The organism is Microbulbifer pacificus (assembly GCF_002959965.1).
GTDB classification, from domain to species: domain Bacteria; phylum Pseudomonadota; class Gammaproteobacteria; order Pseudomonadales; family Cellvibrionaceae; genus Microbulbifer; species Microbulbifer pacificus_A.
Window position 1 is genome coordinate 840,172 of record NZ_PREV01000026.1, and the last position, 56,804, is coordinate 896,975.

Annotated in this window: 62 protein-coding genes and 5 tRNA genes (2 of these 67 only partly in view); 9 read left to right on the forward strand and 58 right to left on the reverse strand. The window is 57.8% G+C overall.

Features of this window, described 5'->3' with window-relative positions; all coding sequences use genetic code 11:
• The 6 genes from uvrA to C3938_RS04040 form a co-directional block, all read left to right on the forward strand.
• On the forward strand, positions 1 to 364 hold the final stretch of the coding sequence (gene uvrA, locus C3938_RS04015) for an excinuclease ABC subunit UvrA (RefSeq protein ID WP_105101940.1). The gene continues 2,462 nt to the left of window position 1, outside the view; the window shows 364 of its 2,826 coding nt (coding positions 2,463-2,826); its start codon lies off the left edge, out of view; its stop codon occupies positions 362 to 364.
• 55 nt (positions 365 to 419) lie between these two features.
• Complete coding sequence (locus tag C3938_RS04020) at positions 420 to 1,655, forward strand: Nramp family divalent metal transporter (RefSeq protein ID WP_105101941.1); 1,236 nt, start codon at positions 420 to 422, stop codon at positions 1,653 to 1,655.
• Between the two features lie 22 nt (positions 1,656 to 1,677).
• Positions 1,678 to 2,436: a 5-oxoprolinase subunit PxpA gene (gene pxpA / locus C3938_RS04025; RefSeq protein ID WP_105101942.1), complete on the forward strand. Its 759-nt coding sequence runs from the start codon at positions 1,678 to 1,680 to the stop codon at positions 2,434 to 2,436.
• Complete coding sequence (pxpB, locus tag C3938_RS04030; protein WP_105101943.1) at positions 2,433 to 3,206, forward strand: 5-oxoprolinase subunit PxpB; 774 nt, start codon at positions 2,433 to 2,435, stop codon at positions 3,204 to 3,206. Before pxpA ends, pxpB begins: the two co-directional genes overlap by 4 nt.
• Complete coding sequence (locus C3938_RS04035; protein ID WP_158681554.1) at positions 3,203 to 4,147, forward strand: biotin-dependent carboxyltransferase family protein; 945 nt, start codon at positions 3,203 to 3,205, stop codon at positions 4,145 to 4,147. Before pxpB ends, C3938_RS04035 begins: the two co-directional genes overlap by 4 nt.
• A 313-nt stretch (positions 4,148 to 4,460) precedes the next feature.
• A complete protein-coding gene (locus tag C3938_RS04040; RefSeq protein ID WP_233998638.1) occupies positions 4,461 to 5,903 on the forward strand; it encodes a pectinacetylesterase family protein in 1,443 nt (480 codons plus the stop codon).
• A gap of 61 nt (positions 5,904 to 5,964) precedes the next feature.
• On the opposite strand, the gene C3938_RS04045 is transcribed toward C3938_RS04040, so the two are convergent.
• From C3938_RS04045 to rpsJ, 30 genes are all read right to left on the reverse strand, one after another.
• On the reverse strand, positions 5,965 to 6,600 hold the full coding sequence (locus C3938_RS04045; protein WP_105101945.1) for a hypothetical protein: 636 nt from the start codon (positions 6,598 to 6,600) through the stop codon (positions 5,965 to 5,967).
• 162 nt (positions 6,601 to 6,762) lie between these two features.
• On the reverse strand, positions 6,763 to 7,020 hold the full coding sequence (locus tag C3938_RS04050) for a DUF1315 family protein (RefSeq protein ID WP_105101946.1): 258 nt from the start codon (positions 7,018 to 7,020) through the stop codon (positions 6,763 to 6,765).
• Between the two features lie 137 nt (positions 7,021 to 7,157).
• Positions 7,158 to 7,550 (reverse strand): 50S ribosomal protein L17, encoded by a 393-nt coding sequence (rplQ, locus tag C3938_RS04055; protein WP_105101947.1) that lies wholly within the window; start codon positions 7,548 to 7,550, stop codon positions 7,158 to 7,160.
• Positions 7,551 to 7,672: 122 nt separating this feature from the next.
• On the reverse strand, positions 7,673 to 8,677 hold the full coding sequence (locus C3938_RS04060; RefSeq protein ID WP_105101948.1) for a DNA-directed RNA polymerase subunit alpha: 1,005 nt from the start codon (positions 8,675 to 8,677) through the stop codon (positions 7,673 to 7,675).
• A 45-nt stretch (positions 8,678 to 8,722) separates the two neighbouring features.
• On the reverse strand, positions 8,723 to 9,343 hold the full coding sequence (gene rpsD, locus C3938_RS04065) for a 30S ribosomal protein S4 (protein WP_105101949.1): 621 nt from the start codon (positions 9,341 to 9,343) through the stop codon (positions 8,723 to 8,725).
• A gap of 15 nt (positions 9,344 to 9,358) precedes the next feature.
• Positions 9,359 to 9,748 (reverse strand): 30S ribosomal protein S11, encoded by a 390-nt coding sequence (gene rpsK, locus C3938_RS04070; protein WP_043320820.1) that lies wholly within the window; start codon positions 9,746 to 9,748, stop codon positions 9,359 to 9,361.
• A 40-nt stretch (positions 9,749 to 9,788) separates the two neighbouring features.
• Positions 9,789 to 10,145: a 30S ribosomal protein S13 gene (rpsM, locus tag C3938_RS04075; RefSeq protein ID WP_105101950.1), complete on the reverse strand. Its 357-nt coding sequence runs from the start codon at positions 10,143 to 10,145 to the stop codon at positions 9,789 to 9,791.
• Positions 10,146 to 10,590: 445 nt separating this feature from the next.
• Entirely contained in the window at positions 10,591 to 10,707 is a 117-nt protein-coding gene (rpmJ, locus tag C3938_RS04080; protein WP_105101951.1) for a 50S ribosomal protein L36, read from the reverse strand.
• Between the two features lie 39 nt (positions 10,708 to 10,746).
• A complete protein-coding gene (gene secY / locus C3938_RS04085) occupies positions 10,747 to 12,093 on the reverse strand; it encodes a preprotein translocase subunit SecY (protein WP_105101952.1) in 1,347 nt (448 codons plus the stop codon).
• Between the two features lie 12 nt (positions 12,094 to 12,105).
• Positions 12,106 to 12,540 (reverse strand): 50S ribosomal protein L15, encoded by a 435-nt coding sequence (gene rplO / locus C3938_RS04090; RefSeq protein WP_105101953.1) that lies wholly within the window; start codon positions 12,538 to 12,540, stop codon positions 12,106 to 12,108.
• A 1-nt stretch (position 12,541) separates the two neighbouring features.
• A complete protein-coding gene (gene rpmD / locus C3938_RS04095; protein WP_105101954.1) occupies positions 12,542 to 12,727 on the reverse strand; it encodes a 50S ribosomal protein L30 in 186 nt (61 codons plus the stop codon).
• 68 nt (positions 12,728 to 12,795) lie between these two features.
• On the reverse strand, positions 12,796 to 13,305 hold the full coding sequence (gene rpsE, locus C3938_RS04100) for a 30S ribosomal protein S5 (protein ID WP_105101955.1): 510 nt from the start codon (positions 13,303 to 13,305) through the stop codon (positions 12,796 to 12,798).
• 10 nt (positions 13,306 to 13,315) lie between these two features.
• Positions 13,316 to 13,666, reverse strand: a complete 351-nt coding sequence (rplR, locus tag C3938_RS04105; protein WP_105101956.1) for a 50S ribosomal protein L18 — start codon at positions 13,664 to 13,666, stop codon at positions 13,316 to 13,318.
• A gap of 9 nt (positions 13,667 to 13,675) precedes the next feature.
• Complete coding sequence (rplF, locus tag C3938_RS04110) at positions 13,676 to 14,209, reverse strand: 50S ribosomal protein L6 (protein WP_105101957.1); 534 nt, start codon at positions 14,207 to 14,209, stop codon at positions 13,676 to 13,678.
• A 12-nt stretch (positions 14,210 to 14,221) separates the two neighbouring features.
• The gene (rpsH, locus tag C3938_RS04115) at positions 14,222 to 14,614 is read right to left on the reverse strand and encodes a 30S ribosomal protein S8 (protein ID WP_105101958.1); all 393 of its coding nucleotides are present in this window, start codon (positions 14,612 to 14,614) and stop codon (positions 14,222 to 14,224) included.
• Between the two features lie 26 nt (positions 14,615 to 14,640).
• Positions 14,641 to 14,946: a 30S ribosomal protein S14 gene (rpsN, locus tag C3938_RS04120; protein WP_105101959.1), complete on the reverse strand. Its 306-nt coding sequence runs from the start codon at positions 14,944 to 14,946 to the stop codon at positions 14,641 to 14,643.
• A gap of 9 nt (positions 14,947 to 14,955) precedes the next feature.
• Positions 14,956 to 15,495, reverse strand: coding sequence for a 50S ribosomal protein L5 (rplE, locus tag C3938_RS04125; RefSeq protein ID WP_105101960.1), 540 nt, complete (start codon positions 15,493 to 15,495; stop codon positions 14,956 to 14,958).
• 14 nt (positions 15,496 to 15,509) lie between these two features.
• Entirely contained in the window at positions 15,510 to 15,827 is a 318-nt protein-coding gene (rplX, locus tag C3938_RS04130; protein WP_105101961.1) for a 50S ribosomal protein L24, read from the reverse strand.
• A gap of 20 nt (positions 15,828 to 15,847) precedes the next feature.
• The gene (gene rplN / locus C3938_RS04135; RefSeq protein WP_105101962.1) at positions 15,848 to 16,216 is read right to left on the reverse strand and encodes a 50S ribosomal protein L14; all 369 of its coding nucleotides are present in this window, start codon (positions 16,214 to 16,216) and stop codon (positions 15,848 to 15,850) included.
• A 56-nt stretch (positions 16,217 to 16,272) separates the two neighbouring features.
• The gene (gene rpsQ / locus C3938_RS04140; protein WP_105101963.1) at positions 16,273 to 16,536 is read right to left on the reverse strand and encodes a 30S ribosomal protein S17; all 264 of its coding nucleotides are present in this window, start codon (positions 16,534 to 16,536) and stop codon (positions 16,273 to 16,275) included.
• Between the two features lie 2 nt (positions 16,537 to 16,538).
• On the reverse strand, positions 16,539 to 16,730 hold the full coding sequence (gene rpmC / locus C3938_RS04145; RefSeq protein ID WP_043320803.1) for a 50S ribosomal protein L29: 192 nt from the start codon (positions 16,728 to 16,730) through the stop codon (positions 16,539 to 16,541).
• Positions 16,730 to 17,143 carry a 50S ribosomal protein L16 gene (gene rplP / locus C3938_RS04150; protein WP_105101964.1) on the reverse strand — a complete coding sequence of 138 codons (414 nt, stop codon included), beginning with the start codon at positions 17,141 to 17,143 and terminating at the stop codon, positions 16,730 to 16,732. The genes rpmC and rplP overlap by 1 nt, the downstream gene beginning before the upstream one ends.
• Before the next feature lie 11 nt (positions 17,144 to 17,154).
• Complete coding sequence (gene rpsC / locus C3938_RS04155; protein WP_105101965.1) at positions 17,155 to 17,835, reverse strand: 30S ribosomal protein S3; 681 nt, start codon at positions 17,833 to 17,835, stop codon at positions 17,155 to 17,157.
• Between the two features lie 19 nt (positions 17,836 to 17,854).
• On the reverse strand, positions 17,855 to 18,187 hold the full coding sequence (gene rplV / locus C3938_RS04160; RefSeq protein WP_105101966.1) for a 50S ribosomal protein L22: 333 nt from the start codon (positions 18,185 to 18,187) through the stop codon (positions 17,855 to 17,857).
• Positions 18,188 to 18,202: 15 nt separating this feature from the next.
• The gene (gene rpsS, locus C3938_RS04165) at positions 18,203 to 18,481 is read right to left on the reverse strand and encodes a 30S ribosomal protein S19 (RefSeq protein WP_105101967.1); all 279 of its coding nucleotides are present in this window, start codon (positions 18,479 to 18,481) and stop codon (positions 18,203 to 18,205) included.
• Positions 18,482 to 18,518: 37 nt separating this feature from the next.
• A complete protein-coding gene (rplB, locus tag C3938_RS04170) occupies positions 18,519 to 19,343 on the reverse strand; it encodes a 50S ribosomal protein L2 (protein WP_105101968.1) in 825 nt (274 codons plus the stop codon).
• Between the two features lie 14 nt (positions 19,344 to 19,357).
• Positions 19,358 to 19,654: a 50S ribosomal protein L23 gene (rplW, locus tag C3938_RS04175; RefSeq protein WP_105101969.1), complete on the reverse strand. Its 297-nt coding sequence runs from the start codon at positions 19,652 to 19,654 to the stop codon at positions 19,358 to 19,360.
• The gene (rplD, locus tag C3938_RS04180) at positions 19,651 to 20,265 is read right to left on the reverse strand and encodes a 50S ribosomal protein L4 (protein WP_105101970.1); all 615 of its coding nucleotides are present in this window, start codon (positions 20,263 to 20,265) and stop codon (positions 19,651 to 19,653) included. Before rplD ends, rplW begins: the two co-directional genes overlap by 4 nt.
• Before the next feature lie 18 nt (positions 20,266 to 20,283).
• Positions 20,284 to 20,919: a 50S ribosomal protein L3 gene (rplC, locus tag C3938_RS04185; RefSeq protein ID WP_105101971.1), complete on the reverse strand. Its 636-nt coding sequence runs from the start codon at positions 20,917 to 20,919 to the stop codon at positions 20,284 to 20,286.
• 110 nt (positions 20,920 to 21,029) lie between these two features.
• Positions 21,030 to 21,341, reverse strand: a complete 312-nt coding sequence (rpsJ, locus tag C3938_RS04190; RefSeq protein ID WP_066967210.1) for a 30S ribosomal protein S10 — start codon at positions 21,339 to 21,341, stop codon at positions 21,030 to 21,032.
• Positions 21,342 to 21,554: 213 nt separating this feature from the next.
• Here rpsJ and C3938_RS04195 point away from each other — a divergent pair, with 213 nt between their 5' ends.
• On the forward strand, positions 21,555 to 22,031 hold the full coding sequence (locus C3938_RS04195; RefSeq protein ID WP_105101972.1) for an aminoacyl-tRNA deacylase: 477 nt from the start codon (positions 21,555 to 21,557) through the stop codon (positions 22,029 to 22,031).
• Between the two features lie 67 nt (positions 22,032 to 22,098).
• Here C3938_RS04195 and tuf (C3938_RS04200) read toward each other — a convergent pair whose 3' ends face one another.
• The 25 genes from tuf (C3938_RS04200) to C3938_RS04320 all read right to left on the reverse strand — a co-directional run bounded on the left by tuf (C3938_RS04200) (position 22,099) and on the right by C3938_RS04320 (position 48,869).
• Positions 22,099 to 23,292 (reverse strand): elongation factor Tu, encoded by a 1,194-nt coding sequence (gene tuf, locus C3938_RS04200; RefSeq protein WP_105101973.1) that lies wholly within the window; start codon positions 23,290 to 23,292, stop codon positions 22,099 to 22,101.
• Between the two features lie 41 nt (positions 23,293 to 23,333).
• On the reverse strand, positions 23,334 to 25,442 hold the full coding sequence (gene fusA, locus C3938_RS04205; RefSeq protein WP_105101974.1) for an elongation factor G: 2,109 nt from the start codon (positions 25,440 to 25,442) through the stop codon (positions 23,334 to 23,336).
• Between the two features lie 112 nt (positions 25,443 to 25,554).
• Entirely contained in the window at positions 25,555 to 26,025 is a 471-nt protein-coding gene (gene rpsG / locus C3938_RS04210) for a 30S ribosomal protein S7 (protein WP_105101975.1), read from the reverse strand.
• Between the two features lie 128 nt (positions 26,026 to 26,153).
• A complete protein-coding gene (gene rpsL, locus C3938_RS04215) occupies positions 26,154 to 26,528 on the reverse strand; it encodes a 30S ribosomal protein S12 (RefSeq protein ID WP_105101976.1) in 375 nt (124 codons plus the stop codon).
• Between the two features lie 257 nt (positions 26,529 to 26,785).
• Positions 26,786 to 31,015, reverse strand: coding sequence for a DNA-directed RNA polymerase subunit beta' (gene rpoC, locus C3938_RS04220; RefSeq protein ID WP_105101977.1), 4,230 nt, complete (start codon positions 31,013 to 31,015; stop codon positions 26,786 to 26,788).
• Between the two features lie 132 nt (positions 31,016 to 31,147).
• Positions 31,148 to 35,221 (reverse strand): DNA-directed RNA polymerase subunit beta, encoded by a 4,074-nt coding sequence (gene rpoB / locus C3938_RS04225; protein WP_105101978.1) that lies wholly within the window; start codon positions 35,219 to 35,221, stop codon positions 31,148 to 31,150.
• 307 nt (positions 35,222 to 35,528) lie between these two features.
• Positions 35,529 to 35,894: a 50S ribosomal protein L7/L12 gene (rplL, locus tag C3938_RS04230; RefSeq protein WP_105101979.1), complete on the reverse strand. Its 366-nt coding sequence runs from the start codon at positions 35,892 to 35,894 to the stop codon at positions 35,529 to 35,531.
• An 89-nt stretch (positions 35,895 to 35,983) separates the two neighbouring features.
• A complete protein-coding gene (gene rplJ, locus C3938_RS04235; RefSeq protein WP_105101980.1) occupies positions 35,984 to 36,478 on the reverse strand; it encodes a 50S ribosomal protein L10 in 495 nt (164 codons plus the stop codon).
• Between the two features lie 262 nt (positions 36,479 to 36,740).
• The gene (gene rplA, locus C3938_RS04240) at positions 36,741 to 37,439 is read right to left on the reverse strand and encodes a 50S ribosomal protein L1 (protein ID WP_105101981.1); all 699 of its coding nucleotides are present in this window, start codon (positions 37,437 to 37,439) and stop codon (positions 36,741 to 36,743) included.
• Positions 37,440 to 37,871 (reverse strand): 50S ribosomal protein L11, encoded by a 432-nt coding sequence (rplK, locus tag C3938_RS04245; protein ID WP_105101982.1) that lies wholly within the window; start codon positions 37,869 to 37,871, stop codon positions 37,440 to 37,442.
• 177 nt (positions 37,872 to 38,048) lie between these two features.
• Entirely contained in the window at positions 38,049 to 38,582 is a 534-nt protein-coding gene (gene nusG, locus C3938_RS04250; protein ID WP_105101983.1) for a transcription termination/antitermination protein NusG, read from the reverse strand.
• 10 nt (positions 38,583 to 38,592) lie between these two features.
• On the reverse strand, positions 38,593 to 38,961 hold the full coding sequence (gene secE / locus C3938_RS04255) for a preprotein translocase subunit SecE (RefSeq protein WP_105101984.1): 369 nt from the start codon (positions 38,959 to 38,961) through the stop codon (positions 38,593 to 38,595).
• Positions 38,962 to 39,078: 117 nt separating this feature from the next.
• Positions 39,079 to 39,154 (reverse strand) — tRNA-Trp (locus C3938_RS04260).
• A gap of 119 nt (positions 39,155 to 39,273) precedes the next feature.
• On the reverse strand, positions 39,274 to 40,467 hold the full coding sequence (gene tuf / locus C3938_RS04265) for an elongation factor Tu (protein ID WP_105101973.1): 1,194 nt from the start codon (positions 40,465 to 40,467) through the stop codon (positions 39,274 to 39,276).
• Between the two features lie 168 nt (positions 40,468 to 40,635).
• A tRNA-Thr gene (locus tag C3938_RS04270) sits at positions 40,636 to 40,710 on the reverse strand.
• 117 nt (positions 40,711 to 40,827) lie between these two features.
• Positions 40,828 to 40,901: transfer RNA gene (locus C3938_RS04275), tRNA-Gly, on the reverse strand.
• 80 nt (positions 40,902 to 40,981) lie between these two features.
• Positions 40,982 to 41,065, reverse strand: a tRNA-Tyr gene (locus C3938_RS04280).
• Positions 41,066 to 41,175: 110 nt separating this feature from the next.
• A tRNA-Thr gene (locus C3938_RS04285) sits at positions 41,176 to 41,251 on the reverse strand.
• A gap of 170 nt (positions 41,252 to 41,421) precedes the next feature.
• The gene (locus C3938_RS04290; RefSeq protein ID WP_105101985.1) at positions 41,422 to 42,150 is read right to left on the reverse strand and encodes an SPOR domain-containing protein; all 729 of its coding nucleotides are present in this window, start codon (positions 42,148 to 42,150) and stop codon (positions 41,422 to 41,424) included.
• Positions 42,151 to 42,322: 172 nt separating this feature from the next.
• A complete protein-coding gene (locus C3938_RS04295; protein ID WP_158681555.1) occupies positions 42,323 to 43,099 on the reverse strand; it encodes a type III pantothenate kinase in 777 nt (258 codons plus the stop codon).
• On the reverse strand, positions 43,096 to 44,133 hold the full coding sequence (birA, locus tag C3938_RS04300; RefSeq protein ID WP_233998639.1) for a bifunctional biotin--[acetyl-CoA-carboxylase] ligase/biotin operon repressor BirA: 1,038 nt from the start codon (positions 44,131 to 44,133) through the stop codon (positions 43,096 to 43,098). The genes C3938_RS04295 and birA overlap by 4 nt, the downstream gene beginning before the upstream one ends.
• A 37-nt stretch (positions 44,134 to 44,170) precedes the next feature.
• Complete coding sequence (gene alr / locus C3938_RS04305; protein WP_105101988.1) at positions 44,171 to 45,307, reverse strand: alanine racemase; 1,137 nt, start codon at positions 45,305 to 45,307, stop codon at positions 44,171 to 44,173.
• A 30-nt stretch (positions 45,308 to 45,337) separates the two neighbouring features.
• Positions 45,338 to 46,540 (reverse strand): ABC transporter permease, encoded by a 1,203-nt coding sequence (locus C3938_RS04310; protein ID WP_233998640.1) that lies wholly within the window; start codon positions 46,538 to 46,540, stop codon positions 45,338 to 45,340.
• Entirely contained in the window at positions 46,537 to 47,292 is a 756-nt protein-coding gene (locus C3938_RS04315; protein ID WP_105101989.1) for an ATP-binding cassette domain-containing protein, read from the reverse strand. Before C3938_RS04315 ends, C3938_RS04310 begins: the two co-directional genes overlap by 4 nt.
• Complete coding sequence (locus tag C3938_RS04320; RefSeq protein WP_233998641.1) at positions 47,289 to 48,869, reverse strand: alpha/beta fold hydrolase; 1,581 nt, start codon at positions 48,867 to 48,869, stop codon at positions 47,289 to 47,291. The genes C3938_RS04315 and C3938_RS04320 overlap by 4 nt, the downstream gene beginning before the upstream one ends.
• Before the next feature lie 186 nt (positions 48,870 to 49,055).
• On the opposite strand from C3938_RS04320, the gene C3938_RS04325 reads away from it, so the two are divergent.
• Positions 49,056 to 50,012 (forward strand): hypothetical protein, encoded by a 957-nt coding sequence (locus C3938_RS04325; protein WP_105101990.1) that lies wholly within the window; start codon positions 49,056 to 49,058, stop codon positions 50,010 to 50,012.
• Positions 50,013 to 50,401: 389 nt separating this feature from the next.
• Here the strand turns inward: C3938_RS04325 and C3938_RS04330 are convergent, their stop codons facing one another.
• The 3 genes from C3938_RS04330 to C3938_RS04340 form a co-directional block, all read right to left on the reverse strand.
• Positions 50,402 to 51,316, reverse strand: coding sequence for an aldo/keto reductase (locus tag C3938_RS04330; protein ID WP_105101991.1), 915 nt, complete (start codon positions 51,314 to 51,316; stop codon positions 50,402 to 50,404).
• Between the two features lie 93 nt (positions 51,317 to 51,409).
• Entirely contained in the window at positions 51,410 to 53,356 is a 1,947-nt protein-coding gene (locus C3938_RS04335) for a phytase (RefSeq protein WP_158681556.1), read from the reverse strand.
• A 175-nt stretch (positions 53,357 to 53,531) separates the two neighbouring features.
• Positions 53,532 to 56,123 carry a TonB-dependent receptor gene (locus tag C3938_RS04340; RefSeq protein WP_105101993.1) on the reverse strand — a complete coding sequence of 864 codons (2,592 nt, stop codon included), beginning with the start codon at positions 56,121 to 56,123 and terminating at the stop codon, positions 53,532 to 53,534.
• 206 nt (positions 56,124 to 56,329) lie between these two features.
• Between C3938_RS04340 and C3938_RS04345 the strand changes: the two genes are divergently transcribed.
• Positions 56,330 to 56,804 carry the 5' end (the start) of a PhoX family protein gene (locus C3938_RS04345; protein ID WP_105101994.1) on the forward strand. 1,478 nt of this gene lie beyond the right edge of the window, so 475 of the gene's 1,953 nt are visible here — the first part of the coding sequence; its start codon is at positions 56,330 to 56,332; the stop codon falls past the right edge of the window.

Sequence of the window (56,804 nt, forward strand, 5' to 3'; positions counted from 1 at the left end):
GCTCGGTCAGGCGGCGACGACCCTCTCCGGTGGTGAAGCCCAGCGGGTGAAGCTGTCCCGCGAGCTGTCCAAGCGGGATACCGGCCAGACCCTGTACATTCTCGACGAGCCCACCACCGGGCTGCACTTTGCCGACATCCAGTTGCTGCTGGATGTGCTGCACCGCCTGCGCGACCACGGCAATACCATCGTGGTGATCGAGCACAATCTGGACGTGATCAAAACCGCCGACTGGATCGTGGATCTCGGTCCCGAAGGCGGCTCCGGCGGCGGCGAGATCATCGCCAGCGGAACCCCGGAACAGGTGGCAAAAATCAAAGCCTCCCACACCGGGCGCTTCCTGAAGTCGATGCTGAAGAAGTAGCGGCGCGAAGCCCGGCGCCGGCCCCCTTCGAAAAGAAACCTCAGCGGCGGGAACCATGACAAAAACAAGACATTCCCTGAGTATCGGCCCCGCTGCCATGGTGGCAGCGGCATTCATCGGCCCCGGCACCGTAATCACCGCCGGTCTTGCGGGCGCCAATTACGGTTATACCCTGCTGTGGGCGCTGCTGTTTGCCACGGCTGCCAGCATCATCCTTCAGGAAATGGCAGCGCGCCTCGGGATCGTCACCGGCCGCGGGCTGGGTGAAAATATTCGCCAGTCCCTGCACAACCCGCTGACGCGCTGGCCGGCCATGCTGCTGGTGATCGGCGCCATTGTGGTTGGCAATGCCGCCTACGAGGGAGGCAACCTCGCGGGGGCCAGCGCCGGATTGAAACTGCTCACCGGCGGAACCGCCGCTGCGGTGGAGGGTGGCCGCACCTTCTGGCCCATCGCGGTCGGCCTGCTTGCCGCGGCGTTGCTATGGAGCGGTAACTACAAAGTCATCGAGCGGGTGCTGATCGGGCTGGTGGCACTAATGAGCCTCGCCTTTCTCCTCACCTTTGTCATCACCCGTCCGGATCTGGGCGCACTCACACAGGGACTCCTGATGCCCTCGGTACCGAGTGGTGCAACCCTCACGGTGATTGCGCTGATCGGGACCACCGTGGTGCCTTACAATTTGTTCCTGCACAGTTCCAGCGTCAGCCAGAAGTGGCGCACGCCGGATCAGTTACCACTCGCACGCCGGGACATACTGATCTCCATTCCCGTGGGCGGGCTGATCTCCATTGCCATTGCCTCCACCGCTGCCGCGGCGTTTTTCAGCCATCAACTGAAGTTGAACAACGCTGCAGAAATGGCGCGTGCACTGGAGCCTCTGTTTGGAAAGAGCGCGCGCTGGTGTATGGGAGTAGGGCTGTTTGCCGCAGGAATTTCTTCCGCACTGACGGCCCCCCTGGCATCCGCCTACGCCCTTTGCGGAATACTCGACAAGTCCACAGATCTCAAGGCACCGCCGATACGCGCTATCTGGCTCAGTATCATTGTCATCGGCGCGATTATGGCTACCCAGGGAATTCGCCCGATACAGCTTATCTGGTTTGCCCAGATCGCAAATGGTCTGTTGCTGCCGATAGTTACCGGCTTTCTGCTGTGGGCCATGAATAGCCGGCGACTGGGAGCCCACCGCAATTCCCGCACACAGAATGCCCTGGGGCTGCTGGTGCTGCTGACGACGGTTCTGCTGGGCGGGCGCAGTCTGGCAACAGCATTGGGCTGGATCGGATGACCAGCAACATGGAAGAGCGAACGTGAACACACCACATATCGACATCAACTGTGATCTCGGCGAAGGCAAATCCGTCGCTGACTGCGAGCGAGACGCAACGATGATGCCGTTCATTTCCCGCTGCAATATTGCCTGCGGCGGCCACGCCGGCAACAACACCACGATGCGACTGTCCGTTGGCCATGCAAAACGGAACCGCCTCGCCATTGGCGCCCACCCGGGCTACCCGGATCGGGAGAATTTCGGCCGCATCTCACTGGCGATGGAGCGCACCGCGCTGCTTGCGAGCATAAGAGAGCAGATCAGAGCGCTAGCGGGGATCGCCGCGGAGCAACAAATCGAGCTCACCCATATCAAATTGCACGGCGCGCTCTACAACGACGCGGAAGCCGATACACAGCTGGCGGAAGATCTCGTCGCGCTGATTGTACGAGAATTTCCCAGTCTCCAGATTCTCGGCCTCGCCAATGCCGCCATGGAGCGTGCGGCTCAGAAATTCCGCCAGCCTTTTTTGCGTGAAGGATTTATGGACCGACGCTACCTCAATGATCATCAGCTGTCGCCGCGCACACAACCTGGCGCACTCATCGATGATTTTGATCAGTGTCTGGATCAGGTGATGGCGCTGATTCACGGTTCTCCATTTCGCTCCATAGACGACGAACTCCTGCTGTTTCATGTCGACAGTATCTGCTTGCACGGCGACACACCGGGAGCCCATTCCATTGCGCGCAACCTGCACCAGCACCTGCAACTTTCCGGCATTCAGATTCGCGCATGAACGATCGTGTTGAGTTACAGCCGAATGGCGATAGTGCACTGGACATTCGCTTTCACGAGCTGGTCTCCGCAACACTGAGCGAATTCATTATCGCTCTGGCGCAGGTAATTGAAGACGCGTCACTTGTTGCCGTCACTGAGCTGGTACCCGCCTACCAGTGCCTCACAGTCTGCTTCGACCCGTTGCGGCTTACCTGCGATGCACACGGGGCACCAGACCTGCCCGCTTTCCAGGAAACACTGAGAAAGCTGGTTGAAGAAACGCAGATACAACCCTCTTCTGCCCAGAGAGCGCGAATGCTCATCAGGATACCGGTCTGTTACGACATGGAGTTTGCAACGGACATGGATACTCTGTGCACTTATAGCGGTCTCACTGCAGCAGAGATCATCGCTCGACACACGGCACCCCGGTACCTGGTGCATATGCTTGGCTTTACACCGGGATTTCTGTATCTCGGTGGGCTGGACCCGATGCTTCACTGCCCCCGCAAACAACGTCCGGAGTTGCGGGTACCCGCCGGCTCAGTGGGAATCGGCGGTAGCCAGACGGGCATATATCCGCAGGCCACACCGGGAGGCTGGCACATCATCGGCCGTACACCACTGGCGCTGTTCCGCCCACATCAAAAACCTTCGTTCATCGCGCGGCCATTGGACGGTATCCAGTTTACCCCTATTTCCAGAGAGCAGTTTGCGGCGATAGATCCTCTCAGCCCACCGGAACAAATATTGCTGAATGCCCGCGATGCGAAGGAACTCCGACGGTGAACCTGCATTTCATTCAGCCCGGATTGCAGACCAGCATTCAGGATGGCGGGCGCCCGGGCATGCTGCGCTGGGGTGTGCCCCGCGGCGGCGCCGCGGACACCTTTGCGATGGCACTCGCCAATCTGCTCCTCACCAATGCGCCAACGCATCCCTGCATAGAAGTCGCACTAACCGGCCCGGAAATAGAATTTTCCGGCGATCTCTCGATTGCCATCACCGGCGCTCACTTCGATCTCCGGCACAATGGTGACCTGGTACCAAACAACGTGGTACTTCAGATGAAAGCCGGTGATCGACTGCAGTTTGGCGTTTTGCATTCCGGTGCACGCGCCTACATTGCCCTGGCAGCAGAGATGGAGCTGCCCACGGTTCTCGACAGCCACGCCACCCATCTCGTCTCGGCTTTCGGCGGTTACTGTGGACGCGCCATACGCGCCGGTGACCGCATTACACTGCAACGCTGCCGGCGAGAGCCAAAGCGGGAGCTGCCGCCGGGGTATCGCCTGAACTATCGTGCGCGACCACTGCTCCGCGTAGTGCCGGGTTGCGAAGTCAGGTATTTTCCTGCGGCGGCGATTAATGCCTTTCAGCGCGGAGATTTCAGAGTTTCATCCCAGAGTGATCGCATGGGGATACGCCTCACCGGCGAGCCCCTATCAAGCAAGGATGTATGTCAGGTAATCTCGTCCGGTCTATGCCCCGGCACCGTGCAGGTTCCCCCCAACGGTTTGCCCATTATCAGTTTTGTGGAGGGACAGACCATTGGCGGTTATCCGCGTATTGCTCATATCATCAGTGCTGATCTGCACCGACTGGGACAACTTCAGGCCAACAGTCCATTAAATTTTGAGATGGTCGACCTGGGGAGTGCACATAAAGTTCTGCAAAAGAAATCCCAACTGTTAGTGCGACTGAAAGATTTACTGCAACGCCGCCGATAAAAATACAGACGGCTCCTTACTCGCTAAAAATAAGTCACAAAACAAATTCCACTCAGGTCTCTGAATCACGAAGAGAAAAATGCCAGAAAATTAAATACACGCCTGACTGGTACGTCTATGTTGACCATGGAGTTTTGCTCAGGAAATTTTGTAGACTGGCACGATCGTAACAACTAATCTGTTCCGCGCATTTGCAAAAACGCAGGACATCGTCCCGCAGTATTGTCGATAGGGCAGCAGTGCAGTTCTTGATCCTGAATTACGACAGTGACGTCGTCCTGTAATTTCCAACTCTGGATACAGGGGATTCACAATGATAAGAAGTATCCGCACTTGCTTTATCGCGATGATGTTTGCTGCAGCAGGCAGCGCTCATGCCGAACCTGGTGACTACGGTTTTTGGACGACCCTCGGTAATCTGATTTCACCACCGAGTGCCAACAATCCAGTGACCGCAGGTCAGACCCAGGGAATGTACCCACTCACTCCCGACAATCCCTCATTCAATGACGGATTTGATCCGGGAGACTACAACAGCTGGCAAAAGGTCGACGTCCCCATCAGCAGTGGCGCCATGTGTGGCAACGGCTCACCCTTCAAATTTTTTGTGTACCGGGTACCCGATACCAGCAATACACTGTTTTACTTTGAAGGCGGCGGTGCCTGCTGGGATTACGAAAGCTGTTCCGGGCAGGCGGGGATTCGCGGAGCGCGCAACCCAAATGGCATTCCGGATAATTATGTCCAGAACATCAACCTACTGGATTTCCAGAATTCCTCCAATCTCGCCACCGCAGCCGTATCACCGCTGATTTATACCCACCACCCCTACAACCAATTCAAAACCGGTGAATGGAATCTCGTCTATGTGCCCTACTGCACGGGCGATATCTACGTCGGTGACAAGACCGAAATTTACGAAGATCCAACCGGCCAGAACCCGGACCTGGTCTGGCATCACAACGGGTTGCGTAATGTACAGTCCGTGGTTTCCTGGGTGAAAAACAATTTGCAGAAACCCAAACAGATGGTGGCGGCCGGCTGCAGTGCCGGCAGTATCGGCGCGTTGCTGAACTATTCGAAACTGCGTCAGGATATGGCCGTGGATTACGGTTATCTCATCGACGATTCCGGTCCACTGTATAAGGCGCCCCTCAACAGTAACGATATAGACAGCTATCCATCGGCACCGCTGCACAATGAAGTGCTGAGCTCCTGGACGAGCTTCACACCCGGCGATACGACGGCCGTCAACCCCATCAACATGCTGGCGAGTATTACGCCCGGATTCGACCGCAATGAACTGGCCAGCCTGTACTCGGGGCTTTCCGCGAAATTTCCAGGGGACCGGCTGGGGATGACGCATTTCCTCGCCGATGGCAATTTCTCATCCTATTCCTATGAGCGCTTTCATCCAGACATTTACAACGATCCGGACGCGGACTCCCGTCTCAACAAGCTGAGACAGAAATGGCAACACGATACCCATAACAACCTGATTCCATTGCTGGAGCAGACACCGAACTGGAGTTACTACTTCCCGATGTATCGAAATTTCAATGAAAGCCACTGCACCACCATACTCGATCTCGAATATGGTGAAATCGCCGAGCACGGCCTTGTACTGAGGGATTTCCTGAATAATGTCGTCAATTATCAGGGCGGCGCCCCCATGCGCGCCTATGAGTCAGACCAGGTTTCCGATTTTGAAAACAACAACAACTGGTTCTACGACCTGGTAGGTGGCCTGCTGTAACGCGACTCCATAAATAAAAAGCCCCCGGGGTTACGGGGGCTTTTTTTTGGCGTAGCGGAATTCAGGAGCCGTAGGCCTGCTCTCTCGCCTCCTGCAGACGCTTGCGCAGGTACTCGTCACGGCTCATACCATCGGGAAAGCGATCCAACGCACGGACTTCCGCAACAATCTTCCGCTCCAGTGCCTTGTATTCCGCGAAGCCGGGTACGTCCTGATAGGGATCATATGCGTCCACGCTGTGCTGTGTACGCTGCCGGTACTCATCCAGAAGGCTCTCCGCGGCAGCGTTGAATGTCGCTTTGTCCACACTGGTTTGCTCAAGCCACCTCAGTTTCAGCGCCAACACCTCATAGGCCAGCATACCGCCGTCGCGCTCAATCTCGTCGATCAGCTTCCACGCGGCTTCCGCATTGTCGTAACTTTCCAGATCAGAGAAATACGCCTGCAGCGATTCCTTGCGCGCTTCGCGCTCCAGGTATCGTCGCACGTTCGGATGTGACATCACCGCATCCAGCGACGGAGTTTGGTTGTCGCCAGCATCTGGAGTATGGGGATCCGTATGAGATTCAGTTGCAGTAGTATCAGGATACTGAGCGCCGGGTAAGACATCAGATTTCTGGTCTGGGTGCAGATAAGTGGCAATCGCGGCACCGAGAACAAGACATGTGGCGACCGCGGACGGCAGCAGTTTTTTCATTGTGCCTCCATTATTGTTATTCAGCGTCACAGTGTATCTGGGTCGCCAAGCACTTCGAATGGCAGACCAACAGTAAAGGAGGCGGGAGCCGCCAAGATTCGCGGCCAAACAGTCAGATTTTCCATCCGTACAACGAGCGGAAGTAATCCGGCATCGCTGCTCTCAGGACTTCACCCAGGTAACAGGTTCGTGGTCGTGCTTGTCTGCGCAGGGAGTAGCCTTTGGCGGAACATAACCCACACGTTCGGCTGGCGCTGAGTGTTTCTGCTCCCAGTAGGCTACCGCTTCTGCGCACAGCAGCTTTTGCTGCGCCGACAACGCGACACCATTCGGCCACTTACCCAGCTCGATCGCGCGCTTCAGGCTGCCGATAATTTGCGGGTTGAGAATCTGCAGCAGTTCATCCAAAGACTGGAACATTGGTACTACCGTTAGAAATACTTGCTTAAAAAATACTTATGTCGAAATCTTGCCCCGGATAAAAAGAAAGCCGGTCAATGACCGGCTTTCCTTCACTCGGCACATATAATGTACCGATCAACCTAAAGCGCAGAGCCTCAGGCTTCCGCAGCCTCTACGGCTTCGCCCGCAACCGGACGATCCACCAGCTCTACGTAAGCCATCGGAGCCTTGTCGCCAGCGCGGAAGCCGCATTTCAGAATGCGGATGTATCCGCCCGGGCGGGCTTCGTAACGGGGACCCAGCTCGTCAAACAGCTTGCGCACAGCATCCTTGTCACGGATACGGGCAAAAGCCAGACGACGATTGGCAACACTGTCTTTCTTGGCCAGGGTGATCAGCGGCTCGGCAACGCGACGCAGCTCCTTGGCTTTCGGCAGTGTGGTTTTGATCAGTTCGTGCTCTACCAGAGAAGCGGTCATGTTCTTGAACATGGCCTTACGGTGAGAGCTGGTACGACTGAATTTACGGCCACTATAGCGATGACGCATAACTCAATTCCTCACGACTTTCATTGCTTTCTCAGCAAGTCGTCTGGGAGTGGTGATGGCCTGCGGCTTACACCACTCGGTTTTTCTTCACAAGGGCGGGCAGTACCCGCGCCACAAATGCTTTACAGGGAGCTCAGCTTGCTGTCGCCCTTGAGGCTGGCCGGCGGCCAGTTCTCGAGGCGCATACCCAGGGACAGACCACGAGAAGCCAGAACATCCTTGATCTCGGTCAGGGACTTCTTGCCCAGGTTCGGGGTCTTCAGCAGTTCTACTTCGGTACGCTGAATCAGGTCGCCGATGTAGTAGATGTTTTCCGCTTTCAGACAGTTTGCCGAACGCACGGTCAGTTCCAGGTCGTCTACCGGACGCAGCAGCACCGGATCAACTTCCTCTTCCTTCGCTTCCGGCTGGGAGTCTTTCTCGCCTTCCAGGTCCACAAATACTGCCAGCTGTTGCTGCAGAATGGTGGCGGCGCGGCGGATCGCCTCTTCCGGATCCAGAGTACCGTTGGTCTCCAGGTCCAGAACCAGCTTGTCCAGGTCGGTGCGCTGCTCAACACGCGCGGACTCCACGCTGTAAGAAACGCGACGAACCGGGCCGAAGGAGGCATCCAGCTGCAGGCGACCGATGGAGCGGGTCTCATCCTCGTCTTCGCGACGGGCGTCGGCGGGCTGATAGCCGCGGCCGCGCGCAACGGTCAGACGCAGATTGAGCTGCACATCGCCGGTAATGTTGGCAATAACATGCTCGGGGTTCACGATTTCGATGTCGTGATCCACCTGAATGTCGCCAGCGGTTACCGGGCCCGGGCCCTTCTTGCTCAGACTCAGCACTGCCTGGTCCTTGCCGTGCATCACCACCGCAATTTCCTTCAGGTTGAGCAGGATTTCAATTACATCTTCCTGCACACCTTCAATTGCACTGTACTCATGCTCAACACCGTCGATTTCCACTTCGGTGACGGCGCAGCCGGGCATGGAGGACAGCAGGATGCGGCGCAGTGCGTTGCCGAGAGTGTGGCCGAAACCACGCTCCAGCGGTTCCAGAACCACTTTGGCGTGGTTCTGGTTGTACTCGGTGACGTCAATACGACGAGGTGTCAAAAACTCGTTGACAGCAGTCTGCATAGCCATACCTGTATTACAGTTTTATTCCTTAAATGGAACAGAGCCTTACTTGGAGTAGAGTTCCACGATAAGGTTTTCATTGATTTCTGCCGGCAGATCGACACGGTCCGGAACACGCTTGAAGGTACCTTCCAGCTTGCTCGCGTTCACGTCTACCCACTCAACGTCACCACGCTGTGCAGCGAGGGCAACGGAGTTCTGGATGCGCATCTGCTTTTTGGCCTTCTCGCGAATGGAAATGACATCACCTTCCTTCACTTGGTAAGAAGGGATGTTCACAGTAGTGCCATTCACCAGGATCGCCTTGTGAGCCACCAGCTGACGTGCTTCGGAGCGGGTGGAGCCGAAGCCCATGCGGTAAACCACGTTGTCCAGACGTTTTTCAAGGAGTTGCAGCAGGTTTTCACCAGTTGCCCCTTTCAGGCGCGCCGCTTCCTTATAGTAGTTGCTGAACTGCTTTTCCAGCACACCGTAGATACGACGTACTTTTTGCTTTTCACGCAGCTGAACGCCGTAGTCGGACAGGCGACCGCGACCGGCGCCATGAACGCCAGGCTTGGTTTCCGCGCGGCACTTTGACTCGTGCGGGCGAACGCCGGATTTCAGCTGAAGATCGGTACCTTCCCGGCGGGAAAGTTTACATTTTGGTCCAATATAACGTGCCATTTCGTCAACCCCCTCTTACACGCGACGTTTCTTGGGCGGACGACATCCGTTATGCGGAATCGGCGTCACGTCGGTGATGTTGGTGATCTTGTAGCCGCAGTTGTTCAGGGCGCGAACAGCGGATTCACGACCCGGGCCTGGGCCCTTAACTTCGACATCAAGGTTTTTCAGGCCGTATTCCTGGGCGGCAGTACCTGCGCGCTCAGCGGCAACCTGGGCTGCGAATGGGGTGCTCTTACGAGAACCGCGGAAACCGGAGCCACCTGCAGTAGCCCAGCTCAGAGTGTTGCCCTGACGGTCAGTGATCGTCACGATCGTGTTGTTAAACGATGCGTGGATGTGGGCAACACCGTCGACAACGGTCTTTTTGACCTTTTTGCGAACAGTAGTTTTTGGCTTAGCCATACCTGTATCCTAAATCCTGTACTAGTGAAGACCGGCGCGATTACTTACGAATCGGCTTGCGCGGACCCTTACGGGTACGGGCGTTTGTCTTGGTACGCTGACCGCGAAGCGGCAGGCTGCGACGGTGACGCAGACCGCGGAAGCAACCCAGATCCATCAGACGCTTGATGTTCATGGACACTTCACGACGCAGATCACCCTCAACGGTCAGTTTCGCAACTTCACCGCGGATGGTTTCGATCTGTTCTTCGGACAGTTCACTAAGTTTGGTGGATTCAGCGATACCTACCGCTGCCAGAATAGACTTGGCCGTAGTGCGACCGACACCATAGATATGGGTCAGGGAGATCACGGCGTGCTTGTGGTCTGGTACGTTTACACCAGCAATACGTGCCATAGAGGCATACTCCACGTATTGTGAACCGGCGCTACTTGGTAATGGCGCGGCTCAATTCTCGATTCGGCGCTGACAGCGAATAAAAAGCCACCAGCACCACCAAAAAGGCGCGCAAGAATAGCTTTTCATACACCAAATTGCAATAGCCCACCCTCCCAGGGCCTCGACCCGGGGAAAATGGACGACAGTCAACGCCCCCTTTTGAAACTTTCAAGACCACAAATTTTGTGGTTTTTCAGTCTCGTCGCAAACCGGGAGATTTGCGATGCGCCTTTTTACACGGGGCTGTGCAAGAAGGCAAATCTTTAACACTCTGCTCGAGCCGGAAACCCGGACCCTGAACAGACCGGCGTCGCTAACAACCCTCCCTGGGGTGGACACCAGCCCGGCCATCCGTGGCCGGTCGCTAATCGGCGCTAACAGCTACGCTGCCTGGACGCGCCGATTAACCCTGCCGCTGCTTGTGACGCGGCTCGGCGCTGCAGATTACCCGCAGAACGCCTTTGCGACGTACGATTTTGCAGTTACGGCAGATCTTTTTGATAGAAGCGCGTACTTTCATGACCTTACCTCAATTCACTCCTGCTGCTGGGGCTACCGATTAACGGCGGCCATAGCCTTGCAGATTCGCCTTTTTCATCAACCCTTCGTACTGGTGTGACAGCAGGTGCGATTGAACCTGAGCCATGAAGTCCATCACTACGACCACAACGATCAGCAGCGAGGTACCTCCCAGATAGAAAGGAATGTTCAGCCCGACCACCAGGAACTGCGGCAGCAGGGAGACCAGCGCGATGTAAACGGCACCCACCAGAGTCAGACGAGTCAGCACGCTGTCGATATAACGCGCAGTTTGCTCGCCGGGGCGGATACCGGGCACATAGGCACCGGATTTTTTCAGGTTATCTGCAACTTCATTCGGGTTGAACATCAACGCCGTATAGAAGAAGCAGAAGAAGCCAATCAACAGTGCGAACAGAATAATGTTCAGCGGCTGACCGGGGCCCAACTGCAATGCCATCCACTGCAGAATCTGGGCACCGATACCTTCGCCACCCTGACCGAACCACTGCGCCAGAGTCGCAGGGAACAGCAGGATACTGCTGGCAAAAATCACCGGAATCACACCGGCCATATTGACCTTCAGCGGCAAGTGGCTGGACTGCGCAGCCGGCGCCTGGGAGTAACGTCCCGCCTGACGACGCGCGTGGTTAATAGTGATGCGGCGCTGACCGCGCTCCATAACCACGACGAAGTACACAACGGCGATCGCCACAAAACCAATCGCCAGCAGCATCAGGATATGCAGCTCACCCTGGCGCGCTTGCTCGAATGCCTGGCCAATGGCACTGGGCAGGCCGGCGACGATACCGGCAAAAATCAGCATCGAAATGCCATTGCCTACGCCGCGCTCCGTGATCTGTTCGCCCAGCCACATCATGAACACCGCACCGGTTACCAGTGACACAACGGCCACAAAGTAGAAACCGAATGCCGGTTCAGCGGAGTAAGCCAGGTTCTGACCGGCGAGACCAAAGGTCATACCGATACCCTGGATCAGCGCCAGCAACACCGTCAGATAACGGGTGTACTGGTTGATCTTACGGCGCCCTGCGTCACCTTCCTTCTTTAACGCCTCCAGAGAAGGCGTTACCGCGGTCATCAACTGCATGATGATGGACGCGGAGATGTACGGCATGATGCCGAGGGCCAGAATACTCATCCGCTCCAGTGCACCACCGGAGAACATGTTGAACAGACCAAGGATGGTTCCCTGGTTCTGGTTGAACAGATTCGCCAGCTTTTCCGGATCAATACCGGGCACCGGAATGTGAGTTCCAATGCGATACACGAGTATCGCGAGAAACAGAAAACGAAGGCGAGCCCAAAGCTCGCCTAATCCCTTGCCGTTGCCCAGGGAGTTAACACCAGATCCTGGTCGTGCCATTGGGGCCTCGATTTAGTCTTCTACTTTTCCGCCAGCAGCTTCGATGGCTGCTTTAGCACCCTTGGTGACACTCAGACCTTTCACGGTAACCGCTTTGGTCAGTTCACCAGACAGGAACACTTTGGCGCGCTTAATGTGGCTGCCGATAATATCGGCATTCTTCAGCGCTGCCAAATCAATCGTGTCACCGTCTACCTTTGCCAGCTCCGCCAGACGCACTTCCGCTACAAAGCGGCCGACGCGAGAGGTGAAGCCGTACTTCGGCAGGCGCTTCTGCAAAGGCATCTGACCGCCTTCGAAGCCCGGACGAACACGTCCGCCGGAACGGGATTTTTGACCCTTGTGGCCACGGCCGCCGGTTTTACCCAGGCCGCTACCAATACCACGGCCAACACGCTTACTGCTGTGCTTGTGGCCTTCTGCGGGAGACAACTCATTCAAACGCATGTTATGCCTCCTCCACTTTTACGAGGTAATTCACCTTGTTGATCATGCCGCGCACAGAGGGAGTGTCTTCCACTTCCACGGTGTGACCGATGCGGCGCAGACCCAGACCAGCGACGCACGCCTGATGATTCTTCAGACGACCGGCGACGCTCTTGACCTGGGTGACTTTGATGGTCTTCTTAGCCATGACTCATTCACTCAAAGCAAGTTTCAGAACGGACCGCAGCGATTTTGCTGCCACGGCCCGAAACCGAATCAGTTCAGGATTTCTTCCACAGACTTGCCACGCTTGGCGGCAACGTCTTCCGGGCTGCTCATTTTGCCCAGCGCACTGAAGGTGGCGCGAACGACGTTTACCGGGTTGGTAGAGCCGTAGCACTTGGCCAGTACGTTGTGGACACCAGCCATTTCCAGTACGGAGCGCATGGCACCGCCGGCGATTACACCGGTACCCTGGGAAGCGGGCTGCATGTAAACCTTGGAACCGCCGTGACGACCGTTGGTAGCGTACTGAATGGTGTCACCGTTCAGATCTACCTGGATCATGTTGCGACGTGCAGCTTCCATTGCCTTCTGGATGGCAACCGGCACTTCACGCGCCTTGCCACGACCAAAGCCAACACGGCCATTGCCGTCGCCAACTACGGTCAGAGCGGTGAACGCGAAAATACGACCACCCTTTACGGTTTTGGCAACACGATTGACCTGAACCAGTTTTTCCTGGAGGCCTTCGTCGTTGCCTTTCTCGACTTTTTCTCTAGCCATAACTCAACCCTTAGAATTTCAGACCGGCTTCACGGGCAGCGTCTGCCAGGGCCTTTACACGGCCGTGGTATTTGAAACCGCTACGATCGAAGGCTACCGCTTCAACGCCAGCGGCTTTCGCACGCTCAGCGATCAGGGTGCCAACGGCTTTCGCAGCGTCGACGTTACCGGTTTTGCTTTCACGCAGGTCCTTGTCCAGAGTAGAGGCTGAAGCCAATACCTTGTCGCCATCGGCAGACAGGATCTGTGCGTAGATGTGGCGGGGCGTGCGGTTCACTGTCAGGCGAACGGCGCCCAGCTCACGCATTTTGGCGCGGGCACGACGTGCACGACGCAAGCGAGATTGCTTCTTAACGTTCATATCTATGCCTTACTTCTTCTTGGCCTCTTTGCGATACACACGCTCGTCAGCGTAACGGACACCCTTACCTTTGTAGGGCTCCGGCGGACGGAACGCGCGGATCTCAGCGGCCACTTGACCCAACAGCTGCTTGTCGCTGCTCTTCAGTACGATTTCAGTCTGACTCGGAGTTTCGGCGGACACACCTTCCGGCAGATCGTAATCGACCGGGTGAGAGAAGCCGAGACTCAGGTTTACGGACTTACCTGCGGCTTTCGCACGGTAACCCACGCCGACCAGTTGCAGTTTCTTTTCGAAACCCTGACTGACACCGACCACCATATTGCTTACCAGCGCGCGGGTAGTGCCGGCGAGGGCACGAGCCTGCTTGGAACCATTGCGTGCAGCAAAGGTCAGCTGGTTTTCTTCCTGCTTCACTTCCACATCGCTGTGGACAGAGAATTTCAGGTTGCCATTTCCGCCTTTAACAGCGATGTCCTGACCCTTAAGGTCAACGGAAACGCCAGCGGGGATGCTTACGGGACTATTAGCTACTCGAGACATATCAACCCCCGCTTAGAATACGGTGCAGAGCACTTCGCCGCCGACACCAGCCTGACGGGCCGCGCGATCGGTCATCACACCCTTGGAGGTGGAGACGATAGCGATGCCCAGGCCACCGCGAACGGAAGGCAGTGCTTTTTTACCGGAATAAGCGCGCAGGCCCGGACGGGAAACCCGGTCCAGCTCGGCGATTACCGGCTTGCCCTGGAAGTATTTCAGCTCGATGGTCAGTTCAGGCTTGGCACCTTCGCTGACAGCAACGTCAGAAACATAACCTTCGCTCTTCAGAACGTTGGCCACAGCTACTTTCAGTTTTGAAGAAGGCATAGAAACACTGCCCTTGCCGCGCGCCAGGGCGTTGCGGACGCGGGTCAGCATATCTGCCAACGGATCTTGCATACTCATTACTTAAGACTCCTCAAGTCTGCCTTTTACCAGCTGGACTTAACCAGACCGGGGACATCACCACGCATGGCGGCCTCACGCAATTTGTTACGGCACAGGCCGAATTTGCGGTAGACAGCGTGGGGGCGACCAGTGATCCGACAGCGGCGTTGCTGACGAGTCGGGCTTGCATCGCGCGGCAGTTGTTGCAGCTTGAGTTGAGCCTCCCAGCGCTCTTCATCAGAAGCGCTGGCACTGGCGATGATCGCCTTCAGCTCTTGACGCTTTTCGGCGTACTTAGCTGCGGTTCGAGCGCGCTTGTTCTCACGCGCAATCATGGATTTCTTCGCCATGGAATCCTCTTAACCCTTGAACGGGAAGTTGAATGCTTTCAGCAGTGCACGACCTTGGTCGTCGTTGGCTGCTGTAGTAGTGATACAAATATCCAGACCGCGGATCTTGTCTACTTTGTCGTAGTCAATTTCCGGGAAGATGATTTGTTCGGTTACACCCATCGAGAAGTTACCACGACCGTCGAACTGCTTCGGGCTGATGCCACGGAAGTCGCGAATACGCGGAATCGCGATACCGATCAGACGCTCCAGGAACTCGTACATGCGCTCACCGCGCAGAGTTACCTTACAGCCGATCGGCCAGCCATCACGGATCTTAAAGCCCGCAATTGACTTGCGAGCATTGGTGATGATGGGTTTTTGACCAGTGATCGCAGTCATGTCATTGACTGCGTGTTCCAGCACCTTTTTGTCACCAACGGCTTCACCAACACCCATGTTGATGGTGATTTTGGTGATGCGAGGCACTGCCATCACGTTCTCGATACCCAGCTCTTCTTTCAGCTTGGGCGCGAGTTCTTTGGTATAGAGCTCTTTAAGCCTTGCCATTTTTTCCACCTGACTTATGCGTCAACGGCGTCGCCGCTGGATTTGAAGACGCGGATCTTAGTACCGTCTTCCAGTACTTTAAAGCCTACCCGGTCAGCTTTCTGGGTGCTCGGGTTGAAAATGGCTACGTTGGAAGCCTGGATAGCGGCCTCTTTTTCAACGATGCCACCCGCAACGCCCAGTTGTGGATTCGGCTTCTGGTGTTTTTTGATCATCTGAACACCGGATACGATCAGGCGACCGTCGTTCAGCACCTTGCGTACGGTGCCGCGCTTGCCTTTGTCGCGACCGGCGATAACGATCACTTCGTCGTCACGCTTGATCTTGCGCATGTCTTTTCTCCACTCGTGGCTTAGATAACTTCGGGAGCCAGTGAGATGATCTTCATGAACTTCTCACCGCGCAGCTCGCGAGTTACCGGGCCAAAAATACGGGTGCCAACCGGAGCCAAGTTGTTGTTCAGCAACACCGCAGCGTTATCGTCAAACTTGATCAGAGAGCCGTCAGCGCGACGCACACCTTTCTTGGTGCGAACCACAACCGCGTTCATTACCTGACCCTTTTTCACTTTACCGCGCGGAATTGCTTCCTTGACAGTCACTTTAATGATGTCGCCAACGCCAGCGTAGCGACGGTGGGAGCCGCCCAGCACCTTGATGCACATGACACGGCGAGCCCCACTGTTGTCTGCTACTTCTAAGTAGGATTCTGCTTGAATCATTGTTCCTCTCCGAAAACCTTTCTAGGTCTTCACAGTCAATGCCAATGCGCTAGGGGTTAAACCTTCGCCGCACGCTCTACAATTTGCTGCAAGGACCAGGACTTGCTCTTGGACAGCGGACGAGATTCCTCAATAACTACGACATCACCGATGCCGCACTCATTGTTTTCGTCATGTGCCTTGAGCTTGGTGGACTTGCTCACGATTTTGCCGTAGATCGGGTGCTTTACACGGCGCTCGATCAAAACGGTGATGGTTTTATCCATCTTGTCACTCACAACCTTACCGGTCAGAGTACGCTTCAGTTTTGCTTCAGCCATGATCAGTTACCTGCCTTCTCAGTCAAAACAGTCTTAATGCGAGCAATGTCGCGACGAGTCTGCTTCAGCAGATGGGTCTGAGTCAGCTGACCGGTGGACTTCTGCATACGCAGCTTGAATTGAGCTTCAAGTTGGCTCAGCAGTTCCTGGTTCAGTTCTTCAACTGACTTTGAGCGTAGATCTGCAGTCTTCATTACATCACCGAACGCTTAACGAAAGTTGTCTTTACAGGCAGCTTGGCTGCAGCGAGATCAAATGCCTCACGAGCCAATTCTTCGGAAACACCCTCCATTTCATAGAGGACCTTGCCTGGCTGAATCTGGGCAACCCAGTACTCAACGCCACCCTTACCTTTACCCATCCGCACTTCAAGAGGCTTGTTGGTGATGGGCTTGTCCGGAAACACACGAATCCAGATCTTGCCGCCACGCTTTACGTGACGGGTCATTGCGCGACGAGCCGCTTCGATCTGGCGCGCAGTAATGCGACCGCGACCGATGGCCTTAAGGCCGAACTCGCCAAAGCTCACTTTGGAGCCGCGCTGGGAAAGACCGCGGTTGCGACCCTTCTGTACCTTGCGGAATTTTGTACGCTTCGGTTGTAGCATCTGCGCACCCCTTAATTAGCAGCTTTCTTGCGAGTCTTCGCCGGCTTCTCTTCGGGGATTTCGTCACCGATGACTTCGCCTTTGAAGATCCAAACTTTCACACCGATGATGCCGTAGGTAGTACTGGCTTCAGCGGTGCCGTAGTCGATGTTGGCACGCAGAGTGTGCAGCGGTACACGACCTTCACGGTACCATTCGGTACGTGCGATCTCGGCGCCGCCCAGACGGCCGCTCACCTGAATCTTGATACCTTCTGCGCCCTGGCGCATGGCGTTCTGCACGGCGCGCTTCATAGCGCGACGGAACATAACGCGACGCTCCAGCTGCTGAGCAACGTTCTGGGCTACCAGAGTGGCGTCCATATCCGGCTTGCGCACTTCTTCGATGTCGATGTGCACCGGAACACCCATCTGAGCGGTCAGGTCGTTGCGCAGACGCTCAACGTCTTCGCCTTTCTTGCCGATCACGATGCCCGGACGCGCAGTGTGAATGGTCACACGAGCGGTGTTGGCCGGACGTTCGATCTCGATGCGGCTCACGGAAGCGTGGGCCAGCTTCTTGCGAATGTATTCGCGAACTTTCAGATCCGTGTACAGCTTGTCTGCGTACTCGTCGCTGCCGGCATACCAAACAGAGGTATGCTTTTTAACGATACCCAGACGAATGCCGGTAGGATGTACTTTTTGTCCCATGGTTTTCTCGCCTGTCCTGTTATTTCTCGGCTACTTTCACAGTGATGTGACAAGTACGCTTGAAAATGCGGTCAGCACGACCCTTGGCGCGCGGCTTAATGCGCTTCATGGTCATACCTTCATCTACGAAGATGGTGGAAACTTTCAGCTCGTCCACGTCGGCACCTTCGTTGTGCTCGGCGTTGGCGATTGCAGATTCCAGAACCTTCTTGACGATTGCAGCACCCTTCTTGTGGCTGAAAGCCAGGATATCCAGGGCTTCCTCGACACCTTTGCCGCGAATCTGATCAGCTACCAGACGCGCTTTTTGTGCCGACAGACGAGCACCGCGTAATTTTGCTTGTACTTCCATCTCTATAACCTCGGCTTAGCGCTTCTTCGCTTTCTTATCCGCGGCGTGGCCACGGTAAGTGCGGGTAGCAGCAAACTCGCCCAGCTTGTGGCCAACCATTTCTTCGTTGACCAGCACAGGCACGTGTTGACGACCGTTGTGCACGGCAATCGTCAGGCCCACCATTTCCGGCATAATCATGGAACGGCGGGACCAGGTTTTAATCGGTCGGCGATCATTGGATTCAATCGCCGCCTCCACCTTCTTGATCAGATGCAGATCAATGAAGGGACCTTTTTTTAATGAGCGTGGCACTGTCGATTCCTCTCTAGCAGCTCAGACATCGCGCGGCTTATTTGCCGCGACGACGTACAATCATGTTGTCGGTGCGCTTGTTCTTACGCGTTTTCTTACCCTTGGTCGGAACACCCCAAGGCGTCACAGGGTGACGACCACCGGAGGTACGACCCTCACCACCACCATGCGGGTGGTCTACCGGGTTCATCGCCACACCGCGAACGGTCGGGCGAACACCGCGCCAGCGTTTTGCACCAGCTTTACCCAGCTTGCGCAGGCTGTGCTCGGAGTTGCTCACTTCACCCAGGGTGGCGCGGCACTCGGTCAGAACCTTACGCATCTCGCCAGAACGCAGACGTACAGTCGCGTACTGACCATCACGGGCAACCAGCTGAACAGAGGCACCGGCAGAGCGGGCCAGCTGAGCACCTTTACCAGGCTTCAGCTCGATGGCGTGAATTACGGAACCCACCGGAATGTTGCGCAGCGGCAGGGTGTTACCCACAGCGATCGGCGCAGCGTCACCGGACTGGATTTTTGCACCGGCCTGCAGGCCTTTCGGCGCAATGATGTAACGACGCTCGCCATCGGCATAGCACACCAGAGCGATGTGCGCGCTGCGGTTCGGGTCGTACTCCAGGCGCTCAACAGTGGCTGGAATGCCATCCTTGTTACGCTTGAAGTCCACCATGCGGTAGTGTTGCTTGTGACCACCACCGATATGACGGGTGGTAATGCGACCGTTGTTGTTACGACCACCGGTCTTAGACTTCTTCTCTACCAGCGGTGCATAAGGTGCGCCCTTGTGCAGCTCAGAGTTGACGATCTTGACCAGGTGACGACGGCCGGCTGAGGTCGGTTTTGTTTTTACAATAGCCATTGCAACTTTCCCCTTTACTCAGCAGCTTCAAAGTTGATGTCGCTGCCTTCGGCCAGACGAACGTAGGCTTTTTTCCAATCGTTGCGCATGCCAACGCCGTAGCGGGTGCGCTTGGTTTTGCCTTTTACGTTCACGGTGCGAACCTGCTCAACAGAAACGTTGAACAGCTTTTCTACCGCGGCCTTGATATCGGCTTTGGAAGCGTCGGTGGTCACCTTGAATACTACCTGGTTGGCGGAATCCGCCAGCACAGCAGCCTTCTCGGAAATTACCGGGCCCAGCAGTACTTTGTAGAGTCGCTCTTGGATCATCCCAGCACCTCATCAATTTTCTTGAGTGCAGAAACGGTAACCACGACTTTTTCAAAGCGAATCAGGCTTACCGGATCGATACCCTGTACATCGCGAACATCGATCTTGTGCAGGTTGCGCGCGGCCAGATAGAGGTTTTCATTTACCTCTTCGGTCACGATCAACGCGTCAGACAGATCGTACTGTGCCAGTTTGGTTACCAGTTGTTTGGTCTTCGGCGCGTCAACGTCGAAGGACTCAACCACAACCAGACGCTCCTGACGAGCCAGCTCGGAGAGAATGCAACGCAGAGCAGCGCGGTACATCTTCTTGTTCAGCTTGACACTGTGATCGCGCGGAACAGCGGCGAAGGTCACGCCACCGGAGCGCCACAGCGGGCTACGGGTAGTACCGGCGCGAGCGCGACCAGTACCTTTCTGACGGAATGGCTTTTTGCCACCGCCGGAAACCTCGGAGCGAGTTTTCTGGGCCTTGGTACCCTGACGAGCGCCTGCCATGTAGGCAACGACAGCCTGGTGCACCAGGTCCTGATTGAATTCACGACCGAAAGTCACTTCAGAAACTGCAACAGTGCCTTTAGCGCCTTCGGGAGTAGCGATATTCAGTTCCATATCTATTTACCCTCAGCCTTAGGCTTTAACTGCCGGACGAACGATTACGTCACCACCGGGTGCACCGGGAACGGCACCTTTAACCAGCAGCAAGTTACGCTCGACATCTACACGAACCACTTCCAGGTTTTGCGTGGTAACACGCTCGGCACCCATGTGACCGGCCATTTTCTTGCCTTTCCACACGCGGCCAGGAGTCTGGCACTGACCGATAGAACCGGGAGCGCGGTGAGACAGAGAGTTACCGTGAGTAGCGTCCTGGGTACGGAAGTTCCAGCGTTTGATACCGCCCTGGAAACCTTTACCTTTGGAAGTGCCGGTTACGTCAATCTTCTGGCCGGCTTCAAAGCTGGCAACAGTGATTTCAGAACCGATTTCGAAGGACTCGTCAGAACCGTCAGTACGCAGTTCGAAGAGTGCAGAGCCAGCCTCAGTGTTGGCTTTGGCGAAGTGGCCCGCGAGGGGCTTGGAGACACGGGAAGCCTTACGGGAACCCACAGTTACCTGAACTGCGGAGTAGCCATCAGTTTCCGGAGTTTTCACCTGAGTGACGCGATTCGGAGCTACCTCGATAACAGTTACCGGGATAGACGCGCCATCTTCAGTGAAGATGCGAGTCATGCCGCTCTTGCGGCCGACAATACCTATAGTCATCTTTTCAACCTCTCAGTGCACGGGGCTTTAACCCACTGCGGCCGCCCAATCTCAGAGCGTTACACTACCCAGACCTTTTTCGCCTGGGATTCGGTAGTTAATTAAAAGTGTTAGCCGAGACTAATCTGAACCTCAACACCGGCCGCCAGATCGAGCTTCATCAGCGCGTCGACGGTTTTCTCGGTAGGTTCAACAATGTCCAGCAAACGCTTGTGAGTACGAATTTCGTACTGGTCACGCGCATCTTTGTTGACGTGCGGAGAAATCAGTACGGTGTACTTCTCTTTGCGAGTCGGCAGCGGAATGGGACCGCGTACTTGAGCGCCAGTGCGCTTGGCCGTCTCTACGATCTCCTGAGTAGAGGTATCGATCAGCTTGTGATCGAACGCCTTCAGGCGAATTCGGATGCGTTGACCCTGCATGGAATCAAACTCCAATCATTTAAAGCTAAAGAACGTCCTTTTACACAGCCCCGAGGGCGGGCGAAAAGGAGCGCGAAGTCTACGGGCGATTATTTGATCTGTCAACACAGATCCCAGAAAGAAACCAACGCAGGCCACTTCGGGCTTCGCGTGCACGAACCTAAACTACAGACTACCCAGGCAAAAATAGGCATCAGCCGGGAGGGTTAGCCCATGGCCATCGCAAGCACCGTCAGTCAATATTTGGACAAACACTCGATCCACTACCGGGTTTTACCTCATGACCACAGCGCCACCAGCCGCGAAAGCGCTCACAAAAGCGGACTCCGTGAGGATTGCGTCGCCAAAGCTGTCATGCTGAAGGATGACCGCGGGCTGGTTATGGCAATCATCCCCGCCAGCAGCGGCCTGGATATGCGCGCAGTTCGCGACGAAACCGGACGCAATCACCTCGAAATGATGCCGGAGACAGAATTTGGCAGCATTTTTCCCGACTGCGAAGTCGGCGCATTGCCCCCACTTGGCCCCGCCTACGGCATAACCACACTCGTGGACAGCAGCCTGAACCGCTGGGATACCATCTACCTGGAATCCGGCGACCATGAATCACTGGTCGCGATTGACGGAAGGGACTACGACCAACTGATGTCCAACTGCAGACATTGCGATCTCAGTCGCGACTGGTTCTAAACAAGCAGACACAAAAAACCCGCAGTGTCGCCACTGCGGGTTCTTCACCTGGATCAGGAAGTAAAGATTACTCGATGATCTTGGCTACAACACCAGCGCCAACGGTACGGCCACCTTCGCGAATCGCGAAACGCAGACCTTCTTCCATGGCGATCGGGTGGATCAGGGTAACAGTCATCTGAATGTTGTCACCCGGCATTACCATCTCAACACCTTCCGGCAGCTCACACGCACCAGTTACGTCGGTGGTACGGAAGTAGAACTGCGGGCGGTAGCCTTTGAAGAACGGGGTGTGACGACCACCTTCGTCCTTGGACAGTACGTACACTTCCGCCTCGAACTTGGTGTGCGGAGTGATGGAACCCGGCTTGGCCAGTACCTGACCACGCTCCACTTCGTCACGCTTGGTGCCGCGCAGCAGGGCGCCGATGTTCTCACCAGCACGACCTTCGTCCAGCAGCTTGCGGAACATTTCCACACCGGTACAGGTGGTGGTGGTGGTGTCTTTCAGACCTACGATGGCGATTTCATCACCAGTCTTGACGATACCACGCTCTACACGGCCGGTTACTACGGTACCGCGACCAGAGATGGAGAATACGTCTTCGATCGGCATCAGGAACGGCTTGTCGATGGCGCGCTCCGGCTCCGGAATGTACGCATCCAGGGTTTCTACCAGCTTCTTAACAGCGCTGGTACCCAGCTCGTTGTCGTCTTCGCCGTTCAGCGCCATCAGCGCGGAACCTACGATGATCGGGGTGTCGTCGCCCGGGAACTCGTACTGATCCAGAAGCTCACGAACTTCCATCTCTACCAGTTCCAGCAGCTCTTCGTCGTCGACCATGTCGGCTTTGTTCAGGAATACCACGATGTACGGTACACCTACCTGACGGGACAGCAGGATGTGCTCGCGGGTCTGCGGCATGGGGCCGTCAGCAGCGGAACATACCAGGATCGCGCCGTCCATCTGAGCAGCACCAGTGATCATGTTCTTAACGTAGTCGGCGTGTCCCGGACAGTCTACGTGCGCGTAGTGGCGAGTCGGGGATTCGTACTCTACGTGAGAGGTGGAGATGGTGATACCGCGCTCACGCTCTTCCGGTGCCTTGTCGATACCGTCGAAAGCAACGGCTGCGCCGCCCCACACTTCGGAACATACGCGAGTCAGCGCAGCGGTCAGGGTGGTTTTACCGTGGTCAACGTGACCGATGGTGCCCACGTTTACGTGGGGCTTGGAACGTTCAAACTTTTCTTTTCCCATTTTCAGGATCCTCTAACTAAACGATTTAAAGGGATTAAAGCTTAAGCCTTGTTTTTGGCGATGATTTCATCAGCCACATTGCGCGGTGCTTCGGCGTACTTCTGGAATTCCATAGTGTAGGTAGCACGGCCCTGGGTAGCTGAACGCAGGTCGGTGGCGTAACCGAACATCTCGGCCAGCGGCACTTCCGCGTTGATCACCTTGCCGGAGGAGTTCTCATCCATACCCTGGATCAGACCACGACGACGGTTCAGGTCACCGACCACGTCACCCATGTTCTCTTCCGGGGTTACCACTTCCACTTTCATGATCGGCTCGAGCAGTACCGCACCACCCTTCTGGGCCAATTGCTTGGTCGCCATGGACGCAGCGATTTTGAACGCCATTTCGTTGGAGTCCACGTCGTGGTAGGAACCGTCGAATACAGTAGCCTTCAGGCCCAGCAGCGGGTAGCCCGCCAGTACGCCGTTCTGCATCTGCTCGGAGATACCCTTCTGGATCGCCGGGACGTATTCCTTCGGAACCACACCACCCACGATCTCGTTCACGAATACCAGGCCATCTTCCGCATCCTCGTCCAGGTTCGGCTCGAAGCGGATCCAGCAGTGACCGTACTGACCGCGACCACCGGACTGACGAACGAACTTGCCTTCGATCTCACACTTGTTGGTGATGCGCTCACGGTACGCTACCTGCGGCTTACCGATGTTGGCTTCCACGTTGAACTCGCGACGCATACGGTCGACGATGATGTCCAGGTGCAGCTCACCCATACCGGAGATGATGGTCTGGCCGGTTTCTTCGTCGGTCTTCACACGGAAAGACGGGTCTTCCTGAGCCAGCTTGCCCAGAGCGATACCCATTTTTTCCTGATCCGGCTTGGATTTCGGTTCAACCGCTACGGAAATCACCGGCTCCGGGAATTCCATGCGCTCGAGAACGATCTTGTTCGCTTCGTCACACAGGGTGTCGCCAGTGGTGGTGTCTTTCAGACCGATTGCCGCGGCGATGTCGCCGGCCAGTACTTCTTTGATTTCCTGACGGTTGTTCGCGTGCATCTGCACCATACGGCCGATACGCTCGCGCTTGCTCTTCACGGAGTTGAACACGCCAGTGCCGCTCTCCAGCTTACCGGAGTAAACGCGGAAGAAGGTCAGAGTACCAACGAAGGGGTCGGTCGCAATTTTGAATGCCAGTGCGGCGAAGGGCGCGTTGTCGTCGGCCTCACGGGTAGCAATGGTTTCGCCGTCGTCCAGAGTACCTTCGATCGCCTTAACTTCGGTTGGCGCCGGCAGATATTCGATTACCGCATCCAGCACTGCCTGCACGCCCTTGTTCTTGAACGCAGAGCCGCCCAGAACCGGTACGATTTCGTTGGCCAGGGTGCGCTGACGGATAGCCGCCTTGATTTCTTCTTCGGACAGCTCGCCCTCTTCCAGGTACTTCTCCATCAGCTCTTCACTGGCTTCAGCCGCAGCTTCTACCAGGAATTCGCGCATTTCATTGCACTGATCGAGCATGTCTGCAGGGATGTCTTCGTAGCTGAAGGTCATGCCCTGGTCTTCCTCGTTCCAGATGATTGCTTTCATCTTGACCAGGTCGACAACACCCTTGAACTCGTCTTCGGAGCCAATGGTCATCTGCAGCGGAACTGCATTTGCGTTCAGACGGGTTTTCAGCTGCTTGACTACGTTCATGTAGTTGGCGCCGGTACGGTCCATCTTGTTCACGAAGACCATGCGCGGTACTTCGTACTTGTTGGCCTGACGCCAAACGGTCTCGGTCTGCGGCTGCACACCGGAGGAGCCGCACAGCACAACAACGGCACCATCCAGCACACGCAGGGAGCGCTCTACTTCAATGGTGAAGTCAACGTGCCCGGGGGTGTCGATGATGTTAATGCGGTGCTGGTCGAACTGCTGACGCATACCAGCCCAGAAACAGGTGGTAGCTGCAGAAGTAATGGTAATACCACGCTCCTGCTCCTGTGCCATCCAGTCCATGGTGGCCGCACCCTCGTGCACCTCACCAATTTTGTGGGACAGACCGGTGTAGAACAGGACGCGCTCGGTGGTGGTGGTTTTACCGGCGTCTACGTGGGCGCAGATACCGATATTACGATAGCGTGCGATAGGCGTTTTACGTGCCACAGTTGTATCCTCGATATAACGGCAAAAGGCAGCGCGGAAACTTATCTTCCTTGCTGCCTTTCGGTATTAATTTCCGATGGTAATAATCATCAGACTTAGAAGCGCCACTATCTTAGAAGCGATAGTGAGAGAACGCCTTGTTGGCTTCCGCCATACGGTGCACGTCTTCACGCTTCTTGACCGCGCCGCCCTTGTTCTGGGAAGCATCGATCATTTCATTGGCCAGTCGCTGCGCCATGGATTTTTCGCCGCGCTTGCGGGAGAAATCCACCAACCAACGCATTGCCAGAGCGGTACGACGCGCGGGACGCACTTCTACCGGCACCTGGTAGGTAGCACCACCAACACGACGGGACTTTACTTCCACCATCGGGGCGATGTTTTCCAGGGACTCTTCAAAAATCTCGATCGGATCCTTGTTCAGTTTCTGTGAAACCAGATCCAGTGCACCGTATACGATGCTTTCCGCCACGGACTTCTTGCCAGAGATCATGACATGGTTCATGAACTTGGCCAGAGTCACGTTCCCGAACTTAGGATCGGGCAGCACTTCGCGCTTGGCGACTACACGTCTTCTTGGCATGGGATTGCCTCTCTTCAGGGTTACTCTGAGATGCCGCCGCACTAACTAACAAATAGTAAATACAACTCGGCGAGCTCAGCCTTACTCCGGTTATTCGTTAAACCGAAACGCAAATTGGGACCTAAGGATTAACCCTTAGGACGCTTGACACCGTACTTGGAACGGGCCTGCTTGCGATTGTTTACGCCGGCACAGTCAAGTGCGCCGCGTACAGTGTGGTAGCGCACACCCGGCAGGTCTTTTACACGACCGCCGCGAATCAGCACCACGCTGTGCTCCTGCAGGTTGTGGCCTTCACCGCCGATGTACGAAGTTACTTCGAAACCGTTGGTCAGGCGCACACGGCAAACTTTACGCAGTGCAGAGTTCGGCTTCTTCGGTGTAGTGGTATACACACGAGTGCAGACTCCGCGACGCTGCGGGTTGGCTTGCAATGCAGGCACATCGCTTTTTTCAACTTTGCGTTTTCTCGGCTTACGAACCAACTGGTTGATCGTTGCCATTAAAAATCACTCCAAAAATAAAACGCCCCCACCATCAACTGCAGTGAGGGCCTATCGTCAGTGCGTAACCTCCCGCGCGACCGTGCACAAAAGCACACCAGACAGCGGACGGTTCCACCCCATTAGCGGGGGCCGCATTCTATAAGCCGCGACACCCCTAGTCAATCACCGCGAACAATAAACACTCACTGTCCGCGATCATTGCGATTCGGTACCGACCGGAAACAAAACCGCCCGGTCGGCAACCAGCGACTGACTTATTCCCCGGAAGATTTCAGGGCTTCGGTCAGTGCCGCTTCCACCTCTTCCGCAGACGGGCCTTCGGCGTAACCGAAGCTCACCTGTGCGGTGCGCTTGCGCTTGCGCTCGGTGTGGTAGGCGAGACCGGTACCGGCCGGGATCAGACGACCTACTACCACGTTCTCCTTCAGACCGCGCAGGCTGTCTTCCTTGCCGGTTACCGCTGCTTCGGTCAGTACGCGGGTGGTCTCCTGGAAGGAGGCCGCGGACAGGAAGGATTCGGTCGCCAGAGACGCCTTGGTGATACCCAGCAGCAGACGCTCGTACTGCGCCGGTTGCTTGCCTTCCGCACGCAGGCGCTCGTTCTCTTCGATGACCGCCTGGTACTCAACCTGCTCACCTTTGATGAACTCGGAGTCACCCATCTCCAGAATTTCAACCTTGCGCAACATCTGACGCACGATGGTCTCGATGTGCTTGTCGTTGATTTTCACACCCTGGAGGCGGTAAACCTCCTGGATTTCGTTGGTGATGTAGCGGGCCAGCTCTTCAACACCTTTAAGGCGCAGGATGTCGTGCGGGTTGGACGGGCCGTCGGAAATGACTTCTCCCTTCTCCACGGTCTCACCCTCGAACACGGTCAACTGACGGTGCTTCGGAATCAGAACCTCATAGGAGTCCTTGCCATTGGCCAGCGGCTTGCCGTCTTTCGGGGTGATCTGCAGACGTACCTTGCCTTTGGTCTCTTTACCGAAGGACACGGTACCGGAGATCTCCGCCAGGATGGACGGCTCCTTCGGCTTACGCGCTTCGAACAGGTCGGCAACCCGCGGCAGACCACCGGTGATGTCCTTGGTACCGCCGGATTCCTGCGGAATACGGGCGATAACATCACCCACGCTCACCTTGTCGCCCTCTTTCAGGCTCAGGATTGCGCGCGGTGGCAGCGCATAGTGCGCCGGCGCACTGGAGTTCGCCAGGGTCAGCTCTTCACCATTCTCGTCCAGCAGGGTTACCGCCGGGCGCAGGTCTTTACCCGCTGCCGGGCGTTCCGCCGGGTCGATCACCTCAATGGAGGACAGACCGGTGATTTCGTCGGTCTGCTTGCGGATGGACAGGCCATCTTCCATGCCGGACAGTTTCACCCAACCGGCAACCTCGGTGATGATCGGGTGGGTGTGCGGGTCCCACTTGGCCACGATCTTGCCACCGTCAACCTCGGAGCCCTCGGCGACGCTGATCTGCGCACCGTAGGGCAGCTTGTAGCGCTCGCGCTCGCGACCGGCGCTGTCGGCAATCGCCAGCTCACCAGAGCGGGATACCGCAACCAGGTTGCCACTCTCCGCTTTCACAGTCTTCACGTTGTGCAGGCGCACGGTACCGCCCTGCTTCACCTGAATGCTGTCCGCCGCGGAAGCACGGCTCGCCGCACCACCGATGTGGAAGGTACGCATGGTCAGCTGGGTACCCGGCTCACCAATGGACTGGGCAGCCACAACACCCACGGCTTCACCCGGGTTGGCGCGGTGACCACGGGCCAGGTCGCGGCCGTAACACTGGGCACAGATGCCGTGTGCAGTCTCACAGGTGATCGCGGAGCGCACGATCACCTCGTCAATACCCATACCTTCGATGCGTTCAACCCACGCTTCGTCGATCATGGTGCCGGCCGGTACCGCGATCTCGTCGCTGCCGGGCTTGGGCACATCGCGGGCCACCACGCGACCGAGGATGCGGTCACCCAGAGATTCAATCACGTCACCGCCTTCAATCACCGGCGCCATGGTCAGACCTTCATCGGTGCCACAGTCGATCTCGGTGATCACCACGTCCTGGGCCACGTCCACCAGACGGCGGGTCAGGTAACCGGAGTTCGCGGTTTTCAGGGCGGTGTCCGCCAGACCTTTACGAGCACCGTGCGTGGAGATGAAGTACTGCAGTACGCTCAGACCTTCACGGAAGTTCGCGGTAATGGCGTTCTCGATAATGGAACCGTCCGGACGTGCCATCAGGCCACGCATACCCGCCAGCTGACGGATCTGGGCCTCGGAACCCCGTGCACCGGAGTCGGCGTACATGTATACGGAGTTGAAGGAGTCCTGCTCGGTCTCTTTACCTTCGCGGTCGATGACCTTTTCCTTACGGATGCCAGCCATCATCGCCTGGGTTACCTTGTCGTTGGTACGGGACCAGACGTCGATAACCTTGTTGTATTTCTCACCCGCGGTCACCAGACCGGAAGCGAACTGGCTCTCGATCTCTTTCACTTCCTCTTCCGCGGAAGCGATCAGATCGGCCTTGGCCGCCGGGATCTCGAAGTCGTTCACACCGATGGAGGAACCGGACTTGGTGGAGAAGTCGAAACCGGTGTACATCAGCTGGTCAGCAAAGATGACGGTCGCCTTCAGACCAACATTGCGGTAACACTCGTTCAGTACGCGGGAGATCGCCTTCTTCTTCATGGGCTGATTGACCATCTCGAAGGGCATACCATCCGGCACGATGTTCCACAGCAACGCGCGGCCAACGGTGGTGTCGTACACGGTACGGGTCTGGCGCTTCTCGCCGTCTTCACCGATTGTCACTTCGTCGATACGCACTTTCACCTTCGCCTGCAGGCCAACCTGTTTGGCGTAGAAGGCGCGGCTCACCTCTTTGATATCGGAGAAGAACATGCCTTCGCCTTTATCGTTCACGCGCTCGCGGGTCATCCAGTACAGACCGAGTACCACGTCCTGAGACGGCACGATGATCGGTTCGCCGTTGGCGGGCGACAGGATGTTGTTGGTGGACATCATCAGCGCGCGGGATTCCAGCTGCGCTTCAATGGTCAGCGGTACGTGTACCGCCATCTGGTCACCGTCGAAGTCGGCGTTGTACGCCGCACACACCAACGGGTGCAGCTGGATCGCTTTACCTTCAATCAGCACCGGCTCGAACGCCTGGATACCCAGACGGTGGAGTGTCGGGGCGCGGTTCAGCAGAACCGGGTGCTCGCGGATCACCTCGTCGAGGATATCCCACACCACCGCTTCTTCGCGCTCGACCATTTTCTTGGCCGCCTTGATGGTGGTGGCGAGGCCGCGGGCTTCCAGCTTGCCGAAAATGAACGGCTTGAACAGCTCGAGGGCCATTTTCTTCGGCAGACCACACTGGTGCAGGCGCAGGGTCGGGCCCACCACGATCACGGAACGACCGGAGTAGTCAACACGCTTACCCAACAGGTTCTGACGGAAACGACCCTGCTTACCCTTGATCATGTCGGCCAGGGATTTCAGCGGGCGCTTGTTGGAACCGGTGATGGCACGACCGCGACGACCGTTATCCAGCAGCGCGTCTACCGCTTCCTGCAGCATGCGCTTTTCGTTGCGCACGATGATGTCCGGCGCGTTCAGCTCGAGCAGGCGCTTCAGACGGTTGTTACGGTTGATCACGCGACGGTACAGATCGTTCAGGTCGGAAGTCGCGAAACGGCCGCCGTCCAGGGGTACCAGCGGACGCAGGTCCGGCGGCAGTACTGGCAGCGCCTGCATGACCATCCACTCCGGCTTGTTGCCGGACTTGTAGAAGGCTTCCAGCAGCTTCAGACGCTTGGACAGCTTCTTGATCTTGGTCTCGGAATTGGTAGACGGAATCTCTTCCCGCAGACGCTGAATTTCAGACGGCAGCTCGATGTCGTTCATCAGCTCCTGGATGGCTTCCGCCCCCATTTTCGCTTCGAACTCGTCGGCGAACTCTTCCATCGCTTCGAAGTACTGCTCGTCGTTCAGCAGCTGGCCGCGTTCCAGGGTAGTCATACCCGGATCGGTGACCACGTAGGATTCGAAGTACAGCACGCGCTCGATATCGCGCAGGGTCATGTCCAGCAGCAGACCGATACGGGACGGCAGGGACTTCAGGAACCAGATGTGCGCAACCGGCGACGCCAGTTCGATGTGGCCCATGCGCTCGCGGCGCACCTTGGCCTTGGTCACTTCAACACCGCACTTCTCACAGATGATGCCGCGGTGCTTCATGCGCTTGTACTTACCGCACAGGCACTCGTAGTCCTTTACCGGGCCAAAAATCTTGGCGCAGAACAAGCCTTCACGCTCAGGTTTGAACGTGCGGTAGTTGATGGTCTCCGGCTTTTTCACTTCGCCGTAGGACCAGGAGCGGATCATGTCCGGGGATGCCAGACCGATGCGGATCGCGTCAAATTCTTCCAGCTGATCCTGGGCTTTCACCAGGTTTAACAAATCTTTCAAGGCCTTTCCTCCACTGGGGGGTGGTCATCCCGGCCACTGCACCTTGGACCGGGAAGGCCGGCAGAATTAATTCTTCTACCGGCACTTTTCTGTTCGCCTGCGAGCAGGCTCCTACAACCTTTGCGTCAGGTCTTACTCGTTTTCCAGCTCGAAGTTCATACCCAGCGAGCGGATTTCCTTGACCAGTACGTTGAAGGATTCGGGCATGCCCGGCTCCATGCGGTGGTCGCCATCCACGATGTTTTTGTACATCTTGGTACGACCTTCCACGTCATCGGACTTGACCGTGAGCATTTCCTGCAGGGTGTAGGCGGCACCGTATGCTTCCAGTGCCCACACTTCCATCTCACCGAAACGCTGACCACCGAACTGGGCCTTACCACCCAGCGGCTGTTGGGTAACCAGGCTGTAGGAACCGGTAGAACGCGCGTGCATCTTGTCGTCCACCAGGTGGTTCAGTTTCAGCATGTACATGTAACCCACAGTGACCGGACGCTCGAAGGCATCGCCGGTACGGCCGTCGTGCAGGGTGATCTGACCGGAGTCCGGAATGTCCGCCAGACGCAGCAGCTGCTTGATTTCGGATTCCGCGGCGCCGTCGAACACCGGAGTTGCCATCGGCACACCGCCGCGCAGGTTCTCTGCCATCGCCAGGATTTCCTGATCGGTCAGCAGGTCCAGCTCTTCCTTGTTGCCGCCAGTGGAGTTGTACACCTCTTCCAGGAAGCCGCGCACTTTCGCCACTTCCTGCTGCTCCTGGATCATGCGATCGATCTTGGCACCAAGACCCTTGGCCGCCATACCCAGGTGCATCTCCAGAACCTGACCGACGTTCATACGGGACGGAACACCCAGCGGGTTCAGCACCACGTCGACCGGCACACCGTTTTCATCGTACGGCATGTCTTCCACTGGCTTGATCACGGAGATAACACCTTTGTTACCGTGACGGCCCGCCATCTTGTCACCGGGCTGGATACGACGCTTGATCGCCAGGTACACCTTGACGATTTTCAGCACGCCCGGCGCCAGGTCGTCGCCGGATTCCAGTTTTTTCTTCTTGTCTTCAAACTTCTCGTCGAGCAGTTTGCGACGCTCTTTCAGCTGGGCTTCGGCTTTTTCCAGCTGCTCGTTCAGACTGTCTTCGGCCATGCGCAGCTTGAACCAGTCTTCGCGCGGCAGACCGGACAGCAGTTCCGCGGTCAGCACGTCGCCTTTCTTGACACCTTTGCCGCCGGCCACTTTCTGGCCTTCCAGTGCCGCCTGCAGACGCTCGAAGGTAGCGCCTTCAACGATGCGGTATTCCTCGTTGAGGTCTTTGCGCACTTCGTCCAGCTGCGCCTTCTCGATGGCGAGAGAGCGCTGGTCTTTCTGCAGGCCGTCACGAGTGAAAACCTGTACGTCGATCACGGTACCGCGGGTGCCGGAGGGCGCACGCAGGGAGGTATCTTTAACGTCGGATGCCTTCTCACCGAAGATCGCACGCAGCAGTTTCTCTTCCGGGGTCAGCTGGGCTTCGCCTTTCGGAGTCACCTTGCCAACCAGGATGTCACCGGCACCCACTTCCGCACCGATATACACGATGCCGGACTCGTCCAGTTTGTTCAGCGCGGATTCGCCCACGTTGGGAATATCCGCGGTGATTTCCTCACTGCCCAGCTTGGTGTCGCGGGCAATACAGGTCAGTTCCTGGATGTGGATGGTGGTGAAGCGGTCATCCTGCACCACGCGCTCGGACACGAGGATGGAGTCCTCGAAGTTGTAACCGTTCCACGGCATGAACGCGATGCGCATGTTCTGGCCCAGGGCCAGCTCACCGAGGTCGACGGACGGGCCGTCGGCGAGAATATCGCCGCGCTCAACCACGTCACCGGTCTTCACGATCGGGCGCTGATTGATACAGGTGTTTTGGTTAGAACGGGTGTACTTGGTCAGGTTGTACAGATCCACACCGGCGTCACCAGCTTCCACTTCGCTGTCGTGTACGCGTACAACCACACGGCTCGCGTCCACACGCTCGATCACGCCGCCACGTTTTGCTACCACACACACGCCGGAGTCGCGCGCTACGGTGCGCTCCATACCGGTACCCACCAGCGGCTTCTCTGCGCGCAGGGTCGGAACCGCCTGACGTTGCATGTTCGATCCCATCAATGCACGGTTGGCGTCATCGTGCTCAAGGAACGGGATCATTGCCGCGGCCACAGACACAACCTGACGGGCGGACACGTCCATGTACTGGATTTCGTCCGGGGTCTTCAGGGTAAATTCGTTCTGGTGACGCACGCTGACCAGGTCATCGGTAAAGCGGCCACTCTCGTCCACCGCAGCGGACGCCTGGGCAATCACGTAGTTCGCTTCGTTGATCGCAGACAGGTATTCAATCTGGTCGGTCACCTTGCCGTCCACCACCTTGCGGTACGGGCTTTCGAGGAAGCCGTAGTGGTTGGCGCGGGCAAAGGTCGCCAGGGAGTTGATCAGACCAATGTTCGGACCTTCCGGCGTTTCAATCGGACACACGCGACCGTAGTGGGTCGGGTGCACGTCGCGCACTTCGAAGCCTGCGCGCTCGCGGGTCAGACCGCCCGGGCCCAGTGCAGATACACGGCGCTTGTGGGTAACCTCGGACAGCGGGTTGTTCTGGTCCATGAACTGTGACAGCTGGGAGGAACCGAAGAATTCCTTCACCGCGGCGGCCACTGGCTTGGCGTTGATCAGGTCCTGCGGCATCAGGCCTTCGGACTCCGCCATGGACAGACGTTCTTTCACCGCGCGCTCGACACGCACCAGGCCGACGCGGAACTGGTTTTCCGCCATTTCGCCCACGGAACGCACACGACGGTTACCCAGGTGGTCGATATCATCCACCATGCCGCGACCGTTGCGGATCTCGATCAGGGTCTTCAGCACATCGACGATGTCGTCTTTGCTCAGGGTACCTTCGCCGGTCTCGTCTTCACGACCCAGGCGACGGTTGAACTTCATGCGACCAACCGCAGACAGGTCGTAGCGCTCGTCGGAGAAGAACAGGTTTTCGAACAGGGACTCCGCGGACTCCTTGGTGGGCGGCTCGCCCGGGCGCATCATGCGGTAGATTTCTACCAGCGCTTCCAGCTGGGTGCGGGAAGGATCGGCGCGCAGGGTGTCGGAAATGAACGGACCACAGTCCAGGTCATTGGTGTACAGCGTCTCGAACTGCTTGATGTTCAGAACGCGCAGCTTGTTGATGACTTCATCGGTAATTTCGGTATTACATTCGATGGCCACTTCACCGGTGGACTCGTCGATGATGTCGTGGGCCAGTACACGGCCATTGGCATAGGCCACCGGCGCTTCCAGGGTTTCCACCCCGGCTTTTTCCAGCTGGCGAATGTGACGCGGGGTAATACGGCGCCCTTCCTCAACGATCACCTTGCCGCTGCCATCCTTGATGTCAAAGGACGCCACATCACCGCGCAGACGCGACGGGATCAGTTTCAGGCTGACGGTTTCGTTGTTCAGGGTGAACTTGCTGGTTTCAAAGAACATTTCCAGCATTTCCTGGGAGCTGAAACCCAGGGCGCGCAGCAGGATGGTCGCCGGCAGTTTGCGGCGACGGTCGATACGCACATAGACCAGATCCTTCGGATCGAACTCGAAGTCGAGCCAGGAGCCACGGTAAGGAATCACCCGTGCAGCGTACAGCAGCTTGCCGGAGGAGTGGGTCTTGCCCTTGTCGTGATCGAAAAACACACCCGGGGAACGGTGCAGCTGGGACACGATCACACGCTCGGTACCGTTGATAACGAAGGTACCGTTTTCAGTCATGAGCGGAATCTCGCCCATGTACACTTCCTGCTCTTTAATGTCCTTGATGGACTTATTCGCAGATTCTTTATCGTAAATGATCAGGCGCACGCGCACGCGCAGCGGGCACGCGTAAGTGACACCGCGCAGGGTACATTCCTTGACGTCGAATACCGGTTTGCCAAGGGTGTAGCTCACGTATTCCAGAGCAGCGTTGCCAGAGTAGCTGACAATCGGAAATACAGACTTGAACGCCGCCTGCAGACCCATATCCAGGCGCTCATCCGGGCGCGTGTCGGCCTGCGTGAATTTGCGATACGAGTCCAGCTGTATCGCAAGCAGGAAAGGCACATCCATGACCTTAGGCAGTTTGCCAAAATCCTTGCGGATACGTTTTTTCTCAGTGTATGAGTAAGCCATTCATATTCCCCAGCTTGATCAGTGACAAGACTTCCTTAGAACTGCGGTCAACACTCTGACAATACGCAGCCCATCCGGGCGAGAAGTCTCTGTACATTGCGCTACGCTTTAAGAAGTTGATCAAAAACCGTACCGAAATCTACACAAACATCTCAGGTTACTTTGCCGCACCTCCGGCAGAACGCATTTCCCGAAAGGAGAAAAACGCCGGTGCCGCAAACGGCAAAAAGGCCGGCGGACAAAAGTCCACCAGCCTTTCCGCCAGCGGTTGATTACGCAGCCGCTGACGGTGCTTTGTAGATCCGAATTACTTCAGTTCTACGGTAGCGCCAGCTTCTTCCAGCTGCTTCTTCGCATCTTCAGCTTCTGCTTTGGCAGCAGCTTCTTTCAGAGTGCTCGGAGCGCCGTCAACCAGTTCTTTGGCTTCTTTCAGGCCCAGACCGGTGATGCCGCGAACAACCTTGATCACGTTCACTTTCTTGTCGCCAGCGGAGGTCAGAACGATGTCGAAAGAGTCTTTCTCTTCCGCAGCTTCAGCAGCCGGACCAGCAGCAACAACAGCGGCAGCTGCGGTTACGCCGAACTTCTCTTCCATGGCGGTGATCAGCTCAACAACGTCCTTAACGGACATCTCGGCGATCGCATTGATGATATCTTCTTTAGTCAGAGACATGAGTTAGTACCTGATTTCGTGTGAGCAGCACGCTGCTCGTAAATTCAATAAAAAGTCGTTGAAAACTGCAGTTTCGCAAGGCGAAACGATTACGCAGCTTGCTGCTCTTTTTGGTCGCGAACGGCCGCAATGGTGCGAACCAGTTTGCCAGCAGAGGCTTCTTTCAACACGCTCATCAGCTTGGCGATCGCTTCGTCGTACGTCGGCAGGCTTGCCAACAGTTGGACGTCAGTCGCTACGCCTTCGAAGGCGGCACCCTTCAGTTCCAGCTTGTCATTCTTCTTCGCGAAGTCACGCAGGATGCGCGCACCGGCACCCGGGTGTTCCTTGGAAAAAGCAATGATGCTGGGACCGACGAATTTCTCAACGAGACATTCGAATTCGGTACCGGCCAGAGCGCGACGCGCCAGAGTATTACGAACAACTTTCAGCCAAACGCCGTGTTCGCGAGCCTCTTTGCGCAGGGCGGTCATGTCATTTACGGTTACGCCGCGGGAATCCGCAACAACCGCTGACAGGGCGCCCACAGCTGCCTGCTGGACTTCCGCGACAATCGCTTTCTTGTCTACGAGTCCAATAGCCATAGTGTCACTCCTGGATTTGAAAAAAATCGGGATCTCATGAACCCGACCCGTTCCGGTGCTTAAAGCTCAAATCCAGTAAAAATACTGGTTTGGGCACACCGTCTGCGTAGGCTCGATACCGTTAGTGGCCAACCTGGCCTGGCGTCGGATTAAGCGGTGGGCGTTAAAACCTCAAACACCCGCCGCACCTACGGTCTTTGACGGCCCGCCATTCAGCCAAAGCAAAATGGCGGACCCCAAAGTTCTTTTTACTGAACGCTAGTTATTTAACGTCCAGAGAAGCCTGGTCGATGGTCAGACCCGGGCCCATGGTGGTGCTCAGGGTGATCTTCTTCAGATACACGCCCTTGGCAGAAGCCGGCTTGGCTTTCTTCAGGTCCGCTACCAGTGCTTCCAGGTTTTCCTTCAGCAGGTTGGCGTCGAAGCTGATTTTGCCGATACCACCGTGGATGATGCCGCCCTTGTCAGCGCGGAAACGCACCTGACCGGCCTTGGCATTCTTCACCGCAGTTACCACGTCCGGAGTCACGGTGCCGGTTTTCGGGTTCGGCATCAGACCGCGCGGGCCGAGAATCTGACCCAGCTGGCCGACAACGCGCATCGCATCCGGAGAAGCAATAACCACGTCGAAGTCCATGTTGCCGGCTTTGATGTCGGCAGCCAGTTCGTCCATACCTACCAGCTCAGCACCCGCTGCCTTGGCAGCTTCAACATTAGCGCCCTGGGTAAATACGGCTACACGCACGTCTTTACCGGTACCATGCGGCAAAGTGGTCGCACCACGAACAGCCTGGTCGGATTTACGCGGGTCGATACCCAGGTTGATGGCGGCATCAACGGTTTCCGCGAATTTTACGTTGGAGAACTCTTTCAGCAGGGATACCGCTTCTTCGATGCCGTACGCCTTGCCAGACTGGAGTTTTTCAGCGATAGCGCGCTGACGCTTGGTCAATTTGGCCACTTACACGCCCTCCACTTCGATACCGGCACTGCGTGCAGAACCAGCGATGGTGCGCACAGCTGCTTCCAGGTCGGATGCAGTCAGGTCTGCCTTCTTCATCTCCACGATCTCTTCGATCTGAGCGCGGGTCACTTTACCCACTTTCTCAGTGTTCGGACGGCCGGAACCGCTCTTGATCTTGGCAGCCTTGCGCAGCAGAACTGCGGCGGGCGGAGACTTCATGATGAAGGTGAAGGAGCGATCGCTGTATACAGAGATCACAACCGGAATCGGCAGACCTGGCTCGATGCCTTGGGTCTGAGCGTTGAACGCCTTACAGAATTCCATGATGTTCACGCCTTTCTGACCCAGCGCGGGACCGACGGGCGGACTCGGGTTGGCCTGACCGGCCTTCACTTGCAGCTTGATGTAAGCTTCTACTTTCTTAGCCATTACAGCTTCCTCTTTAACTGGGTGATAACGCCTGCGCTGTACACTTTTACAAACATGCAGCGCTCAGCTCCCCTGTTTGTGCCCTGATCCGGAGCCACACATGGCACACGGTTTTCAGGGACGCGAAAGCCCTCTTCCGCCAGCAGCGAAAGAGGGCCGAATCCTTTCAGCTTGAAATCAGCCTTTTTCTACCTGACTGAATTCCAGCTCTACCGGCGTGGAGCGACCGAAAATCAACACCGCCACCCGCAGGCGACTCTTCTCGTAGTTGACTTCTTCCACCACACCGTTGAAATCGTTGAACGGACCGTCGATAACCCGAACCATTTCGCCCGGCTCAAACAGAGTCTTGGGCTTGGGTTTCTCTGCCGCGTCATCCATACGATTGAGGATGGCCTGCGCTTCGCGGTCGGTAATCGGTGCCGGCTTGTCTGCCTTGCCACCGATAAAGCCCAGCACACGGGGAGTTTCCTTCACCAGGTGCCAGGTATCGTCATTCAATTCCATTTCCACCAGTACATAACCGGGGAAAAACTTGCGCTCACTCTTGCGCTTCTGACCGGCACGCATCTCCACCACCTCTTCCGTGGGGACAAGCACTTCACCAAACAGGTGATCCATTTCGTGCAGCTCAATGCGCTCCTTCAGGGAAGACGCTACGCGCTTCTCATAACCGGAGTAAGCCTGAACCACGTACCAATGCTTTGCCATGGATTAACCTTTAGCCAATGATCTTGGAAGCGAGCCAGCCGAGGCCGGAATCCAGCGCCCACAGAATGATCGCCATCAGCAGCACGAACACCACCACAATCAGCGTTGTCTGGGTTGCTTCCTGGCGGGTCGGCCATACTACCCGACGCACTTCGTTCTGGGCTTCCCGCAGCAGATTCCAGAAACCGCTGCCTTTCTCTGTCTGCACAGCGACAAATGCCGCCGCCAGGCAAAGCGCAACGATTGCCAGAACGCGATACAACAGGGGAATTTCGGCGTAGTAGGAATTGCCCGCTACAGCGGCACCAACCAGCAGCACCACCAGCAGCCACTTCAGGCCGTCAAGACGAAAGGTTTTCGCCTCTACTTTAGCATTCATACAAAGAAGCCTTTAGCGCGCCCCGATACCGCAAGGCGCCTTTATTGCCAACGACCACAAAGAGCGACAGCAGTACAGGATAGCCCAACTGCAGGCCACATGCGGGCGTCTTGAAGTTGGCAGGCCAGGAGGGACTCGAACCCCCAACACCCGGTTTTGGAGACCGGTGCTCTACCAATTGAACTACTGGCCTGGAACACTTCCGGCAGTGAACTGCGCCACCCCGGAAAAAATGAGGGGCGGATAATACCACCCACCCCAACATTTGCAAGCACGACTCCCGATTCACTCGGAAGCCGCACCCCTCATCGATTACTCGATGATCTTAGCTACAACACCAGCGCCAACGGTACGGCCACCTTCGCGAATCGCGAAACGCAGACCTTCTTCCATGGCGATCGGGTGGATCAGGGTAACAGTCATCTGAATGTTGTCACCCGGCATTACCATCTCAACACCTTCCGGCAGCTCACACGCACCAGTTACGTCGGTGGTACGGAAGTAGAACTGCGGGCGGTAGCCTTTGAAGAACGGGGTGTGACGACCACCTTCGTCCTTGGACAGCACGTACACTTCCGCCTCGAACTTGGTGTGCGGAGTGATGGAACCCGGCTTGGCCAGTACCTGACCACGCTCCACTTCGTCACGCTTGGTGCCGCGCAGCAGGGCGCCGATGTTCTCACCAGCACGACCTTCGTCCAGCAGCTTGCGGAACATTTCCACACCGGTACAGGTGGTGGTGGTGGTGTCTTTCAGACCTACGATGGCGATTTCATCACCAGTCTTGACGATACCACGCTCTACACGGCCGGTTACTACGGTACCGCGACCAGAGATGGAGAATACGTCTTCGATCGGCATCAGGAACGGCTTGTCGATGGCGCGCTCCGGCTCCGGAATGTACGCATCCAGGGTTTCTACCAGCTTCTTAACAGCGCTGGTACCCAGCTCGTTGTCGTCTTCGCCGTTCAGCGCCATCAGCGCGGAACCTACGATGATCGGGGTGTCGTCGCCCGGGAACTCGTACTGATCCAGAAGCTCACGAACTTCCATCTCTACCAGTTCCAGCAGCTCTTCGTCGTCGACCATGTCGGCTTTGTTCAGGAATACCACGATGTACGGTACACCTACCTGACGGGACAGCAGGATGTGCTCGCGGGTCTGCGGCATGGGGCCGTCAGCAGCGGAACATACCAGGATCGCGCCGTCCATCTGAGCAGCACCAGTGATCATGTTCTTAACGTAGTCGGCGTGTCCCGGACAGTCTACGTGCGCGTAGTGGCGAGTCGGGGATTCGTACTCTACGTGAGAGGTGGAGATGGTGATACCGCGCTCACGCTCTTCCGGTGCCTTGTCGATACCGTCGAAAGCAACGGCTGCGCCGCCCCACACTTCGGAACATACGCGAGTCAGCGCAGCGGTCAGGGTGGTTTTACCGTGGTCAACGTGACCGATGGTGCCCACGTTTACGTGGGGCTTGGAACGTTCAAACTTTTCTTTTCCCATTGCGGGCCTCCCAATATAAGCGTGAGCCGAACTAGCGACCTTACCTTAGAACAGCCCCCGCGAAATCACATATAGAACTCACTCGGGAACCGACGCACCCGACCCGCAAAAGCATATAAGCCGGATACAAATAGCCGCGGAGACACAGGTCACCGCGGCCACGAATAATGGAGCTCATGGGCGGATTTGAACCGCCGACCTCACCCTTACCAAGGGTGTGCTCTACCCCTGAGCTACATGAGCTTACTCCGAATGCCGACACCCAGTGTCGACGCAGGCGGGGCCGCCTGCAGCGCGCCCGACAAAAGCCGGAGCGGCTCATTCAAACCTTTCTCACCAACCAGGCTCCGCACATTGAAATGGAGCGGGCAGCGGGAATCGAACCCGCATCATCAGCTTGGAAGGCTGAGGTTCTACCATTGAACTATGCCCGCGCAATCGCGTGCGAAACCTCCAAGTAGAAGACCAAACAACCTCTTCTACCTTTGATGCCAGCACACAGGCATCTGAATAATGGTGCAGGGGGGTGGATTCGAACCACCGAAGCTTGCGCGTCAGATTTACAGTCTGATCCCTTTGGCCACTCGGGAACCCCTGCCTCAAGGTGGTGCGCATTCTCCACACCAACCTTTTCGCTGTCAACAATTTTTCTTTCAAATTCACACACTTACCAGAATTTCTTCACCGAACTGTGCAACGGAAAGAAAATGGAGCTGGCGAGAGGAATCGAACCCCCGACCGGCTGATTACAAGTCAGCTGCTCTACCTACTGAGCTACGCCAGCTTCTTCCGGTTCAGCTTTTGCAAGCCGAAATCCACATCGGGGTTGTTGACACCCCCTGAAGTGGAGGCGGGATTCTAGGGGAACTGTTCTCGACACGCAACAGGCTGTTGTCGCTTTTCTTCACCTTGGATATCGACCAGCAAAAATCCGCGGGAAAGCCGCTGGCGCAATCACTCGATTTCCTTTTCGTGAATTTCACTGCACAAGTTCTGGCGGCGACCGATATCAGGGTAATCCAGCTGCAACTGTTGCCAGAATGCGTCCGCGACCTGGGCTCCGTCGGCATTTTCCACCACCACCCAGCGCTCGAGGTAGGTCTGGGGTTCCTCGCGATATTCCGCCGTAAACCCACGCTCACGCAGCTCCCTGGTCAGAATACGGGCGCGCTCCTCCTCGGAAAAAATGCCAAACGAAATACCGTTTTCCAGCGATCCCTTGGGGATCACGTAACTATCGATACCGGCCGCCTGCAATTCTCGTAATTTTCGAAACGCCTCCTGGGAGGAATTCAGTGGCGCCAGGAACACCCAATAGCGCATCTGCCCCTGCATTTCGATTTCCTTCATCGCCGCCTGCACCTGCAGAGCCCGCAGCCGACGCGCCACATCCTCGCCCTGATAAGCCTCCTCAAACGGCCCCACTAGGCTGCACAATTGCGCCGCGGTCTTCTCCCTCACTACCGGCTGCCCGCCTTTGTTTGCAGCCGGTGCTGTGGACTTTCGCTCCTCTTCCTGCGTTACCAGCCTGGAGGGGTCCACTTCACTTACCAGAGCGATACTGGCGGTATCGCCATCTTCGGCCAGTGGCGCCACTCTGGCCGCAGGCGCAGGATCCGAGGTCATGTACCAGGCGAGCAAGCCGAGATTTGCCAACGCCAACAAAATGAATATCCAGCGCATAGTCGTCAGTCAGTGGTTATCTGTCGAAATCCAGAGTCGTTATGCACAACCAACGCCGGCTGTGCGCCCTTCACATCTCGCCCCGGCAAACCGGGAGACGCGGATTCTAGCGTCACCGCGTTCCCGCTGGCAGCGACTGGCGCACAAGATGCTGCGACCGCATGGTGAATCATCACGGGTTAGTGAGCGCCAACCCCTCCATAACCAGATCTGGCAACAGAAGGAAAGGTTTATCACCGAGAGACGCCAGCAGCGCACCGTCGCCCCCGGTCAGCAGCAAGCGCGGCGTCCCGGCCCCCATCTCCGCACAGTGTTGCTGCAACCATTCGAAGGCCCGATCCACCGCACCAAGGACCATCAGTGGCAAGCCCCGATTGACCGCATCGTCGGTCATTGTCCCCGGGGCCAGGGACATGCCCGAGGGAAAGCACTCCGCCACTTTGACGGCGTCGGTATCGCTGTACAGCGCCCGCCGCATCAGCCCCAGCCCCGGAACGATATACCCCCCCAGGTGCTCCCCACCAACTCCCAGCAGGTCCAGGGTCACCGCGCTGCCGCAGTCCACCACCAGCGCCGGCTCTGACGAACGCCGATACGCCGCGAGCACGGCGAGCCAGCGATCGACACCGAGCCGCTCAACCTGCGAGTAGGCACAGCGGACACCGCCACACTCCGCCGTTACTCGCGCAAATTCCGCGACAACACCCAGGTCTCGCTGCAGGCGCCCCGCGATCGCATCCTCCGCCGCGCGGCCGGCCACGTTGGCAATGCGTACCCGCGCGGGTCTGTATGTCATCCAGGCTGGCGGCAGAACCTCCCCCCGCCACCAGTGGCCGGCGGGAAAGGCTCCGCGGGCCACCACGTCTTCCACGTCCACGCCAGTGGTGGACACCTCCCGGATCAACCGCCACTTACCACGGGTATTACCCTGATCCAGTTCGAGAATCACAGAGCACTGCTCCCCGCCGGCCGCAGGGAAAGCTCGCCGCCATGAAAAGCGCGGCACGTCCCATCGATCTCCAGCAGCAGCGCACCACTGGCATCCACACCGCGCTCGATACCGCACCATCGCTGCTGCGCAGACTGCAGGCACACCTCGACACCAGCAAACTGGTCCAGCGCCTGCCACGCTTCGCGCCAGACAGCAAAACCGCTCTCTGGATATGACGCCAACATCGGCAACAGCTCATCCAGCATCGCCGCCACCAGCGCATTGCGCGAGATGCCGGGACGCACCTCGGCAAGGTCGATCCACGGCTGCCCGATGGTGTCCGCCGCCGCAGCGGGCAGACGCATATTAAGACCTATACCAATCACAACCGCGCAGCGGTCGGTCAGATCGCCACTTAACTCCAACAGCACCCCCGCCAGCTTGCGCCCTCGACACCACACATCATTGGGCCACTTGAGGCGCACATCGGGCACGTCAAACCGCGCCAGCGCGCGCGCCAGCGCCACCCCCACCGCGAGACTCAACCCCTCCAGCAGTTGCACGCCACCGCTGAAGCGCCAGCCAATAGAGATGCTGATTCCGGCCCCAAACGGGCTCAGCCAGGTGCGCCCGCGACGACCGCGGCCGGCGGTCTGCTGCTCCGCCAGTAACACCTCACAGTGCCCCGCGCCCGTCTCCAGCGCCACCAGCATGCGCGCATTGGTGGAGTCAACCCGATCAAACACCCGCAACGGCCCAAGTAGCGGCAGGGTTTCCCGCGCAAGCTGCCCGCGGATGGCGGGTTCGTCCAACAGGTCCAGTCCGCCGCACAGGCGATAGCCGCGACCTTTCTCCGACGCCACCTGCAACCCGAGCGATTCCAGTTTCTGCAGCTGCTTCCACACTGCGGCACGGCTTACTCCCAGAACTTCGCCGAGAGATTCTCCGGAATGCACCTCGCCATCTGCCAGCAGCGCCAGCAGCGGCCGCAACCGCCCGCCGAGCTGGTCGACAGTGGCGGCGGAAGCTTCGTCGGGTTTACGTGACGCCAAATTCAGGTTCTCCATCGGGACGGCAGGAACAGACAAATCAGAGATAACGGCGGCGATAGCGCCGCCCAAGGGACGTGAGGATTTCATAGCCGATGGTACCGGCGACAGCGCCCATGTCGTCCAGCGTCCAACCCTCCCCCAGCAGCTCAAACTCTTCGAGTCGCGCCCGCTGGACAGTACTGAGCGCAGAGATATCGAAAACGCAGGTATCCATGGATACACGCCCCAGCATCGGCACGGGGATTTTCTCATCACCGGCAATCGCCATGGCGCGCCCGCGACCACTCTGGGTGCGCAGCATCCCGTCGGCGTACCCGCCCCGCACCACCGCAAGCCAGCTGCCGGCAACGGCGCGGCCTTCGGCGCCATACCCCACGGCGCTATCGCGGGTAATTTCGCGCTGCTGCAACACCGGCACGCGCAGATTGACCACCGGGCGCATGGGATTTTCACGATCCGGCAGCGGATTGATGCCATAGAGCGCCGAACCGGGACGCGCCAGATCGAAGTGATAGGCGTCGCCGAGGCAGATCCCCGATGAATTGGCAAAGCTCGCCAGCACACCCGGGCAGACCCGGCGCAGACGGCGGACGAAATCGTTGAACCGGGCGAGTTGGGCCGGGTTCTGCGGATGACTCGGCTCGTCGGCGCAGGCCAGGTGGCTCAGGATCAGCTGCACGTTGGCACGACCGAGCAACTCCGGCACCTGCAGCAACCGGGCAAACTCCTCTTCCCCCATGCCGAGCCGGGTCATTCCGGTGTCCACCTTGAGTGCGCAGGGCGCGGCACGACCGTTCGAATCCTCTGAACCGGTTCCCGCACACCACCGGCGCAGCTGCTCCACGGTAACCAGTATCGGCATCAGTTTGGCCGCTGCGCAGCGCCGCTCAGTACCGGGGCGTATTCCTGTCAGGACACAGATCGACACATCCGCGGGCAACAGTGCACGCAACTGCTCCCCCTCCGCCAGGGTTGCCACAAAAAAATCCCGGCAACCGCGGCGGTAGAGCGCGGGAGCCACCTCGCTGACACCGAGGCCGTAGGCATCCGCCTTGACCACAGCGGCACAGCGGCAGCCATCGGCAAGGCGTTCGCGCAACCAGGCGTAGTTGTCGCCAATGGCGCCGAGGTCAATGGTCAACAATCCCTCGTTCTCGTATTCCGAAATGCTCACACTTGCAGCCTTATTCAGGGTTGTCGGGATTCAACTGGCGGACAGCAGGCTTTCCCGCCGTAACGCGCGAGCACCTACCAGAACCGCCATACCCACCAGTATCAGCGTGACGGCGGAACCCGCCAGCATCCACAGGGGCGATACCCAGTCGCCGATCAAAAGTCCCTTCAGCCACTGCTGCTGACCGATCAACGGCAGGAGCTGCCAGCTGTCCGCCAGCTTGATCTGAGCCATATCCAGCACCATCAACAGTACCACCGGCGCGATCTGCAGAATACTCAGCTGAGTCTGGGCATCCTTGAAAGACTGCGAGCGCAGCGCCAGCAGAATCTGCACCACCGCCACCAGCAGCGCCAGCGGCAACAGCACCAGCCCCATGACAACAACACCCGCTACCGTGGTGGCCTGCTGTATACCGAATTCCGCCAACGGCATCAGCGGCATCAGCAACACCAACGCCGCAATCGCCAGCAGCGATCCGAGCCAGCCCAGGCTTGCCACCGCCAGGGTCTTGGCGGTGATGATCTGCCAGCCCGCCAGCGGCTGTACCAGCAACGGCTCCAGGCTCAGGCGCTCGCGCTCACCGGCGGAACTGTCCACCGCGGTGGCGAGACAGGCAATAAACAGCGTCATGATCAGCAGCCCCGGCACCGTGGCCAGAATCAACGCGCCGCGACTGGAGGGGGTGCTCACATCGCGGGTTTCCAGCACCCACGGCGCCAGCAGCTGTGGGGCCACTCCCCGCGCGGACAGCCGCTGGGTCACCACCATCTGCTGCAGCGCTCCCAGACGCTCCTGCAGCTCGCGCTGGGCGCGGCCACTGCCGGTATCGGAACTGTTCACATACAGATATAGACGCGGTGCGCGGAAGTCCCGATAGCGCTCGGCAAATTCATCGGTGATCTCCAACACCAGATCGTAGTCACCCGCCAACAGCGCGCGGGGGTTTCCCTGCTCCAGCGATACCACTGCCAGCCCGGAGGCCTGCAACTGCTCGCCGATCAGCGGTGCGTGTTCAGCACCGATCAGCGCCACGCGTGTGACATCCTCGCTCTGCTTCTTGACCATGAAAATGGTTCCCCCCGCCAGCGCCGCGGGAAACATCAGCGAAAAACACACCGCCATCAGCAGCGCGCGCCGGTCGCGCCAGGCCTCCAGAAGCTCCTTGCGCAACAGCGGCGCCATTTGACGCAGACCGGCGACAAGCGACTGCACACTAGGTTGTCTGTTCACGCCGGCTCTCCTTCCACTCGCGTCATACCCGCCCGCTGACCGTAGGCCAGGGCCACAAAACTGTCCTCCAGAGTATTGCAGCCGGTCTCCGCCGCTAACTGCTCCGGTGTACCGGCGCCGACGATCTGCCCCGCCGCCATCACCAGCACACGGTCCGACAGCTCGGCCACCTCTGGCATCACATGACTGGAAAACAGAATGGTGGTACCCGCCGCGCGCAGCCGCAGCAGAGTTCTGCGCAGCAGCCTGACCGCCAGTACATCCAGGCCGCGGGTGGGTTCATCGAGAATCAGATGCTGCGGGCGATGCACCAGCGCGCGCGCCAGCGAGACCTTCATGCGCTCCCCCTGAGAGAACCCTTTGGTGCGCCGATTCCAAAGCGAAGCCAATTCCAGATCCTCGCGCACCGCGTTCAGTGCAGCGGCCAGCGCCGCGCCGGAAAGCCCCTGCATGCGCGCGAACACCTCCAGATACTCGCGCACCGTCAGCCGTTCATACAGCCCCTCACGGTCGCCTACCACGCCCAGCTGACGGCGGGCCCCCATCGGATCGAGGGCCGGGTCGGCGTCGCCCACCAGAACACGCCCTGAATCGGCGCTCAGCAGACCGCAGACTATACGCAGGCAACTGGTCTTGCCGGCGCCGTTGGCACCGAGGAGTGCGGTAATTCTTCCGTCGGGCACCTCAAAGCTGAGGTTGCGCAACACCGGCGTACCGGCAAAGGACTTGCAGATATTGTCGACACGAATCACTGCTGACCTCCCTCCACTTCTCCCGCTACCTGTACAGCGCTTTCTGATTCGGTGCTGCCCTCATTCGCCAGCCTTGAGTCCGCCTCCGGAATCTGCGGCGCCAGCGCGGGGCCATAATTACCCGCGGTAAACGGTGGACGATGGATATCCGCCAGACATTCCTGATCCAGCGTCGCCTGAGGATCATCGAGGAATGCGAGGATCAGGTCGGGTATACAGCCGCGCATGGAATTGATGTGCCCGCCGCCCTGCACAATCAGGTGCTGCGGATTTTCCAGATACGCCAGTTTTTCCTCGGCGTATTTCGGTGGCGTAATCGGGTCCGCACTGCCGGAAATCAGCAGCACCGGATGATGGCGTGGCAGCGGCACCTCGTAGCGCTGCTCCGGCACCGGCCACACCTTGCAGCCCTCGGTGAACACACGAATGAATCCGTCACCGATAAATGTCCCCGCCGCATCGCTGGAAATATCCTGCGCGGAAATACGGTTCATTTCCTCCGCACAAGCCACGGAAAAGGTGAGCCCCATGGACATCGCCCCCTCCATTTCCGCAAACAGACCGACGATCCCGGACAGCGGCGTGTAGTTGCCGCGGCTCGCCTGATCCACGGCGAATGGCAGCTGCGCTGCGGCGCCCGGATCGTAGAGCGCGGTGCGCACCGCCCCCGCCAGCATCCAGGCCTCGATCGGTTCCTCGACGGTTTTCCCGGTCAACGGATCGGGGAAATTACGCGCCTGCTCTTCCGTCCAGTTGGCGAGCAACGCGTCGAGCTGCGCGCGCCAGTCTCCAAAGCGCGCACACACCGGATCGCCACTGCAGGCCTGCTGCAGTTCCACCAGCGCGGATTCCGCAGCCGAGGCGGCAAGAAACACCTTGGTCTCGATGGGCGCCACACCGTCGAGCACCAGGCTCTGCAGGGATTGCGGATACCACTGCTGGTACAGCAGAGCGGTGCGCGTACCCCAGGAGCCGCCCCACAGGGAAATGCGCGAATGTCCCAACGCCCGGCGCACGGTTTCCAGGTCGTCGACGGTCTGACGGCTGTTGATGGTCAGCGGCCGCTCGCCGGAATTCACCCGGCATACCGCCAGCTTGGCCACGAAGGCTTCGATATCCGACGGCACATCCGTGCCGAGCCCGCAATCGAACGCATTGGAACGCCCCCCGCCGCGGCGGTCCACCATGACGATATCGCGCCCGCGGTTCAGCTTGCGCAGCGGATTAAGCAGCCGCACAAGATCGCTCGCCGCCTGCCCCGGGCCGCCGGCCAACAGGTACAACGGCTCGTGTTGGCCACCATTCACAGCGGGCGCCACCAGCACCGAGAGCGCGACCTCGCCGTCGTCGCCGACAGGAACACGGTAACAACGCAGAGATTCGGACCAGCCATCGGCGTAGCAGGATTCACTCGCGAGATTCACTGCCGACGAATGCCCGGACTCGGCCCGCGCCGATCCCACGCCGCCAACAGCCACAGCGAGTGAGAGCCCCAGACAACGCAGCACGCGCTGAATGCCGGGCAGATTCCCTCGATCAAAACCGCACGCCTGTCCTAATTCCGCTTTCCGATACACGTCCGCTTCCCATCGTTGTCAAAACCCGCTCAGTCTACCGGACTTTCATCACCCCCGCCCACGACGCCCCCGGCGCGTTTGGCGATTTGCGGCCAGCAATATCCGTGGCGCGGTGATGCGGGCGGTGGTATGGTTTGCGGTCATTTGCCGACTCGCATAATTTTCAGTCACCGACACTCGCAAACAATGAGCTTTTCAGATCGAGAAAAACAATTAATACGGGCCGCTTTTGCCTGGGGACAGATTACCCAGAAGGAAGGCTACACCCTGTCTGACCTGGAAATCGAAAAGTCGGTACTGTTCCGCCGCCTGCTGGCCGGCCGCCCCCCGCTCGCCTTCCCACCGCCGCTGCGCCACGGTTTTCCCTGGTACGAAGTCATCGAGGGCCGCAGCGAACATGTGGTCAATGCCTCGGAAGCCTCTCCCGAACACAGCATCATTGCCCCCGGCAGCAAGCCGGGCGATACCTGCATCCTGATTGACGGCGCCTTCTGGCGCGTGGCGGAGACGCTGCGCGAGCGCGAGGAGTATCTGGTGGAATGGGGCGAGTACCCGATGCAGTGGCGACTGCAGAAACACTGGGAAGTCAATTATGAAATGACCCAGCAGTTGCACAACTTCCGCAAAGATAACCCCGAGGCGAATGTGAACCTGGCCAGCCGGAGCGGCCAGCGCGAGTACAGTGAATTCCGGGTGGACGACGACCAGACGGTATGGCTGTCGGAGTGGCACCTGACCCGTATCGGCCTGGCTGGCTGGGTATGGGTGGGCTACGAGGTGGAAGCGGAGCCCTCGGTGCACAATCTGATTTCCCTCTGCCAGGACCAACAGGGCCCGCTGGTGCTCGGCGTAACCGGTGCCGAGCGTGGGCCGGGCTGGCTGCGCATCGAGCAGGCGGGCAGCGATGCGCGCTATATCAAGCTCGGCGATGAGCTGGAATACAAAACCCTGATCGCTTCCGCCATGACCGAGTTCGAGCGCCTGCTGCACGGACTCTCCGGCGCCTACCTGGAAGTCATGGACCGCCGCGACACCGAGTTACTGCGCTGCTACCGCGTCCCCATGCAACTCGCCCCACTCGAGCAGTTTGATCTAGGGGATGTGAATTACGATCTGGTGCCTGAGAACGCTTACGCTGGGTAACTTCCCGACAATTCCCCACTTCGTAACGTTGAGAACTTCGTAGCAAGTCCGGTGGCGGCACTGCCACCGGGGGAAGTTTGCGGGACACGCCGTAAACCCATCCATGGGGGCTCGGCTGCGGCCATCCAGGCCGCAGACGGTCCCGCAAACTTCCCCCGGCGCCAGCGCCTTCAATTCCACTTTTTTACTTCGACCAACCTAACCATAATTACGAAGGAAAGTATTTCAAATTTAAGCAAGGGTGCCGGGTGTTTGTTTTTGAAAGCGTCGCAAACAAGGATGTTTGCGACGCAGCGTACAGGGATGTACTCACAGCGGTTTCAAAAACAAACACCCGGTGCCCTTGCGCCACCCAGCCAGCTTAAGAAGAAATACCACTGCCGGTCGAATCAATCGACGTCCCGCCCACGCCCCGCACGCAACAATTCAAACCACTCTTCCCGATCGAGTTCCATCTCCAGCGCCGCCAACGCTGCAACCAGACGAGCAGGGTTGCCGCTACCCAGCACCGGCACCATGCGCGATGGATGTTTTAGTAACCACGCCAGCGCCAGCTGCATGACACCGTCATCCGGATTCAACCCACGCGCTTCGCACAGCTGCTGAAGACAATTCCGCACACGCACGGAGTCGGCATCTTCCCCGGCAAACAAGCGGCCGCCGGCGAATGGCGACCAGGCCATGGGAATGACTCTGTGCTGCTGACAGTGATCCAGCAGGCCATCGAACATCGACTGCGAATGCAGCAAAGAAACTTCGACCTGGTTCGCCACCAGCGGCAGCGACAGGCGCGATTGCAGCAGATCAAACTGGTGCGGCAGAAAATTGGACACACCCAGGTGTTTTACCTTGCCCTCCGCAACCAGTTGCTCCAGCACAGCCGCCAGCACATCCGCATCCATCAACGGATCGGGACGGTGCAGCAGTAACAGGTCCATCTGCTCGATTTCGATGTCGCGCAGACTGGTTTCCACCGCCCTGCGCACATGTTCCGCGCTGGTGTCGTAATGATTGATGCGCGCACCCGATGTTGCACCCGCGAGGCGGATACTGCATTTACTCACGACCTCCATGCGTGCGCGCAATTCCGGTTTGAGCTTCAGCGCCTCACCGAACAACTGTTCACAGCGGTAATCCCCGTAGATGTCGGCGAGATCGAAGGTGGTCATCCCCAGATCGAGCATCTGCTCGAACAGATCCAGTCGCTCGCGCGGGGAATAATTCCAGTCCGTCAGACGCCACAGGCCGAAGGCGATGCGGGAAACAGAAAACTCGGGAGAGAGGGAAGAGGAAATGCGCTGCATAAAAAATCCGCCGGATCAATGAATACCGGCGGATTTTCGCATAGTTTCCCGGAGGACAACTCCCCCCGGGCCAGGAGGACTCAGGCGACCTGTTTACTTCAACTGCAGCGTCTCGGCGATATCCGCCCAGGACACCAGCTTGAAATTCTGGGTCTGACTCGGCATGCGGTTGCGGCCGTCCTGAACCACCAGCAGCCCCTGCGGGTACTGCTCGCCGAAGGATGCGCTGGAAACCTCCAGGCCATCGGTTTCCGAGCTGCCGTCGAGGCTCTTGTCCAGGTTGATGTCCACCTTGAAACGACCGACGAACTGACTGCCGTCGCGGCTGAACAGGGCGTAGCTGTTGTTGCCCTGACTGGACACCACCAGGTAGCTCTTGTCGCCGGCGTGATAGAGGCCCATGCCTTCCACATCCGCTGCCAGGCGCTCGCCATCCACCGGTGCAATCAGTTGCGGCTTGGCACCACCGGCCAGGAATGCGGCAATATCCAGGCGCCAGATACCGCCGTCTTCCTCACCGAAAAACAGCGTCTGCATTTCGTCATCCACCACACAGCCTTCCACCTGGCTGTCCACCGCGAGCTCGGCCACCTTCTGTAGACGCCAGTCCGCGTTGCCTTCACCTGGAACAATCTGCAGCAGCTGCACGGCGCCGTCCTTGTCCGACACCCAGGTCATCAGGTCGGCACCGCGGCGGTACACGCACAGGCCGTAAGGGTCACCCATGTCCAGATTGCGCAGGCCGAGGTCTTCCACCTTGCCGTCGGCAGCAATACCAAACAGGCTCACACCGGGATCGGTGCGGTTACTGGCGGCAGCGATGGCTACGTATTTGCCGTGCTGCATCGGGCGCAAATCTACATTGTTGACGCGGCCAACCGGGAAGTGCTCCACCAGTTCGCCATTCAGGTTGTAGACACTGAGGCCGCTTTTTTTGTCGGTACCAAGAATCAGACTCGCAGACGGATTGGCCGGGTTGACCCAGATGGCGGGATCATCGGCGGCATCACCACCGGATTGCACCGGCGCCGTCTGGCCGCTGGCGCGCACCCGCGGAATCTCCACCGGACCGCGGAAGGTCAGCATCTCTGCCGCCGGTCCCGGCAATTCGACGGCGAACTGAAGGACTTTGTCGCTCTCTTCCTCCAGCGCCAGTAACACGCCCTTCTGCACCGCGGCCGATACCGGCTCCAGTTCCGCCAGCGCGGTAACGAACTGCGGCCCCTGGCGCGGATTGTTGATGCTGTAGGCAAATACCTTGTCGCCGGCGGTCAGCCACAGATTGCCACTGGCGCCGTCCAGCCACAGTCCGCCAAAGTGACTCTCGGCCAGCTCACCGGAGGCGGCGAATACTTCGCGCGCTTCCTCCATTTCCGCATCAGCATTCAGGCTCCAGATCCCGAGTGGAGGTTGCGCAACCAGCAGTTTGCCGCTGTGGTCGTCGACCACGCAGGAGGACACCTGTTCACCGAAGTAGAGTGGGCGCACGCCGGTAAACTGCCATGCCTGTTCACGCGGGTGCACCACGTACTCATGTCCGAGACCATTTTCGTCAATGGCAAACAGGTGCGTGCGGTCGGCCTGACGGGAGAAGCACATAGCGACCTGAGGCGAGGTGGTGGCCATGGCCCCGAGATAGCGTATACGCGGGCTGCCCTCTTCCAGGTCGAGCTGGCGCAGCTGCATCTGGCCACTGTCTTCGTCGTACAGCGCAATCAGCCAGTTGTCTTCCTCAAGCATGTGCAGCGCAAAGCGCTCCACGGTGCCGCCATCCAGCGCCAGTTTTTCCACGCCCTTCGCGTCCACCAGCACCAGCCCACGCTTTTCGCTGGCCAAAAGCAGATAGTCGACGCCGCCCAGAGTGAGGGGCGCCAGCTGGCTGGAAATAACATTGGTCAGCGCCAGCTCCTGCTGTGGAGTTATAGGCTTCGGACCGGTTGCGGCCTTGTCGATTTGCGGGCCACAGCCACTCAGGGCCGCAGTAATTCCAATGGAAAGGCTCACTGCCACCGCAGAAAAAAAAGAAAAATTACGCGTCATAGTGCTCACGCTTTGCAAAGTGTCGGTTTGCGGTTTCGACCACATCGGAGACAAAAATACGCCCCCACCATGTCAAAACCATGTCAAACAGATGACCACTGAATCCTATGTAAAAAAATAGCAGAAAGCCCGGGTACACTCTGGCACCCGGGCTTTCTGCCACTCAGCCTGAAACTCAGAAGCTCGAGTAGGTCAGCCCCAGCACATAGGAGGTGCCGTATTCTTCGTACACCCCGTTGTAGCCGGCGTTATTGGTGTAGAAAGGCTCATCCGTCAGGTTGACGGCACTGAAGGAAAGCTTCACGCCGTTGTTGAAGCGATACTTGGCAGAAAAATCGACCTGCATATGATTGTCTTCATACAAATCATAAGCTTCGTCCTCCAGGTTCACTTCCAACAGACGCTCGCCCTTGAAGGTTGTGGAAAGACGCAGACTCAGGGCGTCGCGCTCGTAGCCAACGATGAAGTTGCCCACGAGGTCCGCCTGTGACGGCAGGCTGACTTTGTCGCCGCGCTCCGCGTCCGCACCAAGACCGAGACTCGCTTCGGAATCGGTGTAGGTAGCGTTGGCGCGCAGCAACAGGCCGTTGTCAAAACCCTGGGTCCAGGACAATTCCGCGCCTGTGAGTTTGGCGCTGTCGCCGTTGATCGGCTGATAGATTTGCGCCTCATCCACTGCCAGCTCACCCACGTATTGGGTGACATCCACCGAGCTGGATACATCCGCGGTCACGATGAAGTTGTCGATGTTCTTGTGGAACACGCCCACCGAGAACATACCGAGCTTGTCGGCGTAGTACTCCGCGGAGAAATCCAGGTTCTGGGCCTCGTAGGGATCCAGTGCAGGATTGCCCGCTTCCACTTCCAGCTCGCCTTCGTCGTATTCGATGGCAGCGGGAGATGGGTTCAGGTCACCAAAGGACGGGCGCGACAGAGATTCGGTATAAGCTGCGCGCAGTACGATATTGTCGGTGTAGTCGTACTTGAAGTTCACACTCGGGAACAGCTTGTTGTACTCGCGCTTAACATTCACTTCTTTCGCGTACACTTCATCGGCAATTTCCTCCGCACCTTCAATCGGTTCAGAAGACTGCGCAACGCTATAACCCTTGGCACTGAAATCGGTAGTTTCGTAGCGCACACCATAGACAAGGTTGGCGCGGCCGAAGTCGATGTCATTCATCACGTAAAACGCGGAAATATCCTCGTTCATGACGTAATCCCGCGCGGAGCTCAGTGCCGTCTCGGTTTCATCGACTTCGAAGCTGGCCAGGTTCTCGTTGATAAACGCATTCAGTTTGGCTTTGCTGATACCGGGGCCGAAATTACCGAGGCCGTAATCCACATTATTCATGGCGAAGTCCGCCAGCGTGTAGTCACCGCCAAAGTCGGTGTACACGGTAGCATTCAGATCGCCAGATTTTTCGCGACGGCGGTCCTGCAGACCGAATTTCAGCTCAGACGGGTTACCGGCAACGGCGATATCGCGACGTACATCAATGCGGAAGCTGATTTCTTCGTCTTCGGTGAAGTTGTCTTCGATAACAATTTCATCCAGTTCAAACAGAGAGGCATCCATCGCCGCCGCATCACCGGCGTACAGGCTCGGAATCTTGCCGGCAGACGTATAGCCAAGCTCCAGATCTTTCTGTTCGAATCCGGTGTCGCGGCGGTGCGGCTCGGCCTCTTCCGCATGGGAGTACCCCAGAGCATATTCAATGCCCCACTGATCCAGATCGTGTTCGCCACCAAATACCAGCGACAGGATCTCCTGCTCTTCCTGACGATCTTTCAGGGATTTGTCGAGGGTGGCGTCGGACCAGGTAGCGGAGTTTGCGCTGATGGTCTGCAGGTCACCCTTGTCCAATTTGAAAGAATTGCGTTGGCGCTCTTCGGAATCCGAGAAATCGGAGTACAGTGTGTGCAGATACAACTGGCTGCTTTCTGAAACCTTCAGATCGAAATTCGCGGCGAGACCAGTGCGCTCACGGGTGATGGTGTAATCACGCTGCTCGATCTCCGGTGCACCAATCGCCTCGGTGCCATCTTCCGCTTCCATCATTTCCCAAACGCCATCGGTTTCCACATTTTCGGAACCGAAGTTGCGCTCCTGATGACTGCCAGCCAGGGCTACACCCAGCTCGCTGCCACCCAGATCAAAGCGATTGGTGTACTTGCCGGAGATTTTTGGGCTGTTTTCACCCTGCAGATCACTGTAGCCGTTTTCAATATTGACACTGTAGGTCTGGCCGGGCTTGTCCAGCGCGTTGATGCTCTTGATCTCAATCGCGCCACCGATGGAATCGGCGCTCATATCGGGAGTCAGAGTCTTGAAAACTTCGAGGCTCGCCAGCAGGTCTGATGGAATCACATCCAACGCCACCGCGCGGCTGTCGGTTTCCGGGGCCGGCAGACTCATGCCATTGATGGTGGAAGCATTCAGGTTGGGATCGATACCACGGACACCAACGAAGCGGCCTTCCCCCTGATCGCGGGCGATGAAAACACCGGCCATACGCTGCAGCGCCTCGGTCACATTGGCATCCGGCAGTTCACCTATGGCTTCGGAGGTCTGCACGGCAATCACTTTATTGGAGTCGCGCTGGCGTTCGATATCACTGCGTGCGTTGGCGGCCTGCCCGGTAACCACGATGGTTTCCATCAGCTCGCCCTGTTTTTCCGGTGCTTCCTGTGCGCCCGCGTTGATGCTGAAGATCGCCGCTGCAAGAGGCGCCATCAGTTTCAGGTTAAATACAGATTTAGTCATAGCTCCCCGTCCCGTTTTAATGTTGGCGGTTATTTTGATGGGGCGCAGGCTAGTCTTGGGATGTGAAAATTTGGTTACGCTTTTTTTAAATTTGTCATATTGCGCCGCTAGTCTTGGCGTATCTTGAAGCGAACCATAGATACAAGGCTCGTAAACACTGGCAAACGCCAGTTGGTCCGCCAATATTGCAGTCAGGTGAATAATTCATGACAGACAATAACCAGCACACGCCGGATACCGCACCGCACAACCCCCAGCGCCGCACCCTGTTCAAGGCCGTGGGCGCAATCACCGCGGCGACGGCCGGAGCCAGCCTGTTGCCGGGTTGTGGCGCGGAGAAAGGCAACGCCAGCAAACAGAACCTGGGATTCGCGGAAATCCCTCACGGTCTGGATCACCGCCACCACATCCCCGAGGGTTACACCACCGACCTGTTATTGCGCTGGGGCGATCCGTTGGACGCCTTTGCCGAAAGCTTCGCGCCGGAAAAACTTGACGCCACCGAGCAAGCGCGTCGCTTCGGCTACAACAATGACTTCATCGCGTTCATGCCGCTTGACCCCAACGCCGGCCCGGGCGCCGGAGACCGACACTGCCAGAGCAGAAACAGCGAGCGCGGACTGCTGTGCGTCAACCACGAGTACACCCAGCCACACCTGATGTTTGCCGGTTACAGTGAGG

Bases quoted from the DNA above. Each gene is read 5' to 3' on its own strand.
- rplL (WP_105101979.1), bottom strand. From the start codon at position 35,894: ATGTCTCTGACTAAAGAAGATATCATCAATGCGATCGCCGAGATGTCC.
- rpsJ (WP_066967210.1), bottom strand. From the start codon at position 21,341: ATGCAGGGTCAACGCATCCGAATTCGCCTGAAGGCGTTCGATCACAAG.
- rplW (WP_105101969.1), bottom strand. From the start codon at position 19,654: ATGATCCAAGAGCGACTCTACAAAGTACTGCTGGGCCCGGTAATTTCC.
- rpsE (WP_105101955.1), bottom strand. From the start codon at position 13,305: ATGGCTAGAGAAAAAGTCGAGAAAGGCAACGACGAAGGCCTCCAGGAA.
- C3938_RS04340 (WP_105101993.1), bottom strand. From the start codon at position 56,123: ATGACTAAATCTGTATTTAACCTGAAACTGATGGCGCCTCTTGCAGCG.
- C3938_RS04045 (WP_105101945.1), bottom strand. From the start codon at position 6,600: ATGAAAAAACTGCTGCCGTCCGCGGTCGCCACATGTCTTGTTCTCGGT.
- secE (WP_105101984.1), bottom strand. From the start codon at position 38,961: ATGAATGCTAAAGTAGAGGCGAAAACCTTTCGTCTTGACGGCCTGAAG.
- rplC (WP_105101971.1), bottom strand. From the start codon at position 20,919: ATGACTATAGGTATTGTCGGCCGCAAGAGCGGCATGACTCGCATCTTC.
- C3938_RS04060 (WP_105101948.1), bottom strand. From the start codon at position 8,677: ATGCAGACTGCTGTCAACGAGTTTTTGACACCTCGTCGTATTGACGTC.
- rplK (WP_105101982.1), bottom strand. From the start codon at position 37,871: ATGGCTAAGAAAGTAGAAGCTTACATCAAGCTGCAAGTGAAGGCCGGT.
- C3938_RS04040 (WP_233998638.1), top strand. From the start codon at position 4,461: ATGATAAGAAGTATCCGCACTTGCTTTATCGCGATGATGTTTGCTGCA.
- C3938_RS04335 (WP_158681556.1), bottom strand. From the start codon at position 53,356: ATGACGCGTAATTTTTCTTTTTTTTCTGCGGTGGCAGTGAGCCTTTCC.
- rpsN (WP_105101959.1), bottom strand. From the start codon at position 14,946: ATGGCGAAGAAATCCATGATTGCGCGTGAGAACAAGCGCGCTCGAACC.
- C3938_RS04330 (WP_105101991.1), bottom strand. From the start codon at position 51,316: ATGCAGCGCATTTCCTCTTCCCTCTCTCCCGAGTTTTCTGTTTCCCGC.
- C3938_RS04325 (WP_105101990.1), top strand. From the start codon at position 49,056: ATGAGCTTTTCAGATCGAGAAAAACAATTAATACGGGCCGCTTTTGCC.
- rplO (WP_105101953.1), bottom strand. From the start codon at position 12,540: ATGCGTTTGAATGAGTTGTCTCCCGCAGAAGGCCACAAGCACAGCAGT.
- rpmD (WP_105101954.1), bottom strand. From the start codon at position 12,727: ATGGCTAAGAAGACCATCAAAGTCACCCAGGTCAAGAGCGTCGCCGGT.
- rpmC (WP_043320803.1), bottom strand. From the start codon at position 16,730: ATGAAGACTGCAGATCTACGCTCAAAGTCAGTTGAAGAACTGAACCAG.
- rplF (WP_105101957.1), bottom strand. From the start codon at position 14,209: ATGTCTCGAGTAGCTAATAGTCCCGTAAGCATCCCCGCTGGCGTTTCC.
- rpsQ (WP_105101963.1), bottom strand. From the start codon at position 16,536: ATGGCTGAAGCAAAACTGAAGCGTACTCTGACCGGTAAGGTTGTGAGT.
- rplE (WP_105101960.1), bottom strand. From the start codon at position 15,495: ATGGCAAGGCTTAAAGAGCTCTATACCAAAGAACTCGCGCCCAAGCTG.
- C3938_RS04195 (WP_105101972.1), top strand. From the start codon at position 21,555: ATGGCCATCGCAAGCACCGTCAGTCAATATTTGGACAAACACTCGATC.
- rpsG (WP_105101975.1), bottom strand. From the start codon at position 26,025: ATGCCAAGAAGACGTGTAGTCGCCAAGCGCGAAGTGCTGCCCGATCCT.
- tuf (WP_105101973.1), bottom strand. From the start codon at position 40,467: ATGGGAAAAGAAAAGTTTGAACGTTCCAAGCCCCACGTAAACGTGGGC.
- rpsD (WP_105101949.1), bottom strand. From the start codon at position 9,343: ATGGCACGTTATATTGGACCAAAATGTAAACTTTCCCGCCGGGAAGGT.
- rplQ (WP_105101947.1), bottom strand. From the start codon at position 7,550: ATGCGTCATCGCTATAGTGGCCGTAAATTCAGTCGTACCAGCTCTCAC.
- secY (WP_105101952.1), bottom strand. From the start codon at position 12,093: ATGGCACGACCAGGATCTGGTGTTAACTCCCTGGGCAACGGCAAGGGA.
- rpsM (WP_105101950.1), bottom strand. From the start codon at position 10,145: ATGGCACGTATTGCTGGTGTAAACGTACCAGACCACAAGCACGCCGTG.
- rplR (WP_105101956.1), bottom strand. From the start codon at position 13,666: ATGAACGTTAAGAAGCAATCTCGCTTGCGTCGTGCACGTCGTGCCCGC.
- rpoB (WP_105101978.1), bottom strand. From the start codon at position 35,221: ATGGCTTACTCATACACTGAGAAAAAACGTATCCGCAAGGATTTTGGC.
- rplD (WP_105101970.1), bottom strand. From the start codon at position 20,265: ATGGAACTGAATATCGCTACTCCCGAAGGCGCTAAAGGCACTGTTGCA.
- pxpB (WP_105101943.1), top strand. From the start codon at position 2,433: ATGAACGATCGTGTTGAGTTACAGCCGAATGGCGATAGTGCACTGGAC.
- nusG (WP_105101983.1), bottom strand. From the start codon at position 38,582: ATGGCAAAGCATTGGTACGTGGTTCAGGCTTACTCCGGTTATGAGAAG.
- rplP (WP_105101964.1), bottom strand. From the start codon at position 17,143: ATGCTACAACCGAAGCGTACAAAATTCCGCAAGGTACAGAAGGGTCGC.
- rpsH (WP_105101958.1), bottom strand. From the start codon at position 14,614: ATGAGTATGCAAGATCCGTTGGCAGATATGCTGACCCGCGTCCGCAAC.
- rplX (WP_105101961.1), bottom strand. From the start codon at position 15,827: ATGCGCAAGATCAAGCGTGACGACGAAGTGATCGTTATCGCCGGTCGC.
- rpsK (WP_043320820.1), bottom strand. From the start codon at position 9,748: ATGGCTAAGCCAAAAACTACTGTTCGCAAAAAGGTCAAAAAGACCGTT.
- tuf (WP_105101973.1), bottom strand. From the start codon at position 23,292: ATGGGAAAAGAAAAGTTTGAACGTTCCAAGCCCCACGTAAACGTGGGC.
- rpsL (WP_105101976.1), bottom strand. From the start codon at position 26,528: ATGGCAACGATCAACCAGTTGGTTCGTAAGCCGAGAAAACGCAAAGTT.
- rpmJ (WP_105101951.1), bottom strand. From the start codon at position 10,707: ATGAAAGTACGCGCTTCTATCAAAAAGATCTGCCGTAACTGCAAAATC.
- rpsC (WP_105101965.1), bottom strand. From the start codon at position 17,835: ATGGGACAAAAAGTACATCCTACCGGCATTCGTCTGGGTATCGTTAAA.
- rplN (WP_105101962.1), bottom strand. From the start codon at position 16,216: ATGATTCAAGCAGAATCCTACTTAGAAGTAGCAGACAACAGTGGGGCT.
- rplB (WP_105101968.1), bottom strand. From the start codon at position 19,343: ATGGCTATTGTAAAAACAAAACCGACCTCAGCCGGCCGTCGTCACCTG.
- rplV (WP_105101966.1), bottom strand. From the start codon at position 18,187: ATGGAAGTACAAGCAAAATTACGCGGTGCTCGTCTGTCGGCACAAAAA.
- C3938_RS04050 (WP_105101946.1), bottom strand. From the start codon at position 7,020: ATGTTCCAGTCTTTGGATGAACTGCTGCAGATTCTCAACCCGCAAATT.
- C3938_RS04020 (WP_105101941.1), top strand. From the start codon at position 420: ATGACAAAAACAAGACATTCCCTGAGTATCGGCCCCGCTGCCATGGTG.
- C3938_RS04290 (WP_105101985.1), bottom strand. From the start codon at position 42,150: ATGCGCTGGATATTCATTTTGTTGGCGTTGGCAAATCTCGGCTTGCTC.
- rplJ (WP_105101980.1), bottom strand. From the start codon at position 36,478: ATGGCTATTGGACTCGTAGACAAGAAAGCGATTGTCGCGGAAGTCCAG.